The sequence below is a fragment of the Collinsella sp. TM05-38 genome, assembly GCF_003466445.1.
Lineage (GTDB): Bacteria > Actinomycetota > Coriobacteriia > Coriobacteriales > Coriobacteriaceae > Collinsella.
On record NZ_QSPM01000005.1, the window covers coordinates 115,343 to 173,013 of the forward strand.

At 58.9% G+C, this 57,671-nt stretch carries 46 protein-coding genes, 1 tRNA gene and 2 pseudogenes (2 of these 49 running past the window's edge); 36 read left to right on the plus strand and 13 right to left on the minus strand.

Annotation, left to right across the window (positions count from 1 at the left end; all coding sequences use genetic code 11):
* Positions 1–99, minus strand: partial view of an L-serine ammonia-lyase, iron-sulfur-dependent, subunit alpha gene (gene sdaAA, locus DXD49_RS04120; RefSeq protein ID WP_117794275.1) — the beginning only. It extends 1,509 nt beyond the left edge of the window; the window shows 99 of its 1,608 coding nt (coding positions 1–99); it begins with the start codon at positions 97–99; its stop codon lies beyond the left edge, outside the window.
* A 344-nt stretch (positions 100–443) separates the two neighbouring features.
* Positions 444–1,724, minus strand: a complete 1,281-nt coding sequence (metK, locus tag DXD49_RS04125) for a methionine adenosyltransferase (RefSeq protein ID WP_117794276.1) — start codon at positions 1,722–1,724, stop codon at positions 444–446.
* A gap of 331 nt (positions 1,725–2,055) precedes the next feature.
* Between metK and gltX the strand changes: the two genes are divergently transcribed.
* The 5 genes from gltX (at position 2,056) to DXD49_RS04150 (ending at position 9,281) form a co-directional block, all read left to right on the plus strand.
* Complete coding sequence (gltX, locus tag DXD49_RS04130; RefSeq protein ID WP_117794277.1) at positions 2,056–3,531, plus strand: glutamate--tRNA ligase; 1,476 nt, start codon at positions 2,056–2,058, stop codon at positions 3,529–3,531.
* Between the two features lie 210 nt (positions 3,532–3,741).
* Entirely contained in the window at positions 3,742–6,195 is a 2,454-nt protein-coding gene (priA, locus tag DXD49_RS04135; protein WP_117794278.1) for a primosomal protein N', read from the plus strand.
* 18 nt (positions 6,196–6,213) lie between these two features.
* Complete coding sequence (gene def / locus DXD49_RS04140) at positions 6,214–6,750, plus strand: peptide deformylase (RefSeq protein ID WP_117742857.1); 537 nt, start codon at positions 6,214–6,216, stop codon at positions 6,748–6,750.
* Between the two features lie 207 nt (positions 6,751–6,957).
* A complete protein-coding gene (fmt, locus tag DXD49_RS04145) occupies positions 6,958–7,878 on the plus strand; it encodes a methionyl-tRNA formyltransferase (protein WP_117794279.1) in 921 nt (306 codons plus the stop codon).
* On the plus strand, positions 7,875–9,281 hold the full coding sequence (locus DXD49_RS04150; protein ID WP_233541741.1) for an RsmB/NOP family class I SAM-dependent RNA methyltransferase: 1,407 nt from the start codon (positions 7,875–7,877) through the stop codon (positions 9,279–9,281). The genes fmt and DXD49_RS04150 overlap by 4 nt, the downstream gene beginning before the upstream one ends.
* 141 nt (positions 9,282–9,422) lie before the next feature.
* Here the strand turns inward: DXD49_RS04150 and DXD49_RS04155 are convergent, their stop codons facing one another.
* The 7 genes from DXD49_RS04155 to glgB all read right to left on the minus strand — a co-directional run bounded on the left by DXD49_RS04155 (position 9,423) and on the right by glgB (position 22,785).
* Entirely contained in the window at positions 9,423–9,659 is a 237-nt protein-coding gene (locus DXD49_RS04155) for an FmdB family zinc ribbon protein (protein WP_117794280.1), read from the minus strand.
* Between the two features lie 87 nt (positions 9,660–9,746).
* Positions 9,747–13,043 carry a 4-alpha-glucanotransferase gene (locus DXD49_RS04160; protein WP_117794281.1) on the minus strand — a complete coding sequence of 1,099 codons (3,297 nt, stop codon included), beginning with the start codon at positions 13,041–13,043 and terminating at the stop codon, positions 9,747–9,749.
* A 217-nt stretch (positions 13,044–13,260) separates the two neighbouring features.
* Entirely contained in the window at positions 13,261–15,525 is a 2,265-nt protein-coding gene (gene glgA / locus DXD49_RS04165) for a glycogen synthase GlgA (RefSeq protein ID WP_199568958.1), read from the minus strand.
* Positions 15,526–15,615: 90 nt separating this feature from the next.
* A complete protein-coding gene (glgD, locus tag DXD49_RS04170) occupies positions 15,616–16,743 on the minus strand; it encodes a glucose-1-phosphate adenylyltransferase subunit GlgD (protein ID WP_117735092.1) in 1,128 nt (375 codons plus the stop codon).
* Between the two features lie 4 nt (positions 16,744–16,747).
* Positions 16,748–17,896 (minus strand): glucose-1-phosphate adenylyltransferase, encoded by a 1,149-nt coding sequence (locus DXD49_RS04175; protein ID WP_117762940.1) that lies wholly within the window; start codon positions 17,894–17,896, stop codon positions 16,748–16,750.
* Between the two features lie 106 nt (positions 17,897–18,002).
* The gene (locus DXD49_RS04180) at positions 18,003–20,429 is read right to left on the minus strand and encodes a glycogen/starch/alpha-glucan phosphorylase (RefSeq protein ID WP_117794282.1); all 2,427 of its coding nucleotides are present in this window, start codon (positions 20,427–20,429) and stop codon (positions 18,003–18,005) included.
* A 94-nt stretch (positions 20,430–20,523) separates the two neighbouring features.
* Entirely contained in the window at positions 20,524–22,785 is a 2,262-nt protein-coding gene (gene glgB, locus DXD49_RS04185; protein WP_117794283.1) for a 1,4-alpha-glucan branching protein GlgB, read from the minus strand.
* A 331-nt stretch (positions 22,786–23,116) separates the two neighbouring features.
* Here glgB and DXD49_RS04190 point away from each other — a divergent pair, with 331 nt between their 5' ends.
* The 22 genes from DXD49_RS04190 to DXD49_RS04295 all read left to right on the plus strand — a co-directional run bounded on the left by DXD49_RS04190 (position 23,117) and on the right by DXD49_RS04295 (position 49,963).
* The gene (locus DXD49_RS04190; protein WP_117794284.1) at positions 23,117–23,806 is read left to right on the plus strand and encodes an HAD family phosphatase; all 690 of its coding nucleotides are present in this window, start codon (positions 23,117–23,119) and stop codon (positions 23,804–23,806) included.
* A gap of 9 nt (positions 23,807–23,815) precedes the next feature.
* Positions 23,816–24,457 carry a thiamine diphosphokinase gene (locus DXD49_RS04195; RefSeq protein ID WP_117794285.1) on the plus strand — a complete coding sequence of 214 codons (642 nt, stop codon included), beginning with the start codon at positions 23,816–23,818 and terminating at the stop codon, positions 24,455–24,457.
* 144 nt (positions 24,458–24,601) lie between these two features.
* Positions 24,602–24,677: transfer RNA gene (locus tag DXD49_RS04200), tRNA-Ala, on the plus strand.
* Positions 24,678–25,465: 788 nt separating this feature from the next.
* Positions 25,466–26,017, plus strand: coding sequence for an antiterminator LoaP (gene loaP, locus DXD49_RS04205; RefSeq protein WP_233541742.1), 552 nt, complete (start codon positions 25,466–25,468; stop codon positions 26,015–26,017).
* Positions 26,018–26,083: 66 nt separating this feature from the next.
* Positions 26,084–26,833, plus strand: a complete 750-nt coding sequence (locus tag DXD49_RS04210; RefSeq protein WP_233541743.1) for a sugar transferase — start codon at positions 26,084–26,086, stop codon at positions 26,831–26,833.
* Complete coding sequence (locus DXD49_RS04215; protein WP_199568959.1) at positions 26,833–27,585, plus strand: WecB/TagA/CpsF family glycosyltransferase; 753 nt, start codon at positions 26,833–26,835, stop codon at positions 27,583–27,585. The genes DXD49_RS04210 and DXD49_RS04215 overlap by 1 nt, the downstream gene beginning before the upstream one ends.
* 2 nt (positions 27,586–27,587) lie before the next feature.
* On the plus strand, positions 27,588–28,805 hold the full coding sequence (locus DXD49_RS04220) for a nucleotide sugar dehydrogenase (protein ID WP_117794289.1): 1,218 nt from the start codon (positions 27,588–27,590) through the stop codon (positions 28,803–28,805).
* Between the two features lie 40 nt (positions 28,806–28,845).
* Positions 28,846–29,934, plus strand: coding sequence for a non-hydrolyzing UDP-N-acetylglucosamine 2-epimerase (gene wecB, locus DXD49_RS04225; RefSeq protein ID WP_369831601.1), 1,089 nt, complete (start codon positions 28,846–28,848; stop codon positions 29,932–29,934).
* Positions 29,935–30,013: 79 nt separating this feature from the next.
* Positions 30,014–31,114: a glycosyltransferase family 4 protein gene (locus DXD49_RS04230; RefSeq protein WP_158564855.1), complete on the plus strand. Its 1,101-nt coding sequence runs from the start codon at positions 30,014–30,016 to the stop codon at positions 31,112–31,114.
* A gap of 33 nt (positions 31,115–31,147) precedes the next feature.
* Positions 31,148–32,302: a polysaccharide pyruvyl transferase family protein gene (locus tag DXD49_RS04235; protein WP_117794292.1), complete on the plus strand. Its 1,155-nt coding sequence runs from the start codon at positions 31,148–31,150 to the stop codon at positions 32,300–32,302.
* Positions 32,302–33,534, plus strand: a complete 1,233-nt coding sequence (locus DXD49_RS04240; RefSeq protein ID WP_117794293.1) for a Coenzyme F420 hydrogenase/dehydrogenase, beta subunit C-terminal domain — start codon at positions 32,302–32,304, stop codon at positions 33,532–33,534. The genes DXD49_RS04235 and DXD49_RS04240 overlap by 1 nt, the downstream gene beginning before the upstream one ends.
* On the plus strand, positions 33,531–34,850 hold the full coding sequence (locus tag DXD49_RS04245) for an O-antigen ligase (protein WP_117794294.1): 1,320 nt from the start codon (positions 33,531–33,533) through the stop codon (positions 34,848–34,850). Before DXD49_RS04240 ends, DXD49_RS04245 begins: the two co-directional genes overlap by 4 nt.
* Complete coding sequence (locus tag DXD49_RS04250; protein WP_117794295.1) at positions 34,837–35,817, plus strand: glycosyltransferase; 981 nt, start codon at positions 34,837–34,839, stop codon at positions 35,815–35,817. The genes DXD49_RS04245 and DXD49_RS04250 overlap by 14 nt, the downstream gene beginning before the upstream one ends.
* Positions 35,818–35,825: 8 nt before the next feature.
* Positions 35,826–36,860, plus strand: a complete 1,035-nt coding sequence (locus DXD49_RS04255; protein ID WP_117794296.1) for a polysaccharide pyruvyl transferase family protein — start codon at positions 35,826–35,828, stop codon at positions 36,858–36,860.
* Between the two features lie 11 nt (positions 36,861–36,871).
* Positions 36,872–38,062, plus strand: coding sequence for a Coenzyme F420 hydrogenase/dehydrogenase, beta subunit C-terminal domain (locus DXD49_RS04260; protein WP_158564856.1), 1,191 nt, complete (start codon positions 36,872–36,874; stop codon positions 38,060–38,062).
* Between the two features lie 52 nt (positions 38,063–38,114).
* Positions 38,115–39,542, plus strand: coding sequence for a lipopolysaccharide biosynthesis protein (locus DXD49_RS04265; RefSeq protein ID WP_158564857.1), 1,428 nt, complete (start codon positions 38,115–38,117; stop codon positions 39,540–39,542).
* 81 nt (positions 39,543–39,623) lie between these two features.
* The gene (locus DXD49_RS04270) at positions 39,624–40,979 is read left to right on the plus strand and encodes an RES family NAD+ phosphorylase (protein WP_117794299.1); all 1,356 of its coding nucleotides are present in this window, start codon (positions 39,624–39,626) and stop codon (positions 40,977–40,979) included.
* A gap of 365 nt (positions 40,980–41,344) precedes the next feature.
* The gene (locus DXD49_RS04275; protein ID WP_117794300.1) at positions 41,345–41,725 is read left to right on the plus strand and encodes an ASCH domain-containing protein; all 381 of its coding nucleotides are present in this window, start codon (positions 41,345–41,347) and stop codon (positions 41,723–41,725) included.
* Positions 41,718–42,905, plus strand: a complete 1,188-nt coding sequence (locus DXD49_RS09635) for a hypothetical protein (RefSeq protein WP_158564858.1) — start codon at positions 41,718–41,720, stop codon at positions 42,903–42,905. The genes DXD49_RS04275 and DXD49_RS09635 overlap by 8 nt, the downstream gene beginning before the upstream one ends.
* A gap of 41 nt (positions 42,906–42,946) precedes the next feature.
* Positions 42,947–43,462 (plus strand): GNAT family N-acetyltransferase, encoded by a 516-nt coding sequence (locus DXD49_RS09640; RefSeq protein WP_158564859.1) that lies wholly within the window; start codon positions 42,947–42,949, stop codon positions 43,460–43,462.
* A 211-nt stretch (positions 43,463–43,673) separates the two neighbouring features.
* Positions 43,674–43,862: an ATP-binding protein gene (locus DXD49_RS04290; protein WP_117794303.1), complete on the plus strand. Its 189-nt coding sequence runs from the start codon at positions 43,674–43,676 to the stop codon at positions 43,860–43,862.
* Between the two features lie 188 nt (positions 43,863–44,050).
* Complete coding sequence (locus DXD49_RS04295; RefSeq protein WP_147347829.1) at positions 44,051–49,963, plus strand: ATP-binding protein; 5,913 nt, start codon at positions 44,051–44,053, stop codon at positions 49,961–49,963.
* Positions 49,964–50,169: 206 nt separating this feature from the next.
* Here DXD49_RS04295 and DXD49_RS09885 read toward each other — a convergent pair whose 3' ends face one another.
* Positions 50,170–50,463, minus strand: a complete 294-nt coding sequence (locus DXD49_RS09885; protein ID WP_233541746.1) for a hypothetical protein — start codon at positions 50,461–50,463, stop codon at positions 50,170–50,172.
* Positions 50,464–50,496: 33 nt separating this feature from the next.
* Positions 50,497–50,886: pseudogene (locus DXD49_RS10040) on the minus strand (hypothetical protein); the annotation flags it as partial.
* A gap of 474 nt (positions 50,887–51,360) precedes the next feature.
* Here DXD49_RS10040 and DXD49_RS09750 point away from each other — a divergent pair.
* Together DXD49_RS09750 and DXD49_RS09980 are read left to right on the plus strand one after the other, a co-directional pair.
* A complete protein-coding gene (locus tag DXD49_RS09750) occupies positions 51,361–51,588 on the plus strand; it encodes a hypothetical protein (RefSeq protein ID WP_199568960.1) in 228 nt (75 codons plus the stop codon).
* Positions 51,585–51,707 (plus strand): hypothetical protein, encoded by a 123-nt coding sequence (locus tag DXD49_RS09980; protein WP_255413636.1) that lies wholly within the window; start codon positions 51,585–51,587, stop codon positions 51,705–51,707. Before DXD49_RS09750 ends, DXD49_RS09980 begins: the two co-directional genes overlap by 4 nt.
* Before the next feature lie 479 nt (positions 51,708–52,186).
* Here DXD49_RS09980 and DXD49_RS04310 read toward each other — a convergent pair.
* Positions 52,187–52,822: pseudogene (locus tag DXD49_RS04310) on the minus strand (AbiH family protein); the annotation flags it as partial.
* A gap of 36 nt (positions 52,823–52,858) precedes the next feature.
* Positions 52,859–53,293, minus strand: coding sequence for an AbiH family protein (locus DXD49_RS04315; protein WP_117794307.1), 435 nt, complete (start codon positions 53,291–53,293; stop codon positions 52,859–52,861).
* Between the two features lie 572 nt (positions 53,294–53,865).
* Here DXD49_RS04315 and DXD49_RS04320 point away from each other — a divergent pair.
* The 7 genes from DXD49_RS04320 to DXD49_RS04350 all read left to right on the plus strand — a co-directional run.
* Positions 53,866–54,996 carry a hypothetical protein gene (locus DXD49_RS04320; protein ID WP_147347830.1) on the plus strand — a complete coding sequence of 377 codons (1,131 nt, stop codon included), beginning with the start codon at positions 53,866–53,868 and terminating at the stop codon, positions 54,994–54,996.
* A gap of 239 nt (positions 54,997–55,235) precedes the next feature.
* Positions 55,236–55,514 (plus strand): hypothetical protein, encoded by a 279-nt coding sequence (locus DXD49_RS04325; RefSeq protein WP_117794309.1) that lies wholly within the window; start codon positions 55,236–55,238, stop codon positions 55,512–55,514.
* Positions 55,515–55,542: 28 nt separating this feature from the next.
* Complete coding sequence (locus tag DXD49_RS04330) at positions 55,543–55,842, plus strand: nucleotidyltransferase family protein (RefSeq protein ID WP_117794310.1); 300 nt, start codon at positions 55,543–55,545, stop codon at positions 55,840–55,842.
* 197 nt (positions 55,843–56,039) lie between these two features.
* On the plus strand, positions 56,040–56,708 hold the full coding sequence (locus DXD49_RS04335) for a DUF3990 domain-containing protein (protein WP_117794311.1): 669 nt from the start codon (positions 56,040–56,042) through the stop codon (positions 56,706–56,708).
* Positions 56,689–57,378: a helix-turn-helix domain-containing protein gene (locus DXD49_RS04340; protein ID WP_117794312.1), complete on the plus strand. Its 690-nt coding sequence runs from the start codon at positions 56,689–56,691 to the stop codon at positions 57,376–57,378. Before DXD49_RS04335 ends, DXD49_RS04340 begins: the two co-directional genes overlap by 20 nt.
* Positions 57,379–57,389: 11 nt before the next feature.
* The gene (locus DXD49_RS04345) at positions 57,390–57,575 is read left to right on the plus strand and encodes a hypothetical protein (protein ID WP_117794313.1); all 186 of its coding nucleotides are present in this window, start codon (positions 57,390–57,392) and stop codon (positions 57,573–57,575) included.
* On the plus strand, positions 57,572–57,671 hold the 5' portion of the coding sequence (locus tag DXD49_RS04350) for a Fic family protein (protein WP_117794314.1). It continues 416 nt past the right edge of the window; 100 of the gene's 516 nt are visible here — the first part of the coding sequence; its start codon is at positions 57,572–57,574; its stop codon lies off the right edge, out of view. Before DXD49_RS04345 ends, DXD49_RS04350 begins: the two co-directional genes overlap by 4 nt.

Genomic DNA, 57,671 nt, shown 5'->3' on the forward strand with positions numbered 1-57,671 from the left:
CAGGGCGCCGGCGGTGTGCGATGAGCTGGGGCCGACCATGACGGGGCCCAAGATCTCGAATGCGGAGGTCGTAGCTAGTGTTTGCGGCTTGCCTGCCATGGGTGCTCCTTTGTTTTGTCCCATCGTCCCGAGGGCGGGGCATACACTGTCCCGCCGTTCCGAGGGCTTTAGTATTTGGTCGCCTGCTCGGACAGTCCTGCTCGCACGGAGGCCACATTAATTGGCCTCCGGCTCGTGCGGAACTCGCGATCGACCAAATACTAAAGCCCTCGGAACTTAGGATACATGGTTGGAGTCGCTCTGCCGCAATATTTATCGGCATGTGACCTATTCCATGTCCCAGGTCGGCTTATCTTCACCACCGTTTAAATAAAAAAGAAGTACCGGTTGGAGTCGGTACTTCTTTTGGTGCGTTGTTATTTGCTGTAGCTTTTCGGGTTAGCTTACAGGCCGCAGGCTGCTTTGAGTTCTTCGACACGGTCGGTCTTCTCCCAGGTGAAGTCGGCGTCTTCTCGGCCGAAGTGACCGTAGGCTGCCGTCTTTTCGTAGATGGGGCGACGCAGGTCTAGGTCGCGGATGATTGCGCCCGGGCGCAGGTCGAAGGTTTCCTCTACGGCTTCAACGATCTTGTCCTCGGCAACATGCGCGGTACCGAAGGTGTCGACCATGATTGAGAGGGGCTTGGAAACGCCGATCGCGTAGGCAAGCTCGACTTCGCAGCGGTCGGCCAGACCGGCGGCGACCACGTTCTTGGCGACCCAGCGCGCGGCATACGCGGCGGAGCGGTCGACCTTGGTGCAGTCCTTGCCGCTAAAGGCACCGCCACCGTGACGGCCGTAGCCGCCGTAGGTGTCGACGATGATCTTGCGGCCGGTGAGGCCCGTGTCGCCCATGGGGCCGCCCACGACAAAGCGACCGGTGGGGTTCACGTAGATGTCCGCGTTGTCCCACGGCATGTTCTCTGCGGCCATGACCGGGGTGATGACGTGCTCGATGAGGTCGGCCTTGATCTTTCCCATGTCCTCGATCTCGGCGGCGTGCTGCGTGGAGATGACGATGGTCGTGACCTCGACGGGCTTGCCTTCCTCGTAGCGCACGGTGACCTGGGTCTTGCCGTCGGGACGCAGATAGGCGAGGGTGCCGTCGTGACGCACGGCGGCCAGGCGCTCGGCCAGGCGGCTTGCCAGGTAGTGTGGCATGGGCATGAGGGACTTGGTCTCGTTGGAGGCATAACCGAACATCATGCCCTGGTCGCCGGCGCCGATCAGGTCGATCGGGTCGGTGGTAGCGCCGGTCTGGGTCTCGAAGGACTCGTCGACGCCCTGGGCGATATCGGGCGACTGCTCGTGGATGAGGCTCATAACGCCGCAGGTGTCGCAGTCAAAACCGAACTTGGCACGGTTGTAGCCAATGCGGCGGATAACGCCGCGGGCGATTTCCTGTACGTCGACGTAGGCCTGGGTGCGAATCTCGCCGGCGACGATGACGGTGCCGGTGGTCACGAGGGTCTCGCAGGCGCAGCGGACGTTCTCCACGTTGGCAGGCACGCCGTTGGGGGCGATGTAGCCCTGTTTCTGGAGCTCTATTTCTTTGGCGAGGATTGCGTCGAGGACGGCGTCGCTGATCTGGTCAGCGATCTTATCGGGATGACCTTCGGTCACCGACTCCGACGTAAAAACAAAGGACCCGTGTTGGGGTGGGATGGAACGAAGTTCTTCTGACATGATTGTCCTTTCAAAAACGTGTCCCGGCGACCGTTACCATTCCGCCGGGCTCTCTATGCAAGGGCACATCATAGCGCGTAAATCAAACATTCACACCCTTTCCGCACCTAGTCATACATCGCTTTGGGGGTAGCTAATTTGGGACGGGGCTTTTTTAGCTACCCAATCCGGAGTCTTCGGAGCCAGAGGCCTACCTCGACATAGGGTAGCTAAAAAGCCCCGTCCCAAATTAGCTACCCAATGACTGGGTCGGTGCCCTTTGTGCGGAGGTGGGCATTGTTGCTTTATACTGGTGCGGTTCGACATCCATCCTGCAATCGAGGAGATTTCCATGGCATCAGACGTTCGCGTCCGCTTTGCACCCTCACCGACGGGCAAGCTGCACATCGGCGGCGCCCGCACCGCTATCTATAACTGGGCTTTCGCCCGCGCAAACGGCGGCACGTTCATCCTGCGCATCGACGACACCGACCCCACCCGTTCCACCGACGAGAACACGCAGATCATTCTGCGCGCCATGCGTTGGCTGGGCTTGGACTGGGACGAGGGCCCCGAGGTGGGCGGCGACTATGGCCCCTACGCACAGACCGAGCGCCTAGACCTGTACAAGCAGGCCGCCCAGAAGCTCTGGGACGAGGGTAAGGCCTATCCCTGCTTCTGCACCAAGGAACAGCTTGACGCCGATCGCAAGGCCGCCCAGGAGCGCAAGGATCCCTTCCAGGGCTATCAGCGCCGCTGCCGCGATCTTGATCCCGAGGAGGCACGCCGCCGCATCGAGGCCGGCGAGCCCTATGTCCTGCGCATCAAGGTGCCCGAGGACCGCGGCGACGTCGTAATCCACGACGCCGTCCACGGCGAGGTGACCTTCGACGCCAAGGAGCTCGACGACTTTGTCATCTTCCGCTCCGACGGCACGCCCACGTACAACTTCGCGACCGTCGTCGACGACGCCATGATGAAGATTACCCACGTCATCCGCGGCGACGACCACCTGTCCAACACCCCGCGCCAGGTCATGGTCTACGAGGCCCTCGGCGCGCCCGTGCCCACGTTCGCCCACATCTCCATGATCCTGGGTGCCGACGGCAAGAAGCTTTCCAAGCGCCACGGTGCCACCTCAGTGGAGGAGTACCGCGACGCCGGTTACCTGTCCGACGCCTTCGTCAACTATCTGGCGCTGCTCGGCTGGTCGCTCGACGGCGAGACCACGATCATCCCGCGCGATGTCCTGGCCAGCAAGTTCTCGCTCGACCGCATCTCCAAGAACCCGGCTACCTTCGACCCCAAGAAGCTCGACTGGGTAAATGCTGAGTACATCAACGGCATGTCCGACGCTCAGTTTGCCGACGAGATCATGGTTCCCGAGCTGCACGAGGCGGGTCTCATCGAGGGTAATGTCGAGTACGGCGAGGACTGGATTGACGCGCTTGCCGCCATCGTCAAGCCGCGCACCAAGATGCCGGCCGATGCCGTGAACGTCGCCGCTCCCATCTTTGCTACGGCCGAGACACTCGAGTATGACGAGAAGTCTGTTAACAAGGGCCTGGCCAAGGAAGGCATGGGCGCCATTCTGGATGCCGCCAAGGCCGCGCTCGAGGGTGTGGACGAGTGGACGGCTGCCAACATCGACGCCGCGCTTGAGCCGCTGCCCGAGCAGATGGACCTCAAGAAGCGCGTGGTGTTCCAGGCCGTGCGCGTCGCCGTCTGCGGCAACATGGTGAGCCCCCCGTTGGGCGAGACCATGGCGCTCGTCGGCCGCGACGACTGCCTGGCGCGCATCGACCGCGCCCGCACGATGGCGCTGTAGCAGCTGCGTAAACGCATGTATCCGAGCCCCGTTCACCCGAGCGGGGCTCTTGTTTCTGTACCGATGAGCGGGTTGCTGGGACAAAATAATCAGTAGTGTTTGTCCCATGTTCGAGCGACGCAACACGCTCGACACTCGTATCGGCCATGGGACAAACACTACTGATTATTTTGTCCCAGCCCTTTCAGGTCCGTTCGTTAGAGGTGGTGTATGGCTCAACAACTGTCGCTGTTTGGTTTGCCGGAACCGGAGGAGGTTCCAGCGGCGCCCGTGCCTGCCGCTGCACCGGCCAAGCCCGAGCATACACCTGACCCCATCGCCGCCTACGCGAGCGTGGTCCTCGACATCCCGACGCGTGCGCTGTCCGAGCCATTTGCCTACGGCATCCCGCAAACCCTTGCTAACGAGGCACAGATCGGGTCCACGGTCCTGGTCCACTTTGGTAACCGTGCCGCCGCGGGCTATATCGTCGACATTGCGCCTGAGCTGGGCGACCTGCAGGGCAACAACGCCTTCGACCCCGCGCGCATTAAAGCCATCGAGGCCATCCTCAGCAAACCGCTCTTTACCGCCGAGGTTGCCCGTATCGCACGCTGGATGAGCCGCGAGTACGTCGCAACGCTTTCCGAGTGTCTGCGTCTGTTTTTGCCTCCGGGCGGCAGCCCGCGTGTGGTCAAGGGCGACAACGGCGTATGGGCGGTTGAGCGTCCCGCCGTCAAGCCCATTCAAAACCGTTGGGTCATGCTTACGCCCGAGGGATTTGACTATACGCCGCCCAAGACCGCGGTCCGCCAGCGTCAGCTTATCGAGGCGCTCCAGTGCGGGCCGGTCACGACGCGCGACCTCAACCTGCTCTACAACAGCATGTCGGCGACCATCAAGGCACTCGAAAAACGCGGCGTCGTGGTGGTGGAGGAGCGCCGTGCGTGGCGTGGCTGCAGCGAGCAGACCACGCTGTCCTCGGCAAGCGGCAAGGCGCCAGTCTCCCTTACCAACGGACAGCAACAGGCACTCGCGCAGATTGAGCGCGCCCGTCTGGACGCTCATGGCGACGTGGTGCTGGTCGACGGCGTCACTGGCTCCGGCAAAACTGAGGTTTACCTCTCCGCCATCGAGCGCGTGCTCGCAGCCGGCCGTTCGGCCTGCGTGCTGGTGCCCGAGATCTCGCTGACGGCCCAGACCGTCGGCCGCTTCCGCTCGCGCTTTGGCGAGACGGTCGCCGTTTTCCATTCGCGGCTTTCGGCCGGCGAGCGCCTGGACCAGTGGGATATGGTCGCCAGCGGTGCCGCCCGCGTGGTCGTCGGTGCACGCTCGGCGCTCTTTTGCCCGCTTAACGACCTGGGCCTCATCATCATTGACGAGGAGCACGAGACCAGTTACAAGCAAGGCTCCAGCCCGCGTTACCACGCGCGCGAGGTGGCGGCCGAGATGGCGCGGCGCTATCGTTGCCCACTCGTGCTGGGCTCGGCCACGCCTTCTGCCGAGGCCATCGACCGCTGCCGCCGCGGCACGTATAACGGTGCCACCTGGACGCGCGTCGAGATGCCCAAGCGCCCGGGACAAGCCGTGCTGCCTACGGTCCGTATTGCCGACCTCCGCCGCGAGTTTTCGCACGGCAGTCGCTCCATGTTCTCAAAGCCGCTGATGGAGGGCTTGGAGCGTGTGGTCGAGCGTCGCGAAAAGGCCGTGTTGCTGCACAACCGCCGCGGTTTTGCGCCGTTTTTGATGTGCCGCGAATGCGGCTGCGTGCCCACCTGCAACCACTGCTCCACCGCACTCACGTATCACGAGCGCACGCACACCCTGCAGTGCCACACCTGCGGATCGTCCTGGCGCGTGCAGCCGTATCCGGCGCCCACGAGCCGTTGCCCCAAATGCGGTAGCCGCTACCTGGCAAAAATGGGCCTGGGCACGCAGCAGATCGAGGACGCACTGCACCAGATGCTTCCCGAGGACGTCGCCATCATTCGCATGGACGCCGACTCCACGCGTGGCAAGGACGCGCACAAAAAGCTGCTCGAGCAGTTCGATGCCGCCGATTGCGCGGTGCTGCTGGGCACTCAGATGATCGCCAAGGGGCTCGACTTTCCCGAGGTCACGCTCGTGGGCGTGGTCAATGCCGACTTTGCGCTCAAGCTGCCCGATTTTCGCGCGGGGGAGCGTGCCTACGATTTGCTGGAGCAGGTGGCGGGGCGCGCCGGCCGCGGCGATCGCCCCGGCGAGGTCATCATCCAGACCTATCTGCCCGAGGACCCGGTCATTCGCGCCGTTGCCGAGCATGACCGTTCGATCTTTACCGACCACGACCTGGACCAGCGCCGCGACGCGCTGTATCCGCCGTTTGTTCGACTAGTCAACATTTTGGTGTGGTCGGCGAATGCAGATGATGCACGGGATTATATTGGGCGCATCGCGAAGCTCCTCAAGCGTCGCTGGCATGCCGCCGCGCCCGATTTTTTGCGGGCGGGGAGTGCCGTGCCGCAGGTGCTGGGCCCGGCTTCGTGTGTAATCGAAAGAGCCAAGGACCGTTATCGCTTCCACCTGCTTGTGAAGTCGCCCGTGGGGTACCATGTCTCTGACGATATCGACGCCTGCCTCAAAGAGGTGGGCTCCGTGCGCGGCGTGAGCGTGAGCGTTGACGTCGATGCCTATGATTTGATGTAACAACCCGAAAGGATGGACATGGAAGCCAACGGAATCGTACTGTCGCCCGACCCTCGTCTGCGCCAGGAGTGCGCCGTCATCGAGGAGATTACCCCGGCGATCGAGGCACTTGCCGAGAAGATGAAGAAGATGATGTTCGAGAACGCCGGCTGCGGCCTGGCTGCCCCGCAGATCGGCGAGCTTATTCAGCTCGTCACCATCGACTGCGACTACACCGACAAGAACGACTACGACCCGTACGTGCTTATCAATCCCGTCATTGTTGAGCAGAGTGACCATCTGGTGCCCTTTAGTGAGGGTTGCCTGTCCATTCCGGGCATTAACTGCGAGATCGAGCGTCCCGACCATGTCGTCGTCGAGGCGTACGATCTGGACGCCAACCTGATTCGCTACGAGGCTTCGGGCGATTTGTTCTGCGTGTGCCTACAGCACGAGATCGATCACCTGCATGGCAACACCATGTTCGAGCGTCTTAAGCCCATGCAGAGACTCAAGGCTGTCAAGGAGTACCAGGACGCCCTGGCCCGCGGCGCTCGACCGGGCGAGACGGAGTAAGTCCTACCGTCCCCGGTGCCGAGCGCCCACATATCATCCCGTGCTCAAACATTCTCGCTTTGCTGAAAGAGCTGCTTTTATTGCGGCTCTTTCTTTGGTTTTGTGTATATTTGTTCTTGTTGAATTGTTATTGCGGATGGGCTGGGTACTTGGCATTCCGCTGCTCTTTCTAGCCGTCTCGGCTTTGGTTGAGAGGAGACGATCTTTATGCGTATTGTGTTTATGGGTACGCCCGATTTTGCGGTGCCTTCTTTGACTTCGCTTGTTGAGGCTGGGAATGAGATTGCACTTGTTGTTACTCGTCCTGATGCTGTTCGTGGGCGTGGTAAGAAGCTGGAGCCGTCTCCTGTTAAGGCTCGCTCGCTTGAGCTGGGGTTGCCTGTTGTTGAAGCTAATCGTATGACGCCTGAGGTTGTTGAGGCGCTCCGGGCTGCCCAGGCTGACATTTTCTGTGTGGCTGCCTATGGCTGCATTTTGCCCGATGAGGTGCTGCATATGGCGCCGCTCGGTATTGTGAATGTTCATGCGTCCCTGCTGCCTCGTTGGCGTGGGGCTGCTCCTATTCAGCGTGCGATTCTCGCTGGTGATGAGATTGCTGGCGTTTCTATCATGCGCATTGGGCATGGCGTGGATACCGGCGCTTATTGCGCCCAGGCGTCTACGTCAGTCGCCGGTAAGCATGCCGAGGCTTTGACCATGGAGCTTGCTGAGCTTGGCGGCAAGTTGCTTGCCGATACGCTTCCCTCGCTTGCCGATGGTTCGGCTGTTTGGACTGAGCAGGATGAGGCGCTCGTCACTCATGCTGCCAAGATTTCTAAGCAGGAGATGCGCCTGGATCCGCACATGGCGGCGCTTGATTGCGTGCGCCATGTGCTGGCTTCGTCCGATACCGCGCCTGCTCGTTGCGTGATTGCCGGTAAGACCGTGCGCGTGCTCGATGCTGCGCCGGCTGATGTGTCGCTTGGAGAGGGCGCCGTTGACGTTAGGAACAAGCGTGTTTACCTTGGTCTTTCCGATGGCACGGTTGAGTTGCTCGAAGTTAAGCCCGATGGCAAGCGTGCTATGGCCGCTTCTGCTTGGGCTGCTGGCCTGCAGGGTGCCGATCTTATCTGGGGTGTTTTGTCGTGAGCAAGCTGTCTCCTGCGCGCAAGCTTTCACTCGATGTGCTAATGGAAGCTGACCGCCGCGGCATGTATGCGCGTGACGTGCTGTCCTCTCGCGCATCGGCCAAGGCTATTGACCAGCGCGATTCCGCTTTTGCTGCCCGCTTGGCGCTGGGCGTTGCCGCCACGCAGGGCATTTTGGATGAGCTGCTCGACCAGTTTCTCGATAAGCCCAAAAAGGTTGCACCGCGTGTTCGCATGGCGCTTCGTATCTCGGTCTTCGAGATGCTCTATCTGCATACGCCTGGCCGCGTTGCCGTAAGTCAGGGTGTTGAGCTGGTTCGCTGCGGTGCTAAGTCCGCCGCTGGCTTGGCCAATGCCGTGCTGCACAAGGTTGCGGACAATGTTGAGGACTTTGCTACTGCGTCCGATGTGGATGAGTCTGAGCGGCGCTTGGTCCGTCTGTCGCGCCTGATGGGTCTGCCGCGTTGGCTGTGCGCTCGCATTATGGCGTCGTTTGACACGCCAGAGGGTGCGCTTAACTTTGCCGGCAATCTGGCCCCCGCGCCGCTGGCCCTGCACGAGAATGCGTTTGCGACTAAGCCCGATCCGTATATCTCGCAGCTCGTTGCGCCTGTCTTCCCGGGCTGCCATGCTCCGGTCGATGCGCAGGTCACGGTTGCGTCGGGCGTGTTTGAGCGCGCTGCGGCCGTGGCCTCGGATCTCAATGCCCAGCTTATCGCGACCGCGGCGACCCGTCCTGGGCGTTGCCTTGAGATTGGCGCCGGCCGTGGCACCAAGACCTATGTGATGATGTGCCAGGCCAAGCGTGCGGGCTATGAGCGTCAGCATACGGCGCTCGATCTGCATGATCGCAAGTGCGATCTGAATCTCGCTCGCCTGCATAAGGCCGGTATTCAGGGCGTTCGTACGGTTTCGGGCGATGCTTGCGAGCTTGATGAGGTGCTCACATCGTTTGATGCCATGCTTGGCGAGCCGGTAAAGTTCGACACGGTCTTTATCGATGCACCGTGCTCGGGCACCGGCACCATGCGCCGTCATCCCGAGATCCCATGGCGCCTAACTGAGAATGACGTTACGACCGAGTTGCCCAAGCTGCAGCTGGTAATGCTCAAGGAAGCAGCCGTGCGCGTGGCTGCCGGCGGTGAACTCATCTATGCGACGTGCTCGGTCTTCGACGAGGAGAACACGCAGGTCGTGGACGCGTTCCTTGCTTCTCCCGAGGGTGCCGGCTTTACCATGGCACCGCTTTCCGGGGCACAGATTCTGCAACTGCCCGACTTCGAGCAGGCCAAGAAGCTCGTTTCTGTACGCCAAAACGACCGAGGCCTCTTCCAAAGCGTGCCGGTAAACGCCGACTCCTACGACGGCCACTTCTGCGCCCGCCTGGTCCGCCAAAGTAGCTAATTTGGGACGGGGCTATTTTAGCTACCCAGACCGTATTGGCGCAAAGGCGTTGACATTACGAAAAAGGGTGGCCTGCGACTGGTGTAGTCGCAGGCCACCCTCGTTTGTGTTTATGTTGGCGTGTGGTTGGTTGCTCGGCTGTTAGTTGTTGTGCGGGCAATTGGCGCAGCAGCCGCTGGTGGCGCTGGTGCTTGAGCCGCCGCTTCGCTGGTCGGTGTTGTAGAAACCGCTGCCCTCAAATTTAATGCCGTTGGCCGAGAACGTCTTGGCCGCCGGAGCGCCGCAGCTCGGGCAAACGACCTCGGGAGTCTCGGACATGGGATGCTCAACCTCAAACACGTTGCCGCAGCTCGAGCACTTGTAATCGTAGCGCGCCATATTACTTCCTTTTCAGCACAAAGCGGGCAGATTACTCTGCCCGCAAAAATTCAAACGTCTGTACTGTACCCTATATCGGGCGTTTTATCACGCCTCGCCCCAGAATCTATGGGTGTCGCGCAGGAGCTGCGCAGTTTTGCCCTCGGCGGCCGCAACGTCGGCCTCGTCAGCCTGCCAGGTCCAGTTGCCCGTGGCCACGCCCGGAACGTTCATGCGCGCGACGTCGCCTAGCCCCAGAACATCCTGCAGCGGCATCATCACGAGGGGAGCGTCGCTTGCCAGCGCGTCGCTCATCAGCTTGGCCGCCTCCTCGACACCGCTCGGTCCATCGCCGTCCGCAAAGGAACGCGTGCACCACCCGGCCAACGTCGACGTATCGTGCGTCGAGGTGTACAGGATCTTTCCTGGCGTGGGGTGCACGCCGCAACGGACGTCGTAGTCGCTAAACTCCAGCACGTCCATGCCGGGGAAGCCGCAGGTCAAAGCCATGGCGCGAACGCCAGGCGTCAGATAGCCCAAGTCCTCAGCGATAAAGTTGAGCGGACCCAGCTCATCGTAGGCGGTCTGGAACAGGTCTTTGCCCGGTCCCGCCAGCCAGCGACCGTCGGTGCAGTCCTTGCCCGCAGGAATGCTAAAGTAGCTGTGGAATCCCAGGAAGTGATCCAGACGCACGCGGTCGTAGAGCGAGAACGCGCGACGCAGGCGATCCATCCACCAGCTATAGCCGTTCTGCTTCATGTGGTCCCATCGGAACGTCGGGTTGCCCCACACCTGGCCCTCGGGCGCAAAGTTGTCGGGCGGCGCACCGGAAATCTCAATCGCCTTGCCGGTATCGGACAGCCAGAAGTTCTCGGGCTCGCTCCACGCATCGGCCGAATCGTCCGAGACATACATAGGAATGTCGCCGATGACCTCGATACCCTTCTTGTGCGCATAGTTCATAAGCTCGCACCAGGCCAGGTCAAAGCGGTACTGCATGTACGCCTGCAGCTCGGCCTCGTCGTGGAAACGCTTGTCGTCGATCAGATGCTCGTTGTAGCGCGCGACATCTGCCGGCCAATCGTGGCGCGACTCGCCCTCAAAGTACTTCTTAACGGCCATGTAAACGCAGTACTTCTCGAGCCAGTTGGCGTTGCGATGTTTAAACGCCGTGTACAGCGGGTCGGCATCCTCACCGCCGCGAGCCTTCCAGGTAACAAAGTCGGCGGACAGCTCCTCGTGGCTTTCGGGCAGCAGATCGATATTGCCCGCAAAGGCCGAGGGACCGGCGTAAGGGGATCGGAAGAAATCCGTCGGGTTGACGGGCAGTACCTGCCAGTAGCGCATGCCCATTGCGGCCAGATGGTCGATAAAGCGACGCGTGGGAGCGCCGATCGTACCGGGCTTGCCATCGTCGCTGGGCACAGAGGTGATATGGCACACGACACCCGCGCCGTGATCAAGCGGCTCTTGTAGACGTTGCTCGGCGTGGTGATAGATGATCGACGACCCCAGCGGATACAGATCGAGTGTGACGGTACCGTTGTGGATTTCGCACTCGTGGCCGCTGATCACGTCGCTTGCGCATTCGCCGAGCGCCGGAATCGTCACACGGTGTGAATTGCGCAGGCTGCGGTTGATGATAACCGTTGCGGCCTCACCGTCTTTACCGGTGCGCGTGTAGGCTAGTACCTCGTCGTTGAGCGCGAAGGCCTTGATGTCGCCGTCTACCATAAATGGCAGGGCGCGGCGCACGGCCGAGGCGTTTTTAAGGATGGCGAGTGTATCGAAGTCGTGCAGGTCTTCCTTCGAAGGCAGCGTGCGGCGATTGCCCGGATCGGTCAGGCCCTCAAGGCCGTACTCGTCGCCATAGTAAATTGAAGGCACGCCGGGGAACGTCATCTGCATGAGCGTTGCAAGCCAAAAACGGCTCTTGGCCAGGTCCATCGAGTTTTCGTCCAAGCGCCACTTGCTGCGCTCGCACTCGGGTAGCTGCGACTCGTCGGGGCCACCGCCGAGCACCGAGATGATGCGTGGGCGGTCGTGGCTCGACAGCAGGTTGAGCGCGCAGGACAGGGCTTCGCGCGGATAATTCTCGCGCAGGGTCTCGATATCCTCGGCTGCCTGGAAGGCATTCTTGTAGCCCATCAAAAAGCCGATGACCATGTCGCGGAAGGGGTAATCCATGGCAGAGTCCAGCTCGGAGCCCTGCAGGTAGCGGCGCAGATGTCCGTAGCTAATCTTGTTGGAGGCGTCTTCCCAGACTTCGCCGAGCAACAGCGCGTCGGGCTTCTCAGCTAGCACGGCCTTTTTGATCTCGGTCAGGAAATCGTCCGAAAGCTCGTCGGCCACGTCTAGGCGCCAGCCATGAGCGCCGGCACGTAGCCATTTACGGATCACGCCGTCCTTGCCCAAGAGCCGCTCGCGTACCAGTTCGGAGCTCTCATTGATGGCGGGCATATTGCCCACGCCCCACCAGCAGTCGTACGAGCCGTCCTCGTGGAAATAAAACGCATCGCGCCACGGCGAATCCTCGCTCTGCCACGCGCCCGCGCCGGGGTAGTTGCCGTAGCGGTTGAAGTAGATTGAATCGTCGCCCGTGTGGTTGAACACACCGTCGAGAATGATGGAAATGCCCAGCTTCTCGGCCGCCTCGCACAGCTCAGTAAAGTCCTGCTCGGTGCCCAGAATTGGATCGATCTTGGTGTAATCGGCGGTGTCGTAGCGGTGGTTACTCGCGGCTTCAAAAATGGGGTTGAGGTAGATGGCAGTAAATCCCAGCTCGGCGATGCGAGGCAGGTCTTCTTGTATGCCCTTGAGCGATCCGCCGTAAAAGTCCCAGGTGTTGATGGAGCCGTCCTCGGCGCGCTCGTATACGGGCGGCTCGTTCCAGTCCTCGACCATGCGGCGCTGAATGCCGCGACGCGGCTTTTCGACCTCGGCCAGCGTGCGCTCGCGCCAGTGCTCGTCGCGGGCATAGCGATCGGGGAAGATCTGGTAGACCATACCGCGCTCGTACCACTCGGGTCGAACTTCGCGGTGCTTGTAGACGGTGATCTGGAACGACGGCACTTCGGCGTAGTCGTAGGTTACGCCCTCGCCGCCGGTGCGTCCCTGCGGTGCGCCCAAGCGGACCTCGGGCTGGCCCTCGATATTGCATATAAAGCTGTACCAGATAAGACAGGGCTCGGTGCACTCTAGCTCGGCGGTAAAGATGCCGTCGCCCTCGTGCGTCATGGGATACAGAGTTTCCCCGATCTCGTCGACCCAGGTACGCAGGGTAAGCGTTGCCTGGTTGGGGTCGGCATCCTCCAAAATTACCGACAGCGAAACGGAAGTTCCAGTGGTCACAGCGCCAAACGGAGTGCGAAACTGCGGCAGACGGCTGTTGTGTATCAATCTCATAGTACGGTCCAGTTCAATAGAATCACGGCCTGCGGGCCATGGGCTTTACGCATAGGATGTAAGTATATCTGTTGTACACAGGGTGTATAAACAACATCCGTTTACCATCGGCGAACGGTTGTCCTAGAAAATCGTTTTACCACTTTCTACAGAGAAGGGGCGCCCGGTTGGAGCGCCCCTTGCTTAGGGTTTGATGAGGTTTTGGATCGTCTGTGGGCTAGCGGCGCTTGCGGGCGGCCGTGGCCTTTCGGACGGACGTCTTCTTGGACGGGGCCTTTTCCTCTGCCGGAGCGGCGGGGGAGACCGGGGTCTCCTTGGCAGGCTCGGGCTTAGCCTCTGCCTTCGGGGCAGCCTTGGTCTTAGCCTTGACCTCGGCGGCCTTCGGTGCCGGCTCGGGCTTTACCTCGGGCTTGGGCTCCTCTTTGACGGCGGCGGGCTTAGCCTCTGCCTTGGTAGCTGCGGCCTTAGTCGTGGTCTTTTTGGTCATCGTCGTGCTGCGCTTGTGCGTGGTGGTCTTGGCGGCCGGCTTCGTCTCGATAGCTGTCTCGGCTTTGGGCTCGACGGGGGTTTCCTCGACCTTGACAGCGGGCTTTGCGGCACTCTTCGGGGTAGCCTTGGCCGTAGCGGCCTTGGTTGTCGTCGACTTCGTTGCCGCGGTCTTCTTGGCAGCGGTCTTAGCCGGAGCCTTGGCGGCCGGTTTGGCCTCAACGGCGGGAGTCTCGGCCTTTACCTCGGGAGCAGCCTCGGCCTCGGCGGCCTTCTTGGCAGCGGCGGTCGTGCGCTTGCGCGTGGTCGTTGTCTTGGCAGCCGTCGTTTTAGACACAGCAGCCTTGGTCGTCCCAACTTTCTTAGCCGTAGTCTTGCGGGTCGTGGTCTTCTTAGCTGCAGGCTTTGCAGCCGGCTTGACCTCGGCCTTTGCGGGCTCAGCTTCAACCGGCTTGACCTCGGCCTTGGGCTCGGGCTCGGCCACAACCTCGGGCTCAGCCGCAGCCTCCACAACAGCCGCCGGCCTCTCAATCTCCGGATGCATAAAGAAGTACAGGTCCAGATACTTGTCGGCCGAGCGCGTCCAGCTAAAGTCCTGGCTCATGGCCTGCGTGACCAGCTGGTTCCAAGCGTCGCGGTTATCCCAGAACAGGCGCGCCGCGCGGAACACCGCGTCGCCCATCTCATCTCCGTTAAAGTTTCTAAACGAGAAGCCCGTGCCCTCGCCGGTAAACTCGTTGTACGGCCGCACGGTGTCCTTCAGGCCACCGGTCTCGCGCACGATAGGCAGGGTGCCGTAGCGCATGGCGATGATCTGCGACAGACCGCAGGGTTCAAACTTCGAAGGCATCAGGAACATGTCGGCGGCGGCGTACATGCGCTGCGACAGCGCCGGGTCAAACTCGATACGCGCGGCCATGGTGCCGCGGTACTTGTCCTGGAAATAGCGCAGGCCGTCCTCGTAGTCGCGGTCACCAGTGCCCAGCACGGCCACCTGAACGCCGCCGGCCAGAATGCGGTCGAGCGCGTACATGACCAGGTCCATGCCCTTTTGGCGCGTCAGGCGCGTGACCATCACCATGAGCGGGCGGTCGTCGCGCACCTCGAGCCCCAGCTCTTCCTGCAGCTTGGCCTTGCACACGGCCTTGCCGGTGCGGTCCTCCACGGTGTAGTTGGCGGCAATGCGCTTGTCAGTCGCCGGGTCAAAGCCCGCCACATCAATGCCATTCAGGATGCCCTGCAGCGCGTAGGAGCGCTCGCGCAGCACACCGTCCAGGCCCTCGCCAAACTCGGGCGTCTGGATCTCGGCCGCATAGGTGGGGCTCACCGTGGTGATGGCGTCGGCATAGCGCAGCGCGCCCAGCATGTAGTTGACGCTGCAGGCGTCGCAACGCAGCTGCGAGGCGGCGGCGGGAATATGCGCCACACCCAGGATGTCCTCCATCACGGTGTCGCTAAACTGGCCCTGGAACGCCACGTTGTGGATCGAGAACACGGTCTTGACGCGGTCGTACAGCGGCAAGCCCTGGTAGAACTCGCGCAAAAACACGGGCGCCAGTGCCGTCTGCCAGTCGTTGCAGTGCAGGATGTCGCACTCAAAGCCGGCCGGCAGGTGCTGCAGACTCTCGGTGATGGCCTTGGAGAAGAACGCAAAACGCTCGCCGTCGTCAAAGAAGCCGTACGGATAGTCGCGCGCAAAGTAGCGTTCGTTGTCGATGAACATATAGGTGACGCCGTCGTGCTCGAGCTTCTCGAGACCGCAGTACTCGTTGCGCCAGCCCAGGCTCACGTAAAAGTCGGAGAAGTGCTCCATCTGCGCCTTGTATTCGTCCTTGATGGTGGCGTACTTGGGCACCATCACGATAACTTCGGCGCCGGCGCGCACAAGCGCCGCGGGCAGCGAGCCCGCCACGTCACCCAGGCCACCGGTCTTAACAAACGGTGCGCACTCGGCCGAGGCAAACACGATCTGCATCTTTTTGCTGGTTTGTGCCATTTTGTCTCCTATGTTGCAATTCGAGAATAGCCGCCTGGCGCTAACCGGGCGGCTATTCTACATGTTACGAGCGATGTTGCGGTACCAACGTTAACGTACGATGGTGGTGTCGGAAGTTAACGGAGCCTTGCCCAGCACCAGGATGTTCTCGGGTGTGCCGCGAAGCTCGGTGTTGGTGGGAACCACGTTGTTCTTGTCCAGAATGGCATTCTCGACGCGGGCGCCGCTCTTGATGATGCAGCTCTGGTTGATGATCGAGTTGGTGACCGACGCACCTTCCTCGACCACGACGCCGCGCGACAGGATCGAATTGCGCACGGTGCCCTTGATGATGCAGCCGGCCGAGATGATCGAGTTGCAGGCGTGACTGCCGGTCGCATAACGCGAAGGCGGCACGTCGTGAGCCTTGGTCAGGATCGGGCGCTCGGGATCGAAGAGCTGATCGGCCACGGTCTGGTCGAGCAGGTCCATGCTGCGGCGATACAGCGACTTCTCGCTAAACACGCCCACGACCTCGCCCTTGTACTCGTAGCTGCACACGTCGATGTTGCCAAAGTCGCCCTGGAGTGCCTCGAGCAGGTCCAGATAGTCGGCGGCCTGGTAGTGGTCGATAATCTCGAGCAGCGTCTCGCGGTTGACGATGCAGCAGTCCATAGACGCGTTGTCGCCGTACACGACGCCGGCGCTCACGCCCGTCAGGCGGCCGTTTTCGTTAATCTCGAGCTTGGTCTCGTCATCAACGTTGCGCGTGGCCTTGCAGTACACAACGGTCATCTGGGCACCGGAGTTCTCGTGCGCCTCGATGATGGTGTTGAGGTCCATGTTAAAGATGATGTTGGTGCCCATCATCACAACATAGGGCTTGTCCGAGCGCTGGAACAGCGTCTTGTTGGAGATGATGTCGCGCAGCAGGAAGCGCATGCCGCCCTTGGTGGTGCCATACGCGTTGCCGGGCACCATGAACAGGCCGCCCTTCTTGCGATCCAGGCCCCAGTCCTTGCCCGAACCCACGTGGTCGATCAGCGAGCGGTAGTTGCCCGGCATGACGACGCCGACGGTCTTAATGCCGGCATTCATCATGTTGGACAGCGGAAAGTCGATCAGGCGGTAGCGGCCCAAAAACGGAACGGACGCGATGGGGCGGTCCTTGAGCAGCACGCTGCCGTAGGTCGAAGAGTAGTTAGCGGTGATATAGCCGATGGCCTTGCGATTGATCATCGGATCATTCCCCCTTCCCGATAACGACGTCATTTCCAACGACGGCCGTATCCTTGGTGGTATCGACAGAGCCGAGCTTCACGCCCTCTTCGACCGTGGAGTTCTCGCCCAAAATAGCGCGGCAGATGTGCGCGCCGCTCTTAACGTGCGCACCCGGCAGCAACACGGAGTCCTCGACCACAGCGCGCTCCTCGATGATGACATCGGTCGAAAGGATCGAGTGGCGAGCGGTGCCGTAGATCTTGCAGCCGTTGGAGACCAGGCAGTCGTCCAGGCGGCCGTCCGGGCCAATGTAGTGCGGCGGACGCGTGGTGATGTTGGACATGATGGGGAAGTTCTTGTCAAACAGATCGAACTCGGGGTTGTTACCCAGCAGGTCCATCGAGGTCTCGTGGAAGCTGGCGATGGTGCCGACGTCCTTCCAAAAACCGTGGAACTCGTAGCTGTACAGGCGCTTGTTCTCGCCGAGCAGCTTGGGGATGATGTCCTTGCCAAAGTCGTGGCTCGAGCGCTGATCCAGAGCGTCCTCCTCGAGCGCCTCGATCAGCACGTCGGCCGAGAAGATGTAGATGCCCATGGAGGCGAGGTTCGAATCGGGCTTCTCGGGCTTCTCGGTAAACTTGGTGATGCGGCCGTCCTCGGGGTCGGTGGTCAGGATGCCAAAGCGGCTGGCCTCCTCCCACGGCACGGGCATAACGCTCACCGTGAGGTCGGCGTTGTTCTCAATGTGCGTCTTGAGCATCTTGCGGTAATCCATGCGATACAGGTGATCGCCCGAAAGAATCAGGACGTACTTGGGGTCGTTGGTCTTGATGTAGTCGAGGTTCTGCGTAATGGCGTCGGCCGTGCCCGCATACCAGGCGCCGCCGGTCTGCGTCTCGTACGGCGGCAGGATCGACACGCCACCGTCGCGGCTGTCCAGATCCCACGCCTCGCCAGAGCCCACATAGGCATGCAGCAGGTAGGGGCGATACTGCGTCAGAACGCCCACCGTGTCGATGCCCGAGTTGGAGCAGTTGGACAGAGAGAAGTCGATAATGCGAAACTTACCACCAAAGCTAACCGCCGGCTTGGCGATCTTTTGGGTAAGTGCCCCCAATCGGCTGCCCTGTCCTCCCGCGAGGAGCATCGCGATGCATTCTTTCTTACTCATCGATCTCTCCTTCTGTCATCGATGTTCCTAAACCCATTAGCGACGGGCGCGGCGCTCGGTCGCGCCCGTCGAGTAATGCCGTGCGGCAAAGGGGACTCGCGCGCCTTTACGCGTGCCAGATCTCGTCGCGGTACTCGCGAATGGTGCGGTCGCTCGAGAACCAGCCGGAGGAGGCGGTGTTGAGCAGGGCCTTGCGGTTCCAGGTCTCCTGGTCACCGTAGCTGCCGGTGAGCTTTTCCCACGCATCCACGTAGCTGCGGAAGTCGGCCATGACCAGGTCGGGATCGTTGTTGTTCATGAGCTCGTTGTAGATGCTCTCGAAGTTGCCCGAAAGACCCGCAAAGGTGTTGTCCTTGAGCTCGTCCATCACGCGGCCCAGACGCTCGCGATCGTTGTTGAGCGTATCCCAAGCAAAGTAGCTGTTCGATGCCCACAGCTGCTCGACCTCGGGGGCGGTCAGGCCAAAGATGGCCTCGTTCTCGCGGCCGGCAAGGTCGGCGATCTCGATGTTGGCGCCGTCGAGGGTGCCCAGCGTAATGGCGCCGTTCATCATGAGCTTCATGTTGGACGTGCCCGAGGCCTCCTTGCCGGCCGTGGAGATCTGTTCCGAGATCTCGGCGGCGGGGTAGATGAGCTGGGCGTTGCTCACACGGAAGTTGGGGATAAAGCAGACCTTCATGACCTCGTTGACGCGTGCATCATTGTTGATGACGTCGGCCACGGAGTTAATGAGGCGGATGGTCTCCTTGGCAAAGGTGTAGCTCGAGGCTGCCTTGCCGCTAAAGATGAAGGTCGTCGGCGTCACGTGGAAGTTGGGATCGGCGATGCGACGGTTGTAGATGTCCATCACCTTCATGATGTTCATGAGCTGGCGCTTGTAGGCATGGAAGCGCTTTACCTGAACGTCGAAGACGGTGTTGGGGTCAATGACCAGACCGGTCTCGGCCTTAACGTAGGCGGCCAGACGCTCCTTGTTGGTGCGCTTGGAGGCACCCACGGCCTTCAGGAACTCGGTGTCGTTCTGGAACTCTTTTAGTTTCTCCAGCTCAAAGGCGTCCTTGAGCCAGCCATCGCCAATGGCATCGGTCACGAGCTTGGCATAGGTGGGGTTGGCCTCGGCAAAGAAGCGACGGTGCGAGATGCCGTTGGTCTTGTTGTTGAACTTCTCGGGCGTCAGGGCATAGAAGTCCTTGAGCACGATGTTCTTGATGATGTCGGAGTGGATCTTGGCCACGCCGTTGACGCTGTGGCTGCAGATCACGGACAGGTTGGCCATGCGAATCTCGCCGTCCCACAGGATGGCGGTCTGGCGCAGGCGCTCCTGCCAGCCCTCCTGCGTGGTGTCGAACGACTCGTGCCAACGACGGCTGATCTCGTCGATGATCTGGTACACGCGGGGGAGGAGCTTGGAGAACGTGCCAATGGGCCACTTCTCCAGAGCCTCGGGCAGGATGGTGTGGTTGGTGTAGCTCACGACCTGCGTCACGATGTTCCATGCGTCGTCCCACTCGAGCTTCTTCTCGTCGATGAGGATGCGCATAAGCTCGGGGCCGCACATGGCCGGGTGCGTGTCGTTGGTGTGGATGGCTACAAACTGCGGCAACAGCTCCCAGTTCGCGCCGTGCTCCTTCTCAAAGGTGTCGAGCAGGCTGTAGATGCCGGCCGAGACAAACAGGTACTCCTGCTTCAGGCGCAGCAGACGGCCGTGCTCGCCGGCGTCGTTGGGGTAGAGGATGGCGCTGATGGCCTCGGCCTCGGCGCGCTCGGCATCGGCCAGGGCATAGTCGCCACGGTTGAAGGCCTCCAGGTCAAAGTGCTCTTCGACCGGCTCGGCGGCCCAGACGCGCAGCTTGTTGACGGTCTCGCCGGCATAGCCCACCACGGGGATATCGTAAGGAACGGCCAGGATGTCCTGCGTATCCACCGTGCGGTAGAACGTGCGGCCGTCCTCCTCAAAGCCCTCAACGCGGCCACCAAACTTGATGGTCACGGCCTTGTCCTGACGACGGACCTCCCAGGGATAGCCGTGGGTGAGCCACTCGTCAGTGGTCTCGACCTGGCTGCCGTTAACAATCTCCTGCTTAAACAGGCCGTAGCGGTAGCGCATGCCGTTGCCGTAGCCGGCAATGCCCTCGGCTGCCATGGAATCCAGGAAGCACGCGGCCAGACGGCCCAGGCCACCGTTGCCCAGTGCCGGATCGGGCTCCTGGTTCTCGATGACGGACAGGTCAAAGCCCATGTCGTCGAGCGCCTCGGCGACCATGTCGCGCACGCCAAAGTTGAGCAGGTAGTTGTCGAGCAGGCGGCCGATCAAAAACTCGATCGAGAAGTAGTACACACGCTTCTTGCCCTCGGCAGTGACTCGGGCGTCGCTCTTGGTGGCGACGGTGCGCGCCTTCTCGGCCACGAGCTTGGCCAGGGCGTTAAAGCGGTCCAGGTCGCTGGCGGCCTCGACGCTCTTGCCGCTGATGCTCATGACGGCATCGCGATAGAGCTCAGTAAACTCCTGCTTGTTGTCGAAGATCTTATTCATACGTTCCTTTCCCCCGGGGATGTTTCTCCCGGAACGGTTATGACTTACATCCTACGCCCCGGCGGGGCGGGTAATTACAGCGGTAACGGCTTTGTTACGCGTCCTTGCCAGATGCCTTAACGGCGCCTGTCTTGGCCTTGGGAGCAGCCTTTTTGGCGGTTGCCTTCTTGGCCGTGGCGGACTTGGTCGAAGCCTTGGCAGCGGGCTTAGCAGCCTTTGCCTTAGCCGGAGCCTTCTTAGCAGCCGCGGGCTTAGGCTTTACCGAGGACGTGCGCTTCTTGGGCGCAGCCTTGGGGGCCTCGACCACCGGCGGCTTGTAGCTACTGGGACCGCGGCGCTTAAGCACCACGCCTGCAAGGCCTGGAACCTTAATCTCAATGGAGTCCATCTGCCCATTCCAGGGATAGGGCTCACTCGAGCAGGTGTAGGGCTCCTCGCCGGCATAGCCGCTGCCGCCAAACTCGGGACGGTCGGAATCAAAGATGACCTCCCAGTCACCCTCGCGCGGCACGCCCACGCGGAAACTCTCGTAGCTCGCCGGGTCAAAGTTGATCAGGATCACTAGGTCGTCGTCGACGTCCTCGCCCTGGCGCACAAAGCTCACGATGGACTGCTTGGAGTTGTCCGCGTCGATCCAGGTAAAGCCGTCGTCGGTGTAGCCGCGCTCGTACAGAGCGGGCTCGGCGGTGTACAGGTGGTTGAGCGCCTTGATAAACGCCTGATGATGACGGTGGGTCTCATACTCCTCGGTCAGGAACCACTGGATGGACTCGTAGTAGCGCCACTCGATAAACTGGCCGATCTCGTTGCCCATAAAGTTGAGCTTGGCACCGGGGTGCGTCATCTGGTAGAAGGCAAGCGTGCGCAGGCCGGCAAACTGGCGCCACCAGTCGCCCGGCATGCGGCCGATAAGGGAGCACTTGCCGTGCACGACCTCGTCGTGGCTCAGCGGGCAAATGAAGTTCTCGGTAAAGGCATACATGATGGAGAACGTGAGCAGGCCGTGGTTGCCGGGGCGCCACGGAAAATCGGTCTGCATGTAGTGCAGGGTGTCGTTCATCCAGCCCATGTCCCACTTGTAATGGAAGCCCAGGCCGCCGTCCTGCGGCGGATAGGTTACGAGCGGCCACGCGGTGGACTCCTCGGCCATCATCATCACGTCGGGGTAGTGTGCCTCCACGGCGCAGTTGACCTGGCGGATAAACGCGCTGGCGTCCAGGTCCTCCTCGGTACCGTATTTGTTGAACTTCTTTTGGCCCGGATCGTCGATGCCAAAGTTGAGGTACAGCATGCTGGACACGCCGTCCATGCGAATGCCGTCCACGTGGAAGTTCTCGAGCCAGTACAGCACGTTAGAGACCAGGAAGGAGCGGACCTCGCCACGGGCGAAGTCGAACTTATGCGTGCCCCAGTTGGGGTGAATCTCGTGCTCAAACAACATGTGGCCGTTAAAGGTGGCCAGGCCGTGGGAGTCGGCGCAAAAACCGCCGGGCACCCAGTCCATGATCACGCCAATGCCCGCCTCGTGGCACGCATCTATAAAGTGCATGAGCTGCTGCGGGTTGCCGTAGCGCGACGTGGCGGCGTAGTAGCCGGTCGTCTGGTAGCCCCAGGAGCCGTCGAACGGGTGCTCCATAAGCGGCATGACCTCGATATGCGTGTAGCCCATGTCGCGCACGTAGTCCACGAGCTCCACCGACAGGTCGTCGTAGGTGTAGAACTCGCCGCGCTGCGCGGGGAAGGGATCCATGGGACCGGGGTAGTTGCCGTACTCATCGGGCTCGCCCTGCGGCGCGTCACCGTGGCGCTTCCACGAGCCAATATGCACCTCGTAGATGTTCAGCGGCTGCGACATGTGGTTGTGGCCGGCGCGGCGCTTGAGCCATGCTGCGTCGTTCCACTTATAGCCGTCGAGGGCCCACAGCACGCTTGCCGTTCCCGGAGGGCACTCGGCCTTAAAAGCGTACGGATCGGCCTTGTAGAGCTTCTCGCCCTCGTTGGTTTCGATAAGGTATTTATAGAGCTGGCCCTGCTCGGCGCCAGGAATAAAGCCTTCCCAAATGGTGCTCGTATGTACGGGCACCAGCGGGTTGGCTTCCTCATCCCAGTCGTTAAATTCGCCAATGACATGGACACTCTTTACGTCGGGCGCCCAAACGCAAAAGCGCCAGCCGCGCGTACGGTTCTGCGTGTCGGGGTGCGCGCCCATCTTTTCCCAGCTGCGCTCCCACGTACCGATGCCAAACAGATAGACATCGTCCTTAGAGAGCTCCGGTGCGTGCGGGGCGGCTTTACGGGTAGCGGGCTTTTTGGCCGTTGGCTTTAGCTTTGTATCGCTCACGTTTGATCCCATCATGACACGGCAGCATGTTGCCTTGGTGACTAGATGCGAAAGGTCCAAGGCTGCACGAATCGAAGGGACGGCGATAGTTCTATGATTCATTCCACCTCGCGTGCTCGGTGGAACTTTCGGCACGAAATACGATAACACCTGTTCGTTACTTTTATGGAGAAAAGTGGATTTGCGGCGGTGTTTAATCGGCGAGCGCCATGTTTAGACCACTGACAGAATTGCAGTGGTAAAACTCTTGACAGTTTTACCAATTAGGGTTTCAAGATTGTTAGTTTGACGTTTGGTAAAACGTTTTTAGCAGGTTGTTTACCATTTGACATTGAAAGGTATGTTTATGTCCCAGACCGCCGCTCACAATGTCGCTTTTATTTTCGATTGCGACGGCACACTGGTTAATAGCACCCCCGTTTGGGCCTATGCCCAGCCCGAGTTATTGCATCGCCACGGAGTTGATGTGACGGTCGACGATTTTGCCCAGTTTGAGCATTTGTCGCTCGAGGACGAGTGCCAGGCCTACCACGACACGTGGGGCATTGGTGCGAATGGCGAGGAACTGTATCGCGAGCTGAGCAATATTCTGATTGATGGGTACTCCAAGGTGCCACCGCGCGACGGCCTGCTTGCATTTTTGGAGCAGGCGAAGGAGGCCGGTATTGCCATGTGTGTTGCCACGTCCACGCCGGCCGAGCTGGTGCAGTCTGCGCTCGCTGGTGCCGGGCTCGATGCCTACTTGGAATTTGTTACCACGACGGGCGAGGCGGGGCGCTCCAAGCAATTCCCCGACGTATACGAGCTTGCGCTGCGCCGCCTTGAGGAGCGCCATGGGCACAAGTTTGAGCGCACATGGGTGTTTGAGGACGCCGTCTTTGGCCTAAAGAGTTCTGGCGCCGCCGGCTTAAAGCGTGTGGGCATTTATGACCCGCATGGCCGTATGGAGCGCGACGAGGTTCGCGACAACTGCGATATCTTTATTGATAGCTATGAGGACCTGGACCTGGCCCGCGTGCTTGCGTTTAAGGGATAGGCGAGGGCTGTGGCTTGCAAGGTATTAGTTGTCTGCGGCTCGCCCGTGGTGGCGAGCGCGGATCTGTTGCGTAGGCTAGCAGGGGAGTGCGACCATGTTGTCGCCGTGGACCGCGGACTCGACGCGCTGCTGGGCGCGGGGCTGGGTTGCGACGTATATGTGGGGGATGCCGATACGGTGAGCGATGCAGGTCGCGCGCTGGTCGATGCCGCCACCGACTTTGAAGTTGAGCGCCACGACCCGTACAAGGACTATACAGATCTGGCTTTGGCGCTCGATTCCGTCCGCCGCCGCTGGCCGGGTGCCGAAGTGGTTGCGACCTGCGCCACCGGCGGCCGCCCCGACATGGCCTTATCCGTTCTGGGCTTACTAGCCAACTACAAAGATGCCCCAGTCTGGATCGAAGAAGACAAAGTAACTGCCAGATTCCTGCACCAGGACGAGACTTGGACCATCGAAAACGCTGAGGGCAAAACCTTCTCTATCATCGCCATAGCCCCCAACACAGAGATAAGCGAACACGGCCTAGAGTGGGAGCTAGACCACAGCCCCCTAGGCCTGTTAGCCGACACGGGCATCTCAAATGTCGTCAGGAAAACGGCTAAGATCCAAGTCCACCAAGGAACCGCAATCGCCTACCTCTACAAGTAAGGCATCACCGCGTGAGGGTTTTTCGGGACGGTGGACGAGTAGGAAAACCCGTCAGTAAGACAATCAACTCAAGTTAGTAATACAATCAACTCAAAAAAGTCCTTGCACGTCACGCCAACTTCCCCTATAGTACTACCACGTCACGGGGGCGTAGCTCAGCTGGGAGAGCGCTTGACTGGCAGTCAAGAGGTCAGGGGTTCGATCCCCCTCGTCTCCACCATCGTGAATCCAAAAGGCCACCGGATACCCGGTGGCCTTTTTTTATCCTTTAACCCCACAAACTAAAGTGAACGTGCACCCGCGCCCACCCCATAAAAAGTTGCGCAATTACCTTCCCGGTTTTGTACAAAGTTTGTTAGCCATACTTAATAGTTTGAGCAATTCACGCCGTTAGCAGTACAACTCAGGCAGTGCTCACCAACCTACACACCCCCATAAACCTGCGGCAATGTGTGCAAGACGGCACAATATCCCCCATAACCACGGCAAATAAACAATATGTTGCTCAACACACCCCAAAACGCATGGGTCACCTGCTGTGCTAGGATACCTAACGTTACATGGGTTCAACTGTGCTCACGGCTCCAGCAAGCCGCAAAGCGCAGGGTCGATCAGTATCCGGCCGTAACGGCGGTGCCAGAAAAACCACGAGCTCCAATAGCGTCGTCATGCGTATCGCATCGAATGAATTTGTTCTTGTTTATGCGCAAGCTGTTCTTTCGATTCGATTTTTCATGACAAATCGCAGCAGTCCTACAGCTGTTTGCGTGCGGTCCAGTTTTGTACCCGCTTGACTGGGCCGCATGCAGCCAGCTGGGGATGCGGTCTTTTTGCGATACACGTCCGCGTCTCTAGCCACTGCACTCATACATACCGTTCACGGTGGGGCAGAGCCACGTGCTTGTCTAACTGGGCTCAGGGTTTGAATATGGAGCGCCTTCGCGCACAAGCGCCCTGGCGAAGCCATACCCAAACCCCGTGAGCCACACGTAAGACAGCAAGGGGGTGGTGCTCGTGTGGTATGTGATCCAGGTCATTAACGGTCGCGAAGTCGTAATGCGCGAGCGCATCGAGCGTGTGGTGCCGGCTGGCGCCATGCAGGAGCTCTTTTATCCCCAATTTCAAACCGAGATCAAGGTACATGGCGAATGGGTCAACACGACCAAGCCGCTCTTTCCCGGTTATCTTATCTGCGATACGGCAGATCCCCGCACCGTGCAACAGTATCTGCTGCGCATGGACGACTTTGCCCGGGTGTTATCCCAGGACGGTCAGTTTGTGCCGCTGGCAAAAGAAGAGGTCCAGCTTATTGGCGGCTTTACGCATAGGGGAGACCGCGTAGTGCCTATGAGCGAGGCCCTAAAAGACGGCGACCAGGTCTTAGTGACGGCAGGCCCGCTGCTGGGGCACGAAGGCCTTATCAAAACCATTAACAGACGCAAGAGCACTGCTTATTTGGAGCTCGACCTGTGCGGCCGGCGCGTAACCACCCGCGTTGGCCTTGCCGTTCTTTCAAACGAGCAGCGCGTCATGCGCAACCTTAAAAAGGCGATCGCCTAGCTGCAGACGGTCGCTACACAGAATAGGGAGGATCCCCGACCCGGGGACGAAGTGTTGGAAGAGAACGTGTCGGATAAAACTCAATATACAACGGATGCGCCCGCGGGGGCGGCACTGATTGCTCAGGCCATGGACCGGCGTGAGGGCGCCGGCCGCTACAGGGCCATGCAATCCATTATGGACTGGGATCGCTCGCGCCTTGCCTACCGCACCGTTAAGCGCGCGTTTGACATTGTGTTCAGCGGCTGCGTGCTGGCCGTCATCGCCGTTCCGAGCCTTGTGCTCGCCGCGGCCATCCGCCTGGAGAGCGAGGGCAACCCGTTCTACAGTCAGATCCGCGTGGGTCAGACCCACCGCGACGGCAGCCTTTCCACCTTCCGCATGTGGAAGTTCCGCTCCATGTACAGGGACGCCGACGAGCGCCTCGCCGAGCTCAAGGAGCAGAACGAGATCGCCGGCGCCATGTTCAAGATGAGGGACGACCCCCGCGTCACCAAGATCGGCAAGTTCATCCGCAAGCACTCCATCGACGAGTTTCCGCAGTTCCTCAACGTGTTCCTGGGCCAGATGTCGGTCGTCGGCCCGCGCCCGCCGCTGCCCAACGAGGTGGTCGAGTACACCGAGTACGACCTGCAGCGCCTGGCCGTGAAGCCCGGCATCACCGGCTGGTGGCAGGTCACGGAGCGAAACTCCACCGGGTTCGACGGCATGGTCCGCCGAGACCTGGAGTACATCGCCAACCGAGGCGTCATCACCGATCTCAAGATCGTTTTTCTTACTGTTGTCGAGGTAATCACGGGAAGCGGGGCGTGCTAGTGTCAGCTGGCAATCGTTATCCAATTTTAAACACGTACGTTAACGCCATCTCGCTAGACGAGACGGTCGATGAAGTCGAGAAGATCATCGAGAGGGGCGTGCCGACTCAACATGTCGTCATCAACGCCTCCAAGGTCAACCTGATGGAGGCCGATCCCGAGCTCGCGTCCATCGTCAACGAGTGCCCTCTGATCAACGCCGACGGCGCTTCGATCGTCTGGGCGGCGAAGAAGATGGGCGTTCCGCTCGGGGAGCGCGTCACGGGCATCGACCTGTTCCAGAGGCTTGTCGAGCTGGCGTCCGAGAAGGGCTACCGCATCTACCTCTTCGGTGCGAAGGAAGAGGTGGTCACCAAGGTCAAGGCGATTTTCGAGGAGAGGTACCCGAGCATCCGGATCGCCGGTTACCGCAACGGCTACTTCACCGATGCCGACGAGCCCCAGATCGTCTCCGATATGGCCGCCTCGGGCGCCGACATGATGTTCGTCGCCTTTTCATCTCCCAAGAAAGAGTACTGGGTCCACAAGTACATCGACCAGATCGGAATCCCGTTCGTCATGGGCGTCGGCGGCAGCTTCGATGTCGTCGCCGGCGTCACCGACCGTGCCCCTACATGGATGCAGGAGCACGGCCTGGAGTGGTTCTACCGCTTCATCCAGGAGCCCGGGAGGCTCTGGAAGCGCTACATCATCGGCAACCTCAAGTTCGTCGCCCTCACGTATAGATACAAGTTCGCTAAGAAAGGTGAATAGCAATGGTTAACGTTATCGGTCTCGGCTACATCGGTCTTCCCACCGCCCTCATGATGGCCTCCCACGGCGTGGAGGTCGTTGGCACCGACTACAACGAGGAGCTCGTCGCCACACTCAACGCCGGCAAGACCACCTTCAAGGAGGAGGGCCTGGACGAGCTGTTCGCCGACGCCCTGGAGGCTGGCATCAAGTTTTCCACCGACTACCAGGTCTGCGACACCTACATCGTTTCGGTTCCCACGCCCTACGACAAGCTCGACAAGAAGATCGACCCGTGCTACGTCGTGGCTGCCTGCAAGACCGTTCTCGAGGTCGCGCCCGAGGGCGCCGTGCTCGTCGTCGAGTCCACTGTGTCACCCAACACCATCGACCGCTTCGTGCGCCCGCTGCTGGTCGAGGCCGGTCGCGACGACGTCAAGCTCGTCCACGCCCCCGAGCGCATCATCCCGGGCAATATGGTCTACGAGCTTCTGCACAACAACCGCACCATTGGCGCCGATGATCCCGAGGTGGGCCAGGCCGTGGCCAAGGTCTACGCCAGCTTCTGCCAGGGCGAGATCTCCGTCACCGACATCCGCACCGCCGAGATGACCAAGGTCGTCGAGAACACCTTCCGCGCGATCAACATCGCATTCTCCAACGAGCTCGCCAAGATCTGCCGCATCGGCGGCATGGACGTGGCGGAGGTCATCCGTATCGCCAACAAACACCCGCGCGTGAACATCCTGCAGCCTGGCCCGGGTGTGGGTGGTCACTGCATCCCGGTGGACCCGTGGTTCCTCGTCGGAGACTACCCCGAGACGGCAAACTTCATCCGCCTTGCCCTGCAGACCAACGCGGGCATGCCCGAATACGTTCTTCATCGCGCCTACGAGGTCATGGCCGAGCGTGGGATCAAGGACGCCTCCAAGGTGGGCATTTACGGCCTGACCTACAAGGAGGACGTTGACGACGTGCGCGAGAGCCCGACGCTGCAGATGCTCGAGGCCATGGAGGAGCACCTGTGCGGCGGTGCCGTGAAGGTGTACGACCCGTGGGTCGAGCGTGACGAGGTTCCGGGCCAGGTGCACTCCATGGAAGAGTTCCTGGACGGCCTGGAGATGGTGATCGTGATGGTGGGCCATTCCCAGATCAAGGGTAAGCCCGAGGTCTTCGGCGACCGCATCCTCATCGACCCGCGCAACGTGTGTGGTGACGGTGAGAACGTCTATAAGCTCTAAATCGTTTGAAGAGATGCAGGGAGAAGCAGGTTTGAAGAAAGTGATGCTCGTCTTCGGGACGCGCCCGGAGGCCATCAAGATGTGTCCACTCGTCAACGAGCTCAAGAGCCGCTCAGACGAGTTTCAGACGGTTGTGACCGTGACGGGCCAGCACCGCGAGATGCTCGACCAGGTCTTGCGCGTTTTCGACGTGACGCCCGATCATGACTTGGCAATCATGAAGCCGGGGCAGACCCTGTTCGACGTTACGTGCGACGTGCTGCTGAAGCTGAGGGCTGTCTTGGAGGAGGAAAAGCCCGACGTGGTTCTTGTCCACGGCGATACGACCACAAGCTTTGCCGCGGCGCTCGCCTGCTTCTACTTGCATATCCCCGTGGGGCACGTCGAGGCCGGCCTGCGCACGCACGACATCTACAGCCCCTGGCCGGAGGAGTTCAACCGCCAGGCGGTCGACATCGTGAGCGAGTACTACTTCGCCCCCACGGAGGCCAGTAAGCAAAATCTGCTCGGTGAGGGTAAGCCCGAGCCGAAGATCTGGGTCACCGGCAACACCGGCATCGATGCGCTTCGCACCACCGTTCGTGAGGGCTATACCCACCCCGAGCTTGAGTGGGCGGAGGGCTACCGCCTCATCCTCATCACGGCGCACCGCCGCGAGAACCTTGGCGAGCCTATGCACCGCATGTTCCGCGCCATCCGCCGCGTGATGGAGGAGCACCCCGACACCAAGGCGATATACCCCATCCACATGAACCCGCTCGTGCGCAAGGCCGCCCACGAGGAGCTCGACGGCTTCGACAGGCTCCATATCATCGACCCGCTCGAGGTGCTTGACTTCCACAACTTCATGGCCGCTAGCCACCTCATCCTCACCGACTCGGGCGGCATCCAGGAGGAGGCGCCGAGCCTGGGCAAGCCGGTGCTCGTCATGCGCGACACCACCGAGCGCCCCGAGGGCGTGGCGGCCGGCACGCTGAAGCTCGTCGGCACCGAAGAGGACGTCGTCTACCGTGAGTTCAGTAGGCTGCTCTCCGATCAGGCTGAGTATGAGGCAATGAGCCACGCATCGAATCCCTATGGTGACGGTCACGCGTGTGAGCGAATCACGGACGTGCTGGGAGGAAACTAATGAAGCTAAAAAAGAGATTTACTCTTTCCCTAAAAACAATCTGCGATTCATTCCTGATGAGGCGGTCTAGGAGATGACGATGCCTAGAGTTCTCATGCTTGGCCCTAGCATCGACGCACAGGGGGGCATGGCCACTGTGGAGCGTAACATAATAGAGGCCGTGAAGAGGAGCGGGGATTCCATCGATTTCCTCTCGACCTTCCAGGATGGGGGTAAGCCCAAGAAGCTTGTCATCGCTGCCGGTGCCTATGCTCGATATCTCATGTGTGTCGGTCGCTTCGACCTCGTACACGTTCACATGGCCTCTCGGGGGAGCTTCGAGCGCAAGAAGGTCTTCATGCGCACCGCCTTCAGGAGAGGTATTCCCGTTCTTCTTCACCTGCACGGCAGCGAGTTCGGGGTCTACTTCGACGAGTGCACTGACTCCAAGCGCGATGAGATTCGTGACGTTTTCGGGCGGTGCTCCGGGGTCATCGTTCTCTCGGAGGAGTGGCGTGACTTCGTCGTCGCTAACCGCCTTTGCGAGGAGTCGAACGTCCGGGTACTTCACAACGCTGTCGTGGTTCCCGCCGAGAATTTGACCGACTACTCGAACCGTCGCATTCTCTTCATGGGACGTCTCAATGACCGCAAGAGCCCGGATATTCTTCTGCGCGCAGCAAAAGAGGTTCTTAGAGACTTCCCTGATACAAGCTTCTCCTTTGGTGGCGACGGTGACGTGAACAGGTATCGTCGCCTCGCCTCCGAGCTCGGTATATCTGACAGATGCAATTTTTTGGGCTGGCTCTCCGGAGCGGAGCGGGAGAGCAACTTCCGCAAGGCCAGCGTCTATTGCCTGCCGTCAAGAAACGAGGGCATGCCGATGAGCGTCCTTGAGGCCATGTCATACGGACTTGCCACAGTGACGACTCCCGTCGGCGGGATACCCCAGGTAATCGAAGACAGGACAAACGGCCTGCTAGTTCCAGTCGGAGACTACGAGGCCTTGGCTACCGTCCTGAAGGGGCTCCTCGCGGATGAGCCGTTTAAACGGCGTCTAGGCGAAGCTGGCAGGGCGACCATCGAATCGCGCTTTGGAATGAAATCGTTCATTGAGCAGCTTATGGCTATTTACGACTCTACCATGGCTGAAAACAGTGATAAGAAGGTCTACACCCGCGACCTCTTCAAGAGGGACTAGAAACAAAGAGGAACAAGAGAAGGAGACTACCGCGTGAAAGTTGCCATGATTGGCTGCCACAAGCAGCATAACTACGGCAGCATGCTGCAGACGCTAGCGTGCCAGACGGCCATTCAGTCGCTCGGCAACGAGTGCAACAACCTCATATACGTAAAGAAGTACTCAACTGTCGAGAAGCTCAGGCAGGCGCCACGTCTGCTCAACGGGGGCAACCAGAAGATGCTCGCCAAGAGGATGGCGACCCGGAAGGCCGCCAAAGCCTACCCGGAGATTGCAGCCAAGCGCAAGGGCCGCGACGCCGTCTTCGAGCGGTTCAGCGCACGTACCTTCACTAACCTTTCGCGCCCCTACGTGGGTTTCGCAGACCTCTGTGCCGGCTCGGCCGACTACGACGCCGTGCTCGTGGGCTCCGACCAGATGTGGCTGCCCCAAGGCCTGCCCACGAACTTCTGCAACCTGCAGTTCGCCGCCCCCGGCGTGCGCCGAATCTCCTACTCCACGAGCTTCGGCGTGTCAGAGATCCCCTGGTACCAGAGGTCGCGCACGGCCGACTACCTGCGCAAGATCGACTTCCTGAGCGTCCGCGAGGACGCAGGAGCGAGGATTTGTCGCGAAGTCGCGGGTGTTGAGGCGAAGGTTGTCGTCGACCCGACCCTGCTCTTCGACCGCGATGGCTGGGCGGGCATGGTGCCTGTGGAGCGCATGCACGAGGGGCCCTACATCTTCTGCTACTTCCTTGGCACGAACCCGCTGTGCCGCGAAGAGGCCAGGGCGCTCTCGGCGAGCACCGGGCTGCCCATCGTAACCCTCAGGCACCTCGACGAGATCGTACCCTCCGACGAGTCTTTTGGCGACGAGGCCCCCTACGACGTCGACCCCTTCGAGTTCGTGAACCTCATCCGCGGCGCCGAGTACGTGCTCACCGACTCGTTCCACGGCACCGTGTTCTCGACCATCCACCATAAGCCCTACGCCACCTTCTACCGCTTCCAGCAGGGCGACCGTCAGTCCCGCAACTCCCGAATCGACAGTCTCTTCTCCCACCTTGGCCTCGAGGGAAGGCTCGTGACGGAGCCCGGCGGCGCGACGCGGGCGCTTGCCGACCTTCCCGACTTCGACGCCGTGGACCAGCGGCTCGCGGCGTGGCGCGCCGACTCGTGGGCCTTCCTCGGGGAGGCGCTTGTCTAGTGGCGGAGCGTATAAACCTTGCCGATAACGTTGGCTGCTGCGGCTGCACGGCGTGCATGGCCGCATGCCCTAAAGGCTGCATTGCGATGGAACGTAACGCCGAGGGGTTCCTCTATCCACGCGTCGACGGCGAGGCCTGCGTCTCGTGCGGCCTCTGCGTCAAGGCCTGTCCGCTGCGGGCTGGCCGGGAATCTCTAAAGAAGATGCCCGTCGCGCGCTCCCTCGTTGCGACCAATGCCGACGAATCGGTGCGGGCCGCCTCGACTTCGGGCGGGGCCTTCAACGCCCTCGCCCGTCAGGTTTTGGAAGAAGGCGGTGTCGTCTTCGGGGCGGCCTTTGACGATCGGTGGCGCGTGGTGCACACGTCGGCCCGCGATGATGCCGGCCTGATCTCGTTCAGTGGCTCGAAGTACGTCCAGAGCGACTTGGCGGACCGCGACGTGTACCGCAGCGCCGCGGATCTGCTTGACAAGGGCACGCCCGTACTTTTCAGTGGCACGCCTTGCCAAGTTGCGGGCCTGAACACGTTCCTATCGGCTAGGAGGGTCAAGGCGGAGGGGCTCACTACGGTCGACTTCATCTGTCGCGCCGTGCCCTCCCCGGCGATGTGGGAGGAGTATGTCGCTTATCTGTCCGAGCGCTACGGCTCCAAGCCGTCGAGCGTCTCGTTTAGGAAGAAGACGTACGGCTACCACAGCAGCACGATGAGTATCGCGTTCGAGAACGGGAAATTGTATCGCGGTTCTGGCCGGGTCTGTCCCATGCACAAGGCTTTTTTCGCTGGCCTTTCGACGCGACCCAGCTGCGCGCATTGCGCCTTCAGGGCACCGGAGCGCGCCTCGGACCTCACCCTCTTCGACTGCTGGAGCTATGCGTCGCTCACTGGCCTCGCTGACGACGATCGCGGCCACACCCACGTGTGGGCCCGGACTACGCGCGCCTCAGAGATGCTCTCGCGAGCAGAGGCGGCAGGTGAGTTGAAGCTCGTGGACGTCGATATGGGTAGGGTCCTAAAGGGCGACGGGGTCATGGCCACGAGGGATTTCGACGAGAGTCCGCGCCGCGCGGACTTCTTCGCGCGTGCAGAGAGGGAGGGGTTCCTGTCGGCGGCCGACAAGTACGCCCACGTGTCTATGAAGGACCGGGCCGTCGAGTCTGCGAAGGGCGTGCTCAGCGCGATGGGGCTTATGCGGTTCCTCACGGCCAAGAGACGCGGGAGGGCATCCAAGTGAGCGCTGCAACACTCAGGGAGGCGAAGCCCAAGGCCGTCCCGGCGGCCGCCGAGCGAGTGCGCAGGTTCGACACGCTCCTTCTTGTCGTCGTCCTCGCGTACCCCATGTTCCGAGGGCTCCTTGCGGGGAGCCAGTTCCCCCTGCTCGTCTCCACGGCTTCCTGCGCGCTCTTCGCGTTCCGGAACGTAAACCTTCGCATGTCGCTGAGGGCCGCGCACGCAGTGTGGCTCCTCTTGGGTGTCTTCGCTGTCGGCACGTTCCTCGTGCTCGGGGGCTCGCGCAGCCTCAACTCATCGCGTCTCCTGCTCTTCGTGGACGCGCTTCTGCTCTTCTTCACGCTAAGCGGCAGGCCCGACTGGCTCGGGACGGTCCGAGACGTCTTGCTCGCCATGCTGCTCCTCAACGCTGCCGCCACTATCCTCTTCTTCGTGGTGCCCGGCGTCTACGATTCGTTCGTGAAGCCGCGGTTCTTCGCCGGGAATTCCTCGGCGACGGGCTATGAGAGCGGCTTGACGTCCCACTACAGCTACAACGGGGTTCTCATGGCCGCTGGTCTCCTGCTTTCGTTCTCCAAGATGGTCGCGGGCGACGCCCCCAGGAAGGGGCGGGGGTGGGCTCCTGTTGCCGTGTTCGTCGCCTTCGCGCTGGCCCTCCTGCTGACCACCAAGAGGGCCCCGCTGGTCTGCGCGCTCGTGGGCCTCGCCATCGCCTACTTTACGTTCTCGGGCAGGCTGAAGTTCCGCTCGATCATGAGGATTGTGACTGCAACCGCGCTGGTCGCAGTGGCGATTGCAGTGGTTGCGCAGTTCGTCCCCGCGGTCGGGGGTACGTTCGAGAGGATCATGGACGCCGTCGAGAGCGACTCCATGGACTCTGCGACCAGCAACCGGACCTGGCTCTGGGAGCACGCCGTGGAGCTCTGGGACGTGAGTCCCGTCATCGGGAACGGGTGGGGCACCTACCGCTTCCACTGGCCGGGGGCCACTGACCCGGACGCGGCTTCCATCACGGCTCACAACATCTACCTCAACCTCCTCGCTGAAGGAGGGGTCGTTGGGCTCGCGCTGTTCCTGGTTTCTGCGGTCCAGCTCCTCCATCTCGGGCGGGTCGCGTGCTCCTCGGAGGCCCTCACGAGGGGCGACCGCGCGTGCCTCGCCACCTTTTCACTGGGTTATCAGGTGTTCTTCCTCGCCTACGGGTTCTTTGGGGCGCCGCTGTACGACGCGGAGTGCTACTTCGTTTACTTCGCGCTCGCGGCTGCCTCTGCGCTTGCCCTGAGCGCGCCGAGGGACGGGGGTCGCCATGGGCGAGATTAGGATCACGGTCGTGATGGCGACGCACGACTCGGAGGGGACGGTCGAGCGGGCACTTGAATCGGTTCTCGGGCAGACCGAGAGGAGGCTCGAGGTCATCGTCGTGGACGACGGGTCATCTGATGGCACAATCGGTGCAGTGGAGGGCGTCGCGGCTCGCGACGGCAGGGTCACCCTCCTCACGCAGGAGCACAGCGGCGTCTCCAATGCCCGCAATATGGGGCTCGAGCGGGCGCGAGGCGACTACTACGCCTTCATGGACGATGACGACGAGATTCTGCCGGAGATGTACGAGAGGCTTCTCGCGATCGCCGACGAGCGCGGCGCGGACATCGTCGACTCCCAGCTCACCATCGTGTACCCTAATGGCACGGTCTCGGGCTCCAAGGGCGACGGGAAGGGCGTAAGGACTTACGCGGAGGGCGTCGATGCCCTGGAGGGCTACTTGACGGGCGACGCGCTCACGACGAGCGCCAACACGAAGCTCTTTCGGCGCTCGACGCTCGGTGCGCTGCGCTTCGTCCCCGGGCGGAGGATTAACGAGGACAAGTTCCTCATCTTCGAGGCCCTCATGGAGTGCGGACGCGTCTGCGTGAGCGGGGCGTCGTACTACCGGTACCTCAAGCGCGACGACTCAGCCTCGCGGGCCGGCTTCTCGGATCGCTACCTCGATGCCCTGCTCTTCGCGGATGAAATCGAGCAAAGGGTGGCGAGCGACGCGCCGCAGCTTGCGGACGCGGCGCGGGCCAACAAAGTGAGGAGCTACATCAGGATTCTCCAGCTCTCCTACATCAGGCACGCTGGCCCCGAGTTCGAGGGCGACGTGCAGAGGATGCGCTCCTATCTTAGGGGCCAGGGCCCGGCATTCTGCCTCAAAAACCTCAAGAAGACGAACTTCGCGCGCTGGCTGCTGCTCGCGTGGCTCCCGCATCTATACGGGGCCGTCTTCTCCAGAATAGACAACCGATAGGTACGAAGATGAAGATATGCGTCGTCACGCTCGTGGGCCTGTTCAACTACGGCAACAGGCTCCAGAACTATGCCGTCACCAGGGCCCTTGAGGCGCGCGGGCACGAGGTTGCGACGGTCGGGTCCTCGTGGAGGCCTCCGGTCGAGGCCGCCAAGCGATTCCTGCGCGGCGTGATCGGTAGGTCCGTCGACCCTGCTGCCTCGATGAGCGAGGCCCGGCTCGACCGCTTCCGCGAGTTCAACTCCCTTATCGACGTAGAGCGTCTGCCGCGTCTTGGCCGCGAGCTCGACGAGCGCTTCGACAAGTTCGTCGTGGGGAGCGACCAGGTCTGGAACCCGAACTACCTCTACGACGAGCGGGGCTACTTCCTGTCCTTCGCTTCGCCCGAGAAGCGCGTGGCGCTCTCGGCAAGCTTCGGCGTCGATAGGATCCCGGAGGACAGGGCCCGGGGGTTTCGGGAGGGCCTGCGCGGGATACCGAGCATCTCAGTCCGGGAGGAGGAGGGCGCCGTCATCGTCCGCGAGCTCGCGGGCCGCGTGGCCCCCGTCCTCATCGACCCCACGATGGCGGTCGACGCATCGGAGTGGCGCCCGCTGGAGCGAGCCGATTGCACGCCCGGGGGCGAGTACGTGTTCTCTTACGTCCTCGGGAAGAGCGAGGAGGCCGAGCGCGTGCTGTCCGACCTCGGGTCGAGGGGGGTCGCCATCGTCAAGATGACCGACCGGGGCGTCGCCGGGGAGCCCAACGCGGGCCCCCGCGAGTTCCTCTCGCTCATAGACAATGCCTCCCTCGTCGTTACGAACTCCTTCCACGGCTCTGTCTTCTCCACGCTGTTTGGAAAGCCGCTCTGTATCGTCCGAAGGGACGGCGCGAACGACATGAGCTCGCGCCTCGCCACTCTTGCTGGGAAGTTCGGCCTGAGCGAGGAGGCGCGGCGCTCCGAGGTTCTGGGCGTCCCCTGCGTCGCTGACTATTCCGGGGTCGACGAGGCGCTCGCTCGGGAGAGAGCGGCTTTCGACGCGTTCTTGGACGGCGCGCTGTGATGGCGACGGCGATGAACGAAACGGCGCCCAGAGAGCCGCGCATCTTGTTGCTTGGCGAGGGCTGCTGCGGCTGTTCGGCATGCTCCGCGTCCTGCCCCGTAGGCTGCATATCCATGGAGCGCGACTCGCTGGGCTTCCTGCGCCCCGCCGTCGATGCGTCGTCGTGCCTCGAGTGCGGCAGGTGCGAACGCGCCTGCCCGGCAATCTCGCGTCCCCACGAGAGGGAGGTCTGCAGGGCGTACTGGTGCCAAGCCAAGGATCACGCCCTACTCGGCAGGTCGTCATCGGGCGGGGTGTTCGGGCTTCTGGCCTCGGCGACCCTGGACGGCGGCGGCGTCGTCTACGGCGCGGCATTCGACGACGGGTTCCGCACGGTCTCCCACCGCCGTGCGTCGTCCAGGGAAGGGCTCGAGGCACTCCTCGAGTCTAAGTACGTCCAGGGCGCAGTCGGCCGCGAGGTGTACGAGGCCGTCTCCGCCGACCTCGGGGCCGGCAGGAGGGTCCTCTACTCCGGCACGGGCTGCCAGGTCGCAGGACTGCGCGGCTACCTAGGCCGCGCCGCGAGCTCCGAGCTGTTGCTCACAGTGGAGGTCATCTGCCACGGCGCCCCGTCGCCGCGCCTCTGGTCCGATTACGTCGGGTACCTGGAGGACGCTGGGGGCAGTGAGGTCACCGAGGTGAATTTCAGGAGTAAGTCGTCCGGATGGACGACTTTCTCCTTCCTGCACAAGTGCAGGAAGGAGAAAGTCTCGGAGGTCCCGCATTCGCGGGACTGGTACATGCGGGCGTTCCTGAGGAACGCGTCCCTTCGTGGGTCGTGCCACGAGTGCCCCGTGAGGGCGGGCTCCGGAGCCGACATCACGCTCGGGGACTTCTGGGGCTTCGCCCGGCAGCCCGAGGGGGTTGACGTGTCTCGGGGGGTGTCTGCCGTGCTCGCGAACAGTCCGCAGGGCCTGCGCGCGCTCGCCGAGATAGACGACCTGTCCCTGCATGGCGAGTGCTCCCTCGACGAGATCGCGGCGCACAACTCCGCGCTCGTCAAGTCCGTCGCCCCACATGAGCGGGCCACCGAGTTCAAGGCCGACGTGGCGTCTGGGGTTCCCGTGAACGAGCTCCGCAAGCGCTGGCCCTTCGAGGACGGCCTGGCCGCCAGGGCTCGTCGAAAGGCGAAGGGGCTGCTCCGCAAACTCGTCGGCCGCTGACCGAAGGCGCCGAGGCGCATCTGCAACACACGACTTGATTGGGTTGAACGGTTTGGAATCAGATAGCAAATACAGCAAGCTCGCGAAGAACTCTGCAGTGTTCCTGGTTGGGAACCTCGGTAGCAAGATTATCTCGTTCGTCATCGTCCCGTTCTATACGTACATGCTCACCACAGCGGAGTACGGCGAGGCGGACCTGGTGACCACGACCGTGAACCTCGTCGTTCCCTTTGCGATGCTGGGCATGAACGAGGCCGTCCTGCGCTTCTCCGCCTCGCGGGAGCTCAGCCACGACGAACTCGCCTCTAACTCGATGCTCGTTGTCGTGGCGAGCGTCGCGCTCAGTTGGCTTCTGTACCCGCTGCTTTCGTGCGTCTCGATCATCGGGGCGAACATCGTCCCCTTCCTGCTCCTCCTCAACCTGCAGACCTTCAATAACATCTTCCTGCAGTACCTGAGGGGAAGCGGCAAGTCCAAGGCGTTCGCGGCCAACGGCATCATCACCACTTTCGTCATGGCGGTCGCCAATGTGGTCGCGCTCCCGGTCCTCCACCTCGGCGTGTTCGGCTATCTTGCCTCCATGGTGCTGGCTCAGCTTGTCGGGACCGTCCACATAGTCGTCTGCTCCAGGGTGTGGGAGCACCTCTCCCTTGCCTCGGTCGATAGGCGGGTTCTGTCCACGATGCTCAGGTACTCTATACCGCTTATCCCGAACTCCCTGATGTGGTGGGTCATGTCGGTGTCCGACCGCTACGTCATCCTCTTTTTCTTAGGCGCAGGCGCGAACGGTCTCTACAACGTGGCTCAGAAGATCCCCTCCATCGTCAACGTCGTTTACTCCATTTTCATGCAGGCATGGCAGGTCTCGGCGATCGAGGAGCGCGACTCCGAGGACAACGCTAGGTTCCAGTCCCAGGTGTTCGGATATATGTTCGTGGTACTCGCACTCGCCTCGTCCTTGATCGCGGCCACAGCCCATCCCGTCTACACAGTCCTCATGAGTTCGGACTACGTCGACTCGTGGCAGCCGGTAGCAATGTTAACGCTTGCGAACCTTCTCTCCTGTATAGGCATGTTCTTCGGCACTACGTACGTCGTACACAAGGAGAGCAAGAAGGCCTTCTCCACGACGGCCGTCGGAGCCGTCGTGAACATCATTGTTACGCTCTGCCTTGTTCCCTTTGTCGGAATCGTCGGGGCCGCCGTGGCCACGGCGATAAGCTACGGCGTTATGGCAGCGGTGCGTGTGAGGGACACGAAGCGCCACGTCGCCATCGAGTACCGCAAGGGCGAGATCATCCCCGCCTTTCTGATCATCGGGTTGCAGGTCGTTCTCTCATTCGCTCCGTACAGCGTGACCGTTCTTGGTATCCAAGTCGCCCTCTTCTTCGTGCTCGTTTTTGCCCTGCGCAGGAGCCTGGGAAAGCTCTTCTCGGTTGCAGCTGGTATAATCGGGAAACGAGTCGCGGGTCGCCGCTGACGCAGGCTGCGGCCATGGCGATTCGGATAGAAGACAGGTCGGGCCATTTGGTGAGGGAAGTCGATTGCTACGGTAGATGAGATGAGGGCTGGCGAGGATTCTGCATCCGCCCGCACGGACCTCTCAGAGGCACTGCGCGAGTCGGAGGCGATGCGGCTCAGCATGGCGAAGGCCCTGAGCGAGTCCGTCGCATATACCGAGATGATGCATAAGACGTCCGAGGCGGTTTGCGCTAGTATGGTGCCGGCCCTCGTGACTTTTGTTGACAGCATCAAGTCCATTACGGCGGGCGTCCGCCTCGACTCCATTCGTGCGGTCCTCGATTCCATCAACTCCAGCGGCTGGCTCTCTTCCTATCGAGCTTCCGAGGTCATGAAGGTTGTTTCCGCCCAGCAAGAACTTCTTGCGGCATGTACGGCCTCGCTCCAGACCCCCGCCATTCGGGACATGGCGGACCGCTTTGCGTCTAAAGACTACTTCGGCGTCTACGAGAGCCTTGCCAGTAGCCTTTCTGGGCTGACCGTCAGGGGTCCCGACATCGCCCTCCTTGGCAATGTCGGCGGGCTTGTCGATTCCCTCGGAGATTTCGGCTACGGCGGCTCGATACCGCGTGGTACCAAGACCTTCGTGAAGAACCTCAGCAAGGTCTCGCTCGAGCGGCTCTCCGTTAGCGAGGATGTCTCGGTCGACATCAGGGGAAAGAGGCTGCTTGCGGCGGACGCCGAGACGGACCCCGGGCCCTGCAATTGCGTCGGCGATGATTCCGGCGTGGTGTCCGCGAGCGTTCGCTCGTTCAACGTCCTGACCTCGTCCCTGTCCTTCCTTGAGGGGCTGACCGAGGTTGACATGATGAAGCTTCAGCAGTTTTGCTCGGATGACCCCGCCTTCGCAAGGGATTGCAAGGCCGGTAGGCTTATCTGGGAGACGGTTCGGGACTGGAGGGATGCGATTTCGTTCGACAGGCCGGTCTATTACCACGCTCGGCTGAAACCCGCAGGGACGGCCTCGTACCTTAAGGACGACATGGTCAAAGCGCCCCGCCTACTTGTGAAAGCGGGAAGGTTTAACGGCCCGCAGAAGGCTTACTACTACTTCTCCGACACAGAGCACGGCGCGATGCAGGAGATTGGGAAGCACGGTTCGGGGGACGAGGCCCAGGTCGCCGAGATAGAGGGCAGGCGCGACGTCCGCCTCATCGACCTTTCCGGCGTGGGCCGCGGGACAAACTACTTCCTGAAGTACCTTCGGTTCCCATTCACCAACACCGACCAGGTCATCCCGCCGGAGTACCTCGTGCCGAACTTCGTCGCCCAATGCTGCCGTCATGCCGGCATCGACGGAATCAAATACTACGGCAGCAAGACGTACAGCAACTACGTGGTTTGGGACGACGGCTTGTTCCGCATCGTCTCCATGCACGTGACTCCCATCGAATGAGGCTGGCATTACAGCTGGATTCGATGTGGTCGGCTTCTTCGATGAGCTCATGTGCGCGCTTGGGGAGATTGCAAGCTACGTCGGCGTGGTCGACCATGGGCGCTAGCCCTCTCTACGGGTAAATGAGCCGATTCTAGCGAACGCATTTTACAATGTGGGGGGACGCCCGATCGGCGGCCCAGACGGGCTTGCTTGCATCGTATCCGACACCGGGGAAATGCATCAACGAGATATCGAATAGCTCATTTCTGACTGTAATGGGAAGATTCGTCGTGTTCGGTTTTCCTTCGTTAAAGGAAGGGCTGTGGAACGGCGTGCGTCGATCCGACTCTTTATAATTGAGTCGATAGAGGGAGGGTGCCGCAGTGAAAGCCTTAGTTTCCATACATCCGAGATTCGCGCGACTCATTCTGTCGGGAGAGAAGAAATGCGAGTACAGGAGAAGGCTGCCGACAAAACCGATATCGGGTATCGTCATCTACGCAACATCTCCCGTTTCGAGGATCATCGGCGAGGCGGGGGTGGAGTCCATGCCCTTTTTGGAAAAGGGGGAGCTCTGGCGGCAGACGTCTTCGTTCGGAGGGATTTCCAAATTCGAGTTCGAGAGTTATTTCTACGGCATGGAGATGGCCGGCGCGTTGCTGTTATCCCATCCGGTTGCGTATGACCATCCATTTCCAATAGAAAAGGTGGGTCTCGTTAGGCCGCCGCAGTCGTTTTGCTATCTGAGTGAGGAAGATGAATAGCTTCGCTTTTTGGTGCCGACCTAACGAGGGCGGCGGAAAAGATCGCGTCGACGGCCAGGGTATCGAGGCGATGGTCAACATAAATCTCTGGATTGCGGATAGCCTGGAGCACGGGAAATCGAGTACAACGGCATTCGATTTCGGCCTGATGCTATCGCCCGCCTGCTCCGATGGTCAGGACGACGGGAAAGCGGGCGATACCGCTCAAGGCGACGAGAAATCCGAAGACCTGAAGGGAGACGTTTCGATTCTCGATTCTATCAAGGGAATATCCCTTTACTGCCCCTTCAAAATAGATAAGAGCTGCTTTTCTGATTTGATGCCGAAGCTGAACAAAGAGACCCTGGGCGCGATATTCAACGATCGGTGCCGCGTTTCCGAAGTCGATTTTACCTCACGCTATGTCGAGGTGAATCTTGCGAACGATGAAAGCAGGGGTCCGTTTCTCCTTTTGTCGTGCGACGTGCTGAAGTTCGAAGAGTGCGACGGCGGCGCGGCAACCGTCATCAATATAGATTTCCCCCATATTGCGAGAGAGGTTGGCGGCGAGTCCCGCAGGGTTTACGTGAGATTTCGCTTATACATCGATCAAAATAGCGGTTTGGCCAAACGGAACGACTCTCGTGACAGGTTGTTTACCAGTGCGTTCAGCCGGGAGGAGGCGATCGATCTCAGGATCAACGACTACCGGACGCTGAGCGATGAGATGAGGGAGAAGGTCGACGGCGTGGACCCGGACGCCTATCCTCTTAAATCCGTCACCGTGCACACCCTCCTCATGGCGCGGACGAGCGTTGCCGTTGAGTCCTTCGAGGACCTTCATGAAAAACGTCTGCTGGAAGGAGATAGCGTGTGGGGAGGCTACCTGCCAGAGGGGCTCTCAGCCTCTGACGTGGTGGCATGGCATTGGAAGAAAAAGATCAACAGGCCAGGGGACGGTTACAAGATGTACCTCAAGCTGAGCTATTCGGTGTGCAATTGGGGTACGATCGCCCTGTATTTACTCTTCCTGACTGCGTTTTCCGTGTTTACCAACGTACTTGCGACCGTGCTCTGCGATTTGACTTGGCTTGGGGCAATCGGAGCTTCTGGCGCCAGCCTCGCGGCGTGCGCCGTTCTCCTCGTTGTGTTCGGTGTGTTCAGAGTTCGGAAACCGCATGGCCGACGTTTTCGGCCCTGACGCAATGGTATTCTATATCTGAAGAGAGAGGAGGGGTCGTCATGGAAAGACTGAAAATCGTTTCCGTCGAGAACAAAACCGAGGTAGGGCGGCTGCACGCAATTTGCCGCGGCAGCTTCAAGCGGTATTATCCGGGGTTTGATGGATGGTATCGTGCGAAGGTCCTCCCGGGCATCGGATCCTCCAGATGGGTGCTGAAGGCCATCTCGGGAGACAGAATGGCCGGCATCTGTATCGTCAAAGACGACGGCGCGGAAAAGAAGATTTGCTCGCTGCGCGTGGACGCCAACCACCGCGGACGGGGAGTAGGGACTGCGCTGATCGCGGCCTCCATCGAGCTCCTTGATGATGAGAGGCCTCTTATAACGGTTCCCCAGGAGGTAATGCCGTCCCTATCTCCCCTGCTTGAGAAATTTGGGTTTGAGGCGATGGCGGAGTATCGGAACCTTTACCGGGAGGGTGCCAGCGAGTTTTTCTATAACGGTACCCTTGCGTCCAGCACCGGGATTGCCGAAACGTTTGATGTGAGGTCGTCTCTTGATCTGGTGTTTCGATAGTTCCGTCGAATGACAAAACCTAGAAAGATGCAGGCCGCTGATTTCGGGTTGATGTAGGGCAGGGTCCAGAAATTCTGGACCCTGCCTAGTTTTGGGTTGACCGCGCGATAAGGGGCGCCTTGGCTTTCGCTACACCTTGTTGTTCTAGGCTTATGGGGCTAAAGCGATCGACGAGTGACTGCAGAACAAGCCCGATGACCTGTTCAGGGCGATGCTGCTCGAGCTCATGGAGCTGCGCTACGGTTCGTCCTCAACCATCTTCTGCACGCAGTACAGGTCGAAGGACTGGCACGCCAGACTGGGCGGCTGGGTTCACGCCGAGACGATCATGGACAGGATCGTGCACGGCACCGTCTGGCTTGAGATGGGAGACGTCAACATGCGCGACATATACGGCTGACGGTACTGAACGGACACCGGCGGTACCGATTCACGATACCGCCGGTACAGTCCAACAATGTTCGCGGTACGCAATCGCGCAAATACTCAGTCAGACGAAGTGATGCTTACGCCAACTTTGGGGACACGATCCTCAAAGTTGGGAAAATATTCGCATTGTATTTTACTGAGATTTGGAAGGCTTGCGATTTGTCATTGGGATGCGTTCAGCCAGGTGTCGGGGATCCATATTGGTTCGAGTGGTATGTCGGTCTCGACTACGTAATCTCCATGTTTGAAAAAGACGGCGATATTGAATCCGTTACATTCCAGAAAGCTGGTCTCGAAGGAGTTGACGATGTCGTCGTTCGTCGCTCGCATGGGTTACCTATGGTATGTGTCCAGGTAAAGCACAAGAAAATGTCAACATCTAGCTCAAGCAATTTGACGTTTGGTGCGCTGATTTCGGAGAGGGAACCGAGCGAGGGAGGTGCCTCAAAGAAGTCCCTCTTGGCTTCTCTTGCAGCAGGATGGAAGCAAGTTGTAGAAGAAGAGGGTAAAAGCCCTGAGATTGTTCTGTATACGAATCGCGAAATGGGTCCAAACATGAGCGATGGAGTGTACAAGGGCAAGGCTTATAAGAGGCTTGCGCTTAATAAGTTTTGGAGTGAGGTGTCCGCACAACTCGAGTCGGCCACATCATTTTCCAAAATTGTTTTTCCTGATTCGAACCTTGAAATCCAATGGAAAGAATTCGCAGAATCGACGAAACTTGACGAGGCCGATATTCTGCCCTTCCTAAAGAACCTTACATTTGAGACGGGGGCTCCATCCTTAAACGAAAAGGAGACTGAGCTAGTAGGCAGGGTGAGAGATGAAATATGTGCAGGCTCTCAGGAACTCGCCTCGAGGGTCTTCGATGCTCTGGTGGCAGAACTCAGGAGATGGACAACAGCTGCCGGAAACAACGTTGTCACTGCCGACATTGCCCAAAAATGCATTTGCAAGTTGAACCGAAACCCTCTTGAGAAGCCGATCAAGGTTCCCGTTCCCGTTCCGGTTTTTCCAAGCAGGGAAAGAGTATGCTCATCTTTGTGCGAAAAGCTGAAATCGTCCAGTAGCAAGGTGGTCTTTCTCCAAGGGCGCCCTGGCTCTGGAAAAACGAGGCTGGTCAGCTGTCTTTGCGAGAGGATGGACCCGCATCCTGTCAGGTTCTACGCATTCAAGCCTTTGGATGTTGATGACTTCAACTATTCACCCGATGCCGGCATCGTTTCCCCTAAGGACCTTTGGAGCACCCTCCTGAATCAGCTTCGGGAAGTACCTGAACTAGCTGGAGACATGCCCCACATACCTATTGTTAACGAAATCTGCACTGAAGACGAGCTTCGGGGTGAGGTATTGAGGCTTGCTGAGGCGCTTTCGGATAAACGGGGATGTAGGACGACTATCGTCATAGATGGTATCGATCACGCAGCGCGAGCCAAGGAAAAGCTAACCTTCTTGAAGCATTTGCCTTCTCCAGATTCCATCCCAGAAGGTGTTCGAGTCGTTGTGTCGGGTCAGCCTGCTAACTCGTATCCCTCCTATCCCCAATGGCTCAAGAGAGAGCATGCAGGTGTTGAGGTGATGGACGTTCCCGATCTTGATTTTGATGATATCTTGATGCTTCTTACGGAAAGGGCGAGCCTCTCCAGCCATGAGAATCTGGTCTTAGCCAACGAGATCGTAAACATGACCAAGGGGAACACACTGTCTGTGGTGTATGCCGTGCACACCGTCGCCAAAGAGGATAGCTGTGACTCCGCTATTGAGAAGTTAAGGTCGTCAGGTCTTTCGGACAATGTTGAAGAGTACTACGAATCCATCTGGCGGAGGGTTAACGAAGAGGTCCAGCGCCATCATGGCGGCGGATCAAACGCGTTGAATCTAATTGTTTGCTCGATGCATCTCTTCGATGGAGCCGTCTACCCAAGGCTCCTTTGCAAGGCATTCCCTGATGACTTCTCTGGCGAGCATGTGGTAATAAGGGACATTTCTACGCTCCTCCCATTAATGAGGACCTGTGCTGATGGGTCATCGCGCCCCGTGCATAACGACTTCAGGCTCTTCGTGAGCGCTAAGGCTTTGATGCCCGGCATGGAGGGATATCTGGACTATGCTTCTAATAAGCTCGCGGATGCTGCTTTGGGAATGGAGGGTGACGTGGTCAGGTCGTGCTACGCCATCCGCTTGCTTGCCAGCGCAGGGCATGTGGAGGAGTGCATCGACCTGTTCGACACATCATACGTAATCGACGCGGTGGCTCACGGAGTCCCTTGGCAACTTCTTCGAGAACAGGCGAAGACGACATATGAGTTGGTATGCGAGTCTAGAAATCTTGAAAAAGTATTTAAGATCCAACTTGCGCTGACAACGCTATCTCAGATAAACGAACATTTCGAATACTGGCTCGAACGCAGGCCTTTTCTCCATCTTGAAGCCTTAGTGGGTATGGATTACGTGGTTCCGCCTCTTTGCGAGAATACGGCCGATCAATATGCAACGATGCTCGACAGGTGCTTGTGGCTGTCGAAGGAAGCGGGATGCGCAGAACTGAGCAACGAGCTTTATAATATCTGGCTTTCGGGCCTCACCCCCGCGAAGGCGGCAGAGATACTGTCTAGAGCAGATGGGGATGATGGGCGGTATAGGCACGAGGACGGCCCGTCAAGGTTCATGTCTTCGTGGGGTGCGTTCTCCGCTGCACGTGGGCATAGCTATGACGAGCTTCGCATTAATCACAGCCCCTTACTCGACACAGAATACTTGCTGTCCTGTTTCAGGGATGCTTACGTGAGGGGTACTCTTGAGTGGGCCACAGCAGAAGACAGCGTTTCTGAAAGGATAGCCGAAATCCCGATTTCAGCAGATGCCACCACGAACATGATGAGGGATGTATTGTCCGGCGCACTTTCTGCTTCGCGTGTTGCACGATGTATTCTCTTTTCATGGCTTGCGCGTTACTCATTCGAGTGGGAGCTTGGGACGTTGGCCTATGCCCTTTGCCTATCTGAGGGAGAAGCCGTGCCTGAAGCAAAGAGAGAGCGACCGCTACTGGCTCCGAGGGAGGGTAATGTCTACAACCAAGATTTTTCGCTTGCCCTGTTTGCCGAGGCATTTATCTTCGGTTTTGAATCTGTCTGCAGCGGCTTCGATTCTCTTGTGTTGAGCGCTCAAACGGCAACTGACTGGATCGACGGTTCCCATAGGGAATACCTGCCGTTCGTAAGGACGCTAAGAGCCGCCGTCTGTCTTGGATATTCCATGGGGCACGATAAACCCATACTTCCGGGAACCAAAGAGGCTCTTGTGCTCGAGGAATGGGCCCAGGCCCCGTCTTGCCCAGGAGCGCTCGTAATCGAGGCGTGCGCTGTTCCCTACATGGTCTTTGTAGCTGAAAGAGGAAGGGCTCTCTGCGCGCGGGCGCTTGAAGAGAAGAGTCTTGATAGTTTTATCTTTTCTAATCACGCCCTCTGTACGAAGCTGCAGATACTTAATCATCTTCAGAGGGCTGGCAGCGCCCTTCCAGGGAAATACCTTCTGAAAGAGTATGGACCCGACGGTTCATTCTTGCTGGCATCCCAAGAAGCTGCGCAGATTCACGGCCTGCTAAAACCCTTGCTTCTCACTTACGATAAAGAGCTCGCAGTGCATTGTGATGAGGCCATCCTTTTCGGTTCTGCCAGATTTACCGATCACAAGGACTACTCCCTGTCCAATCTGATTGAATGCTTCGAAGCGCTTTCTGACCTTGGCGCGGTGACAGAAGCCCAAGCGCTTGAACTTCTTGAGCTGGACAACGCTGCAACTTTGTCAGGATACAACAGAATGTCGGATGCGTTGATGGAGGCGGTGGCACATTGGGCAATAAGCGTGAGCCCGTCGCAGCTGTCGATGATTCGCTCTTGGCGGAAAGAGTACAGATATGACTATTCCCTCATAGAGTGCCAGCTGAGGGCTATGCTGATTCGGGCGGAGTGCCTGAATGACGTGCTTGCGGTTTTTGCCGGCCTACTTGGGCATGCGCCATGCTGCTCAACAGAAGACATGAACGGCATCCGTGGCTATCTTGAGATTTGCGGCAAAAGGGCGGAAGAGCTTGGATGCAAGCTCGATTTCTTCGATGCAGTATCTGAAATAAAGAATGCCATCAAAGATGCTCCAAAGCACAATCCACCTCTGCCTAATGCCGGTAAAGCTTCTTCAGGTGGCCAACAAGATTTCGGACCCCTTTCGGACTCTGAAGTAAAGGAAGCCGCCTTCCGTCAGAAGATTGATTGCTGGCATTGGGAACCCGTTGCTGAAGCGTGCGCAGAGCTAGAGAGGCGCGGATTCGATAATGACGAGATCTACAGCAGTCTTGCGGAGTCGAGGGGCTTCGCCCTTTCAAAAGAGGGATGGGTTCATCACTCCGCAGCTCTTACACAGCTTGTCGATGGCATAGCAAGCTATGCAGACGATGATTCGTTTTACAAATTTCTTTCGTATCGAAACGAAGGGCTGGATCGATATGGCTTCGGATCGGCGTCGAGCGATATCGCGTATGCCGTCAGGGTCAGGACGAAGGCAAAGAGTCCCACCCTTTTTGAGACTATATTTGAACTCGAATGCGACAGCAAAAGAAGATGGATAACCTGCAACGGCAGATGTAATCCTCCAGTCTTGGAGAAAGAAGTTCGTAGTTTGCCGGAACCTGCTTCATTGCCAGAGCTAGCGACGGATATCCTTCTTGATTCTATCGTCCCGCAGGATCCGCATAGGCTGGAAAACGCAGTGAGGGGAATCTCATGGGGAGGGCTGCACGTGCGGGGGATAATTAACCGTGTATGTGTGGCGTTGCCAACAATCGACCCCTTCGGACGAACTCTGCTGGAGAAGGTCCTCGACCGTTGGATGCGAGTCTGTCCAGAAGAAGACGATATCCTAAATTGCCTCTATGGGATCTTCGACGCATTGACGAGGGCAGATGAAGCTTGCGTCCTTTCATTTGCGACGAGAGAGCCCGGGATTATTCTTAAGTCTGATGTGGATGCCCCAGTGCCTACTGGGAGTGGGAGCTCAAAAATCCCGTCTCTCATAAAGAACTATCTTTCGACGGTTCGTCTCTACTGCAATGATGACTGCGCCGATATAAAAGACGATATCGAGTCATTTGCTGAAGGCGAGGCGGCGCTTTTCATCAAAAAGTACATGAGAAATGACGAGACTATTCTCCCTATTGGCCGACTTGATCACTACTGTCAGGAACTCCTCTATGCCGAGATGTGTCGTGGCCGTTGGCGGAATGTTCCCGGCTTCATTTCAGCGTCGATGCTCGTTGACCCGGCTGATGCATGGGTTATTTCTCAGCTTCCCGTCTGCAAAGACCTGTCTGCGTTCGGGGTATCTGAAGCTATCGCCTTTTTCGAATCAGGCGACATGTCCGCCGGGGCTAGTCTTGTCCAAAGCTTGCCCATGTGTGAACTAAACGAGGGAGAAGCATGTCTGGGATGGAAATTGTACATACCATACGGAAGCGGGATGGAATACGAACAATACGGCACGGCTCGAATATCACCTTTGGGTTGTGAACGCCCCGATAACGTTATCGATAGGGAGTTCGGGTGCTATGGTCTCCAAATCTATAGAGGAGGGGGAAGAGCGTCTCGCGTCTCTGATGGCAGCGACTCCTTATGTAATGCGCTGGCAGGTTGTATAACCATGACGTTTTGCGACTGTCAGGTGTTCCCTTCTTTTGCTATGAGGAAGCTCGGATTTGAGCCTCTGCCCAAAAACCCTATGACTTGGGTTGATGAGGAGGGAAATAAAATTGCTTGGTTTGAGCAATATATATTTCCTGTCGAGAAAGGATATCGTCCTTCCGCTTATTACCGGCAGCCTCGATTATGGCGCTGGGATTGTGATGTGGAAAGGATTGAGAAGGCAGCTTGCAAAAGAGGGTTTAGAGTTTACTGGGCAATTGAATCCAGCATGCATGTAGATCAAATAAAAGAAAAGCATGACATGCTCGAACTCGCAAAGCAGAAGTCTCCATTCGAAAAAGAATGCGAGAAAGATTACACAGACGGGATTCAACGCTAGTCCGTTTTGTTGGTGATTGGCTGTTAATAACCGCAGGTCAAACAAACTGTGACAAATTTTCCCAGTAGTCCGACGACCCCTCACATCATCCGAAGATGAGGGAAAGCCGGCGCGTCAACACGCTGTCGAGTCGTCGGCGTCGAGGAAGCCGCGCGAGCGCGGCGCCTCGCGATGGGAGCAGAACGCCTCGACCGCGCCCCTTTTGTCTAGTCTTGCTGCCCTTCGTTCTGATGGCTCTTTTCGTTGATGCTTTCATCGGCCTTTTCGTTGACTAGCCACTTTGACCATAGCGGGCACTTCTCCCAGCCGTCTCTGAAGCCCATGGCTCGCCATTCCTCGCGAGGCAGCCTCTCTTCCATGAGATCGAGGAGGCGCGACCTCCATGGGGTGTCCGGCGCGATGGTCTCGAGCATGTAGCAGAGCGCAGTGAGCGTGCCGAACATCTTGTGGTTGCCGACCTCGTGGGGCTCGTGCCAGGCGGTGTCATCCCTTGGAATCATGGGTTTGGTGCCAATCGTCTTGTTCCAGAGGCGACCATGGTGGGCGCAGCAGTTCCTCACAGTGTTGAGCGCAACGAGCCAGGATTCGGCTACCTTGGCGCTGACTCCGAGCTTGCCCGCTGTTATCCCTCGCGCTCGAGTTTGCCGACGAGTTCTTCTCAGTCTGCCATGAGGCCGCGCGAGATCAGCAGGTCCGCCTGCTCGTCGTAGGCGAGGCTTAGGATTTGCAGAAGAGCTTCTGATGGCAGCTTTCTGGCAAGGACGGGGAAGGCCTAACGCCTTGCCCGGGCTCCATCTAGCTCCGCCGTGCAGCTCTCGAGCACGCACCTCACGGCGGCCATCTCCGATGTTCCGCCTCCTCCCAGGCGACGTCGTGCTCAGCCGCGGCCCTGCGCACGACGGAGACACCGGCCTTCGACGCATATAGCGCGGCGGTGATCGCGTTGAGCGACAGGTTCGACGACCTCAGCCTGAGTACCTCCTTCGCCGGTATCCTTCTTGCCATGATCCGTTCCTTTCTCTCGACTACCGGTATGGCTCTCGAACATGCAGGAAGCGGACCGGTAGGGCGCGGGCGTAGATACGAGCGGCACTCAAGCGCGCCGCGGGCGGTGCTGAAGGGCAATATCCATGTTTTTGGATGGCGGTATTGAAGCGCGCTACAGGTGGTACGGAGAAAGACGATTACTCAGGCTATATCCGGCGAGATCAACGATATCGCAGCCGTGAATAACCTATTTACCGCTTTCTCCCTAGCTCTATGCTGCATTTTTATTGTCGTTACCCTTATGTGTCTCAAGCGTATTGACGTGTGCTATCAAGTTATTTCTCGTTTTTAGGGGCGGAAGAAGTAAGGGGGGCATCAGTCAGCTTCGACTACGTTAGTAGTCGTCTACTGTGGACGCTAAGCAACTGCTGGCGAACTACAAGGACGTGCCCCAGAACCTTATTGAGGTCCTTGCAGACGCCAACCGCACGCGCAAGGACTTTGTGGCCGACGAGGTGCTGGAGATGGTGTGGGACCGCCTGTGCGAGGGCAAGTCGAAGCCGGTCGTGAGCGTGCAACGCGTGACGATGAAGTCCAACCCGACAACTTCCGCGCGAGCTCAATCCAAGGTGTCATGAAGCGCGTGAAGGCCAAGGGCGTGCCCGTGGTGGTCTACGAGCCCACGCTGGACGCGCCGGAGTTCTTCGGCTCCGAGGTGACCCACGACCTGGAGGTCTCCAAGGCGGCTGCGACGTGATCGTCGCCAACCGCTGGAGCGACGACCTCGCGGACGTGGCGGACAAGGTGTACACGAGGGATCTGTTTAAGCGGGACTAAGGGAGAGGCGACTGAGCCGACTCTAGCCTATTGCATAAATCCATTTGTAGAAAGAGCGTGTATCGGCTACGCCGATACACGCTCTTTTGGTTAAACAAGCCCCATTAGCCTTTAAATTCACTTTGATAGATATAATTTCGTTCTTTAATCCCTATCTTTCAATTACCACCTGTGGGAGCCGAGTCTGAATTAGGTGTTAAAGCATGCGCCTGCTAAGCAGTTTTATTTAGCGGGATTTACCCTAGCTCCTGAGAATTGAGACTGAGCTCGCGAGCAGTCTTCGGGCGGACGATTGCTAGCCCTAAAAACCCTGGTGCATCTTATTTCAGGCAAATAATGCACACCAGAAAATTTAGATCTGACTTCCATAGACAGATGTTTCAGTCTATTTTTCAATAGCTAAGGCAAATTAATATTGGAAGGCAAGACCGATTTATTCTCGTCAACGTCTTTAATAAGCAACCTTTGCTCTAGAAGAAGCTTATGCATGAGATTTTTTCCATGGTCTTTATTGTCGAGTGTGCTTCCATATTCATACAGAAGATGCGATATGCGTGAGTACAGCTCTTCACGAATTGCCTGCTCATCAACTGTTTTATCTGGCTTATTTGGATACTTCTTATATAGAAATACAAGTTTAGTATCTCCGCCGTATAAATTGACAGTGTCAAAAATTGATTGGAAGTAGGAATAGTCAGCCCGAGAAAGCGAGTGTCCGAATATTTTGATGAAACCGGTATCGCTGTCACAGAGTTTTACAGTCTCGCTTTTATATGGCTCCAACGACATAAGCCTATATGTTTTTGTAAACGGCAGCGCCGGATCATCTTCAGCGACGTCTTTTCCGTCAATGCCGAAAATGATGTCCGTTCTGCCCAGTGAGCCATGAATATTCCGAGCAGCAACAATTCCTAGTTTCGGATCTTCCGATTTAAATGGGGTCGTATAGTTAAAGTTAAGAATGGAAGATTCATAATTCTTTTGCTGGGATTCTTCAATGCAGGCATCACGTATGGCTGAAAAATACACTGCGGCCTTTTCTCTATAATCTTCGTTTTCCTCTACTTGCTCCTAGAGATATCTCGCAAAAATGCTCTCATATTTTTTTAGCGAAGATAGGAGGTAGCTTGTAAGTTCCGCCTGTGAAACATCTTCTTTTCCGAGTCGAGTCGACACAAATTTGTATAAATCGTCTTTTGGCCGCGGGAATGGAATTGTGCTTGATAGGTCAATGGCCAAACCCGTAACGCTAAACATTCTGTCTAGCCTTGAGCCCAATCCGTCTTCTTGGAAGACGTATGCAGAGATAAGACTTTCTATATCGCACCATAAAGGGTCGTCTTGTCCTTTTTCAGCAAGTATCATATCCCAAGCTTTTCTTTCGTCCTCAGGAATCGATTCAACTGAGAATGACCCGCTCGTCCTATCTCTGTAAAAGTCAGAGAACTTGGACTTCAGTCCGCAGGTCAAGTCGAAACCATTTCCAAGAATTATTAGTTGGTGCATTTTAAATTCCCTTCACGTATGAATTTCTGCATTTGGCTTCCTAAGTTTTACCCAGATATATACGCATTGCTTCTTCCATATCATCTCTTGGAATCCGACGCTCGAGCACGGCTGGGCGACGAATGCCTTCGCGGCTACGTCCGATATGGAATCCGTCATGCCTGTTGTCGCATCGACATGACACAATATCTATTCAGCGATTTGATAAGGGTTGACAAGTCGGATGTAAACAATGAACGAGTATCACGCCATCTGCATCTTTAGTACACTTAAGAAGGAAATTGGTCGTAGGGCGCGACCAACGAAATCAAAAGAAAGCCCATCGAGAAGATGTCTTCAATCTCTTTGGGTTGGAGGCATTTTTTCTTTGGAGGGTGGGCATGAATTCCTAAATTGTCTACTTAAGTGTCTCGTTTTACGAAGATCATCCGAACCCTCTTATGTGTCAATCATTCTTCCTTTTACCGACTGGCAAAACGATTTACACCTAATTTTGGGGTTCGATCTCAGGCTTCTTCATCGTCCCTTGCTTGATCTCGCTACACTAATAGCTACTGCTACCAGGGTATTTCTTGGTACAGTTTCCATTGGCTCTTGCGAAGATCGGAACGGTTATGTTTGCCGCCGCGTTCCACACCAGCCGACACTACATCCTGTTTACTGCCATGGCCTGCCTATGCGTTTTGCTGGGCGGGCCTTCTTATGCCGCGGGCGCGGACAGCCTGTTCATTGCGGGCGCCACGTACAACGAGCCGGGCGTGTCGGGCCCCGGATGGGTCTGGACCGATGCCGACCATCTGGAGCTTAACGGCTACACGGGCGAGGCCATCGGCGCCGACGACGACCTGGTGGTGACGCTGACCGGGCAGAACACTGTTGTCGAGACGAGCGCGCCCGACGTGGACATTTCGCGTTGCGGCATGGAGGTGTGGGACGATCTGACGCTCCGCGGCACCGGGTCGCTGGTGGCCACGGGCTCGCAGTGCGGGATCTATGTGTCGGGGACGCTCGCGGTGGACGGCTGCAAGGTTGACGCGCGGGCTGACGGCGCCGGCATCGCGGACGCGCGAGTGGCCGGCGTGATCGCGGACGGTCTTGCCGTTCGCGGCGGTGGGCGCGTTGTCGCCGCGGGTACGGGCTCCGGGGCGGGCGTGCGCGCCTATGGTGTATGTCTGCTGGGCGGGGCTGCTGGCGGTGGCGCGGCCGGGCAGCTTACCGTCGATGCATCCTGGCTGGACGCGTCGGGTATCGACGGCGGCGTCGCCTGCCTGGGCGGGTCGCTTACATCCGCGCGCTTTGTGGCGCCTGCGGGCGGGGCCTTTGGCGCGGGCGGCGTGGTGAATGCCGACAGGTCCGTGGCAGCGCATGTGTCGATCGAGCCCGTGGATGCCACGACGTCGGCAGGGGAGACCGGTGGGCCCGAGGTGCCGGGCGATGGTCCGTCCGCCCCTGGCACTGACCCCGCTACCGGCGAGCCAGCTGCGGATTCGTCGACGAATCCCACGCTGAAGCCCGCGTCCGCGACTAAGACGGTAACCACGACAACAGTGACCAACACCACGGCCGCCAAGGCCTCTACGCCCAAGGCCGCCACCGCGACTTCCTCGTCACTCCCCAAAACCAGCGACAGCCATTGGATAGCCGTGTCCGCATTGCTGTTCGTGCTGGGAGCAGCGGTTCTTAAAGCTGCACGCCGTTGCTGATGCTCCCGATTTCCGGATGTGCGGGAAAACCGGAGCCCGCCGAGCGCAAGTCAAATTCTGTTAATAAAACCGCAGGTCGCGAAAGCGCAAAACCGGGTTCTGGTCGGCAGAACTCGGCCCCCACCACTTCTGGACAAGGCCAGCTGTCAGAGTTCGTGTCTTATAGGAATAATTTAATTCACGCCGCGTTACATCTAGTCTGCTCCTTATACTCGAATATAAACACTAAGGAGGTAGTCATGTTTTGGAGCTATGTTCAGCTTGATGATGGCACCCAATTTGCCTACTCAGAGACAAGAGAAGACGGAACCGTTCGCGTGGCCGTCGAGCGCCCGGTTGACTTTGGCTTTGACCATGCGGAATGCTTCTTGCCTGCGGTCAAATGGTTCAACGTCGAAGGATTTACTGCTGATGACCTCAATTTCTTGACCGAATTTGTTAGATCAAACGCCCCGTTTATCTTCGAGCTCGCCGAACGCCAAAAAGCCGGACCGGCGGTTTCGGCGCTGGCCCTCTAACGTTCTGCAGTTGAACGGCAAATAGCCCATGATTTCGCCTTCCGACATATCCACTGCGGTCTCCCGCGTGCTGGCTCGCTACGACGTCCGCGAGGCATATCTGTTTGGCTCGTTTGCCCGAGGCGAGCAAACGCCTGATAGCGATATTGACTTGCGCCTAGTCTGCGGCAACACCATGACGTTCGGCACGCTTTACGAACTCTCCCATGAGCTCGAGAAGGAGCTTGGGCGAAAGGTTGATATCGTCACCAACCCACCAGAGCACATGCGCCCGGCCTTCCGCAAAAGCATCGAACAGGATGAGGTGCGCATCTATGAAGTGCTGTAGCAGGCTGAGGCGTTAGTGTGCTCCGGCGTTATCAGCAAGTCTTAATTTTGCCGCATACTTCCGGGCTCGGTGAGTCTTAGAAGCCAGTATTGAACTCAAACTCGGTTCCATACACCCTTTTGCTCTTTGAATACAGGTATCTCTCTAGCGATAGTTTGCTATACTATCGCTAGAGAGATACCTGTTAGGAGACTCGCGTGGAACTGTGGCATGGTTCTCAGAAAATCATTGAGACTCCCCAGCTTGGCCTGGGGAAAGTCCATAACGACTATGGACAGGGATTCTATTGCACAGAGAGCCTCGACCTTGCAAGGGAATGGGCATGTTCGCGTGATGCCGATGGCTTTGCGAATCGCTATGAACTCGATATGGCCAATCTCAAGGAACTCGACCTGCTATCGCCGCAATATTCAGTTCTGCATTGGATAGCGTTGCTTGTAGAACATCGTTCTTTTCGCAAGGACACCGCTATTGCCGTGGGGGCGTGCGAATATCTCCACGATCATTTTCTACCTGACACTAGCACTTGCGACGTAATAAGGGGATGGCGCGCGGACGACTCGTACTTTAGCTATGCCAGAGCTTTTGTGAACAATACGATTACCGTCGATCAGCTTGGTCGATCTATGAGGCTCGGCAGCTTGGGAGAGCAGATTGTGCTCAAAAGCGAGCGCGCGTTTAAGAGCATTCGTTTTGCTGGATTTGAACGTGCGCCGCAAGCTTTGTATGGTCCATTGGCCAAGGAGCGAGATAAAGCGGCAAGGGCACAGTATCGGGAGCTACTTGCCGAAAATCCATTTGAGGGAATCCGTATCGTCGATATCATTCGAGAGGGGATGACGGGCGATGACCCACGCCTACAGTGAGATGTATCTCGAGGATGCCATGAGAACGCTGGGCGAGGCGGTCGATTTTGCCCTCTGTGACCAAGGGCTGACTCCAGCCGAGTTGACGGCGATCCTGTCGAACGCTTTTGAGATGAAACAGTTTGAGCGCGGTATACCTCGCGTCGTCTGCGGCATGGCGGGCGACGAGCTCGCGCGCGATATTATCGCCCATGCGGGACTGACCCCCGTCGAATGCAGGGAGACCTATCCGTTCGACCGTTCGCCTCAGTATTGGGCGGGCTGGGTTTTGGCCTATGCGCAATGGATGTGCAGCCTGGGCTTTAATGAGCTACTCGAAGTCGCTCCGCTCGATTGGATCATTGGCTCGTACCATCCGCTCCACGAGGCCTCCGAAGACAAATTCGCCCAGATTGTCATTGATAAATGGAACAACGCCCAGGCAGACAAAAAGGGCCTCAAAGCGGCACGAAAGGCGGCTGGCCTAACGCAAAAACAGCTCGCCGCCCAATCGGGGGTTAAACTTCGCGCCATACAACTCTACGAGCAGAACCAGCTCGACCTACGCCGCGCCTCGGTCTCCTCGGCATTGGCGCTCGCAAACACGCTCGACTGCAGTATTGAAGACCTCATCTGGCAACCGATCGTTCTGGAGTACGACTCGCAGTCTTTTCCATCTACGAAGCTATAAAGGAGACGCACATGCTTTGGAGTCATGTTCAGCCAGATGACGGCACTGGTCGCGCTACTCAAGAAGATTACTCAGTAGCGCACGAGGCAAATCCAACATTACCGATTTCGCTCGACGGCTTTATGTCGATCGACCATGCAGTTGAGTTAACCATCGCTGCCATGCCCAACGCGCTCAGACTCTTGGAGAACTCATGATGGCGGCTACGCAGCGAAGCGCTCATCCGTTCGCGCCGCTCGTGCTCGATGATACCGGTTCGCTCAAAGCTATGGCCGCTGCCGTGATGCGCCTAC

What these genes read in the sequence shown, in the direction of transcription:
- DXD49_RS09635 (WP_158564858.1), top strand. Translation starts at nt 41,718, where the DNA reads ATGAATAGCTTCGCTTTTTGGTGCCGACCTAACGAGGGCGGCGGAAAA.
- DXD49_RS09980 (WP_255413636.1), top strand. Translation starts at nt 51,585, where the DNA reads ATGAAGCGCGTGAAGGCCAAGGGCGTGCCCGTGGTGGTCTACGAGCCC.
- DXD49_RS04190 (WP_117794284.1), top strand. Translation starts at nt 23,117, where the DNA reads ATGTCCCAGACCGCCGCTCACAATGTCGCTTTTATTTTCGATTGCGAC.
- DXD49_RS04325 (WP_117794309.1), top strand. Translation starts at nt 55,236, where the DNA reads ATGTTTTGGAGCTATGTTCAGCTTGATGATGGCACCCAATTTGCCTAC.
- glgA (WP_199568958.1), bottom strand. Translation starts at nt 15,525, where the DNA reads ATGGCACAAACCAGCAAAAAGATGCAGATCGTGTTTGCCTCGGCCGAG.
- DXD49_RS09885 (WP_233541746.1), bottom strand. Translation starts at nt 50,463, where the DNA reads ATGATTCCAAGGGATGACACCGCCTGGCACGAGCCCCACGAGGTCGGC.
- DXD49_RS04230 (WP_158564855.1), top strand. Translation starts at nt 30,014, where the DNA reads ATGCCTAGAGTTCTCATGCTTGGCCCTAGCATCGACGCACAGGGGGGC.
- DXD49_RS04315 (WP_117794307.1), bottom strand. Translation starts at nt 53,293, where the DNA reads ATGCACCAACTAATAATTCTTGGAAATGGTTTCGACTTGACCTGCGGA.
- DXD49_RS04180 (WP_117794282.1), bottom strand. Translation starts at nt 20,429, where the DNA reads ATGAATAAGATCTTCGACAACAAGCAGGAGTTTACTGAGCTCTATCGC.
- DXD49_RS04160 (WP_117794281.1), bottom strand. Translation starts at nt 13,043, where the DNA reads ATGAGATTGATACACAACAGCCGTCTGCCGCAGTTTCGCACTCCGTTT.
- DXD49_RS09640 (WP_158564859.1), top strand. Translation starts at nt 42,947, where the DNA reads ATGGAAAGACTGAAAATCGTTTCCGTCGAGAACAAAACCGAGGTAGGG.
- DXD49_RS04255 (WP_117794296.1), top strand. Translation starts at nt 35,826, where the DNA reads ATGAAGATATGCGTCGTCACGCTCGTGGGCCTGTTCAACTACGGCAAC.
- fmt (WP_117794279.1), top strand. Translation starts at nt 6,958, where the DNA reads ATGCGTATTGTGTTTATGGGTACGCCCGATTTTGCGGTGCCTTCTTTG.
- DXD49_RS04175 (WP_117762940.1), bottom strand. Translation starts at nt 17,896, where the DNA reads ATGAGTAAGAAAGAATGCATCGCGATGCTCCTCGCGGGAGGACAGGGC.
- DXD49_RS04220 (WP_117794289.1), top strand. Translation starts at nt 27,588, where the DNA reads ATGGTTAACGTTATCGGTCTCGGCTACATCGGTCTTCCCACCGCCCTC.
- glgD (WP_117735092.1), bottom strand. Translation starts at nt 16,743, where the DNA reads ATGATCAATCGCAAGGCCATCGGCTATATCACCGCTAACTACTCTTCG.
- DXD49_RS04260 (WP_158564856.1), top strand. Translation starts at nt 36,872, where the DNA reads ATGAACGAAACGGCGCCCAGAGAGCCGCGCATCTTGTTGCTTGGCGAG.
- DXD49_RS04270 (WP_117794299.1), top strand. Translation starts at nt 39,624, where the DNA reads ATGAGGGCTGGCGAGGATTCTGCATCCGCCCGCACGGACCTCTCAGAG.
- metK (WP_117794276.1), bottom strand. Translation starts at nt 1,724, where the DNA reads ATGTCAGAAGAACTTCGTTCCATCCCACCCCAACACGGGTCCTTTGTT.
- priA (WP_117794278.1), top strand. Translation starts at nt 3,742, where the DNA reads ATGGCTCAACAACTGTCGCTGTTTGGTTTGCCGGAACCGGAGGAGGTT.
- gltX (WP_117794277.1), top strand. Translation starts at nt 2,056, where the DNA reads ATGGCATCAGACGTTCGCGTCCGCTTTGCACCCTCACCGACGGGCAAG.
- DXD49_RS04345 (WP_117794313.1), top strand. Translation starts at nt 57,390, where the DNA reads ATGCTTTGGAGTCATGTTCAGCCAGATGACGGCACTGGTCGCGCTACT.
- DXD49_RS04290 (WP_117794303.1), top strand. Translation starts at nt 43,674, where the DNA reads ATGCTGCTCGAGCTCATGGAGCTGCGCTACGGTTCGTCCTCAACCATC.
- def (WP_117742857.1), top strand. Translation starts at nt 6,214, where the DNA reads ATGGAAGCCAACGGAATCGTACTGTCGCCCGACCCTCGTCTGCGCCAG.
- glgB (WP_117794283.1), bottom strand. Translation starts at nt 22,785, where the DNA reads ATGATGGGATCAAACGTGAGCGATACAAAGCTAAAGCCAACGGCCAAA.
- DXD49_RS04340 (WP_117794312.1), top strand. Translation starts at nt 56,689, where the DNA reads ATGACCCACGCCTACAGTGAGATGTATCTCGAGGATGCCATGAGAACG.
- DXD49_RS04155 (WP_117794280.1), bottom strand. Translation starts at nt 9,659, where the DNA reads ATGGCGCGCTACGATTACAAGTGCTCGAGCTGCGGCAACGTGTTTGAG.
- DXD49_RS04330 (WP_117794310.1), top strand. Translation starts at nt 55,543, where the DNA reads ATGATTTCGCCTTCCGACATATCCACTGCGGTCTCCCGCGTGCTGGCT.
- DXD49_RS04250 (WP_117794295.1), top strand. Translation starts at nt 34,837, where the DNA reads ATGGGCGAGATTAGGATCACGGTCGTGATGGCGACGCACGACTCGGAG.